General features: G+C 65.0%; 55 protein-coding genes (1 of these 55 cut by a window edge). 33 read left to right on the top strand and 22 right to left on the bottom strand.

Annotation, left to right across the window (positions count from 1 at the left end):
- Window positions 1–156: 156 nt before the first annotated feature.
- From GPL20_RS29355 to GPL20_RS29340, 4 genes are all read right to left on the bottom strand, one after another.
- Window positions 157–585 carry an HIT family protein gene (locus tag GPL20_RS29355; protein ID WP_157334221.1) on the bottom strand — a complete coding sequence of 143 codons (429 nt, stop codon included), beginning with the start codon at window positions 583–585 and terminating at the stop codon, window positions 157–159.
- Window positions 586–635: 50 nt separating this feature from the next.
- Window positions 636–1877, bottom strand: coding sequence for a GNAT family N-acetyltransferase (locus tag GPL20_RS29350; RefSeq protein WP_157334219.1), 1242 nt, complete (start codon window positions 1875–1877; stop codon window positions 636–638).
- A 106-nt stretch (window positions 1878–1983) separates the two neighbouring features.
- Complete coding sequence (locus GPL20_RS29345) at window positions 1984–2730, bottom strand: glycerophosphodiester phosphodiesterase (RefSeq protein WP_157334217.1); 747 nt, start codon at window positions 2728–2730, stop codon at window positions 1984–1986.
- A 5-nt stretch (window positions 2731–2735) separates the two neighbouring features.
- Window positions 2736–3203, bottom strand: a complete 468-nt coding sequence (locus tag GPL20_RS29340; protein WP_018321130.1) for a RidA family protein — start codon at window positions 3201–3203, stop codon at window positions 2736–2738.
- Window positions 3204–3437: 234 nt separating this feature from the next.
- Here GPL20_RS29340 and GPL20_RS29335 point away from each other — a divergent pair, with 234 nt between their 5' ends.
- Window positions 3438–4283: a cell envelope integrity EipB family protein gene (locus GPL20_RS29335; RefSeq protein ID WP_157334215.1), complete on the top strand. Its 846-nt coding sequence runs from the start codon at window positions 3438–3440 to the stop codon at window positions 4281–4283.
- Window positions 4284–4575: 292 nt separating this feature from the next.
- Window positions 4576–4977, top strand: a complete 402-nt coding sequence (locus GPL20_RS29330) for a RidA family protein (RefSeq protein ID WP_014494674.1) — start codon at window positions 4576–4578, stop codon at window positions 4975–4977.
- A 111-nt stretch (window positions 4978–5088) separates the two neighbouring features.
- Here GPL20_RS29330 and GPL20_RS29325 read toward each other — a convergent pair whose 3' ends face one another.
- On the bottom strand, window positions 5089–5490 hold the full coding sequence (locus tag GPL20_RS29325) for an ACT domain-containing protein (protein WP_254125690.1): 402 nt from the start codon (window positions 5488–5490) through the stop codon (window positions 5089–5091).
- Window positions 5491–5674: 184 nt separating this feature from the next.
- On the opposite strand from GPL20_RS29325, the gene GPL20_RS39035 reads away from it, so the two are divergent.
- The 11 genes from GPL20_RS39035 to GPL20_RS29275 all read left to right on the top strand — a co-directional run bounded on the left by GPL20_RS39035 (window position 5675) and on the right by GPL20_RS29275 (window position 13540).
- On the top strand, window positions 5675–5830 hold the full coding sequence (locus tag GPL20_RS39035) for a hypothetical protein (RefSeq protein WP_008548553.1): 156 nt from the start codon (window positions 5675–5677) through the stop codon (window positions 5828–5830).
- A gap of 312 nt (window positions 5831–6142) precedes the next feature.
- On the top strand, window positions 6143–7807 hold the full coding sequence (locus GPL20_RS29315) for an acetolactate synthase large subunit (protein ID WP_157334213.1): 1665 nt from the start codon (window positions 6143–6145) through the stop codon (window positions 7805–7807).
- A 247-nt stretch (window positions 7808–8054) separates the two neighbouring features.
- On the top strand, window positions 8055–8402 hold the full coding sequence (locus GPL20_RS29310; RefSeq protein ID WP_157334211.1) for a Lin0512 family protein: 348 nt from the start codon (window positions 8055–8057) through the stop codon (window positions 8400–8402).
- A 4-nt stretch (window positions 8403–8406) separates the two neighbouring features.
- Entirely contained in the window at window positions 8407–9099 is a 693-nt protein-coding gene (locus GPL20_RS29305) for a GNAT family N-acetyltransferase (protein ID WP_254125692.1), read from the top strand.
- Between the two features lie 69 nt (window positions 9100–9168).
- Complete coding sequence (locus GPL20_RS29300) at window positions 9169–10353, top strand: serine hydrolase domain-containing protein (RefSeq protein ID WP_157334207.1); 1185 nt, start codon at window positions 9169–9171, stop codon at window positions 10351–10353.
- Window positions 10354–10448: 95 nt separating this feature from the next.
- On the top strand, window positions 10449–10658 hold the full coding sequence (locus GPL20_RS29295) for a YgaP family membrane protein (protein WP_157334205.1): 210 nt from the start codon (window positions 10449–10451) through the stop codon (window positions 10656–10658).
- Window positions 10655–11176 (top strand): RNA polymerase sigma factor, encoded by a 522-nt coding sequence (locus GPL20_RS29290; RefSeq protein ID WP_254125694.1) that lies wholly within the window; start codon window positions 10655–10657, stop codon window positions 11174–11176. The genes GPL20_RS29295 and GPL20_RS29290 overlap by 4 nt, the downstream gene beginning before the upstream one ends.
- 3 nt (window positions 11177–11179) lie before the next feature.
- The gene (locus GPL20_RS29285) at window positions 11180–11527 is read left to right on the top strand and encodes a carboxymuconolactone decarboxylase family protein (RefSeq protein ID WP_157334201.1); all 348 of its coding nucleotides are present in this window, start codon (window positions 11180–11182) and stop codon (window positions 11525–11527) included.
- A 28-nt stretch (window positions 11528–11555) separates the two neighbouring features.
- Complete coding sequence (locus tag GPL20_RS29280; protein ID WP_157334199.1) at window positions 11556–12221, top strand: DUF429 domain-containing protein; 666 nt, start codon at window positions 11556–11558, stop codon at window positions 12219–12221.
- 377 nt (window positions 12222–12598) lie between these two features.
- Window positions 12599–12745 carry a hypothetical protein gene (locus GPL20_RS39030; RefSeq protein ID WP_167533272.1) on the top strand — a complete coding sequence of 49 codons (147 nt, stop codon included), beginning with the start codon at window positions 12599–12601 and terminating at the stop codon, window positions 12743–12745.
- Window positions 12746–12835: 90 nt separating this feature from the next.
- A complete protein-coding gene (locus tag GPL20_RS29275; RefSeq protein ID WP_157334197.1) occupies window positions 12836–13540 on the top strand; it encodes a glutathione S-transferase family protein in 705 nt (234 codons plus the stop codon).
- 3 nt (window positions 13541–13543) lie between these two features.
- Here the strand turns inward: GPL20_RS29275 and GPL20_RS29270 are convergent, their stop codons facing one another.
- From GPL20_RS29270 to GPL20_RS29260, 3 genes are all read right to left on the bottom strand, one after another.
- Window positions 13544–14326, bottom strand: a complete 783-nt coding sequence (locus tag GPL20_RS29270) for a sulfite exporter TauE/SafE family protein (protein WP_157334195.1) — start codon at window positions 14324–14326, stop codon at window positions 13544–13546.
- 3 nt (window positions 14327–14329) lie between these two features.
- The gene (locus GPL20_RS29265) at window positions 14330–14962 is read right to left on the bottom strand and encodes a TetR/AcrR family transcriptional regulator (RefSeq protein WP_157334193.1); all 633 of its coding nucleotides are present in this window, start codon (window positions 14960–14962) and stop codon (window positions 14330–14332) included.
- A gap of 214 nt (window positions 14963–15176) precedes the next feature.
- A complete protein-coding gene (locus tag GPL20_RS29260) occupies window positions 15177–15548 on the bottom strand; it encodes a tRNA-binding protein (protein ID WP_157334231.1) in 372 nt (123 codons plus the stop codon).
- Between the two features lie 106 nt (window positions 15549–15654).
- On the opposite strand from GPL20_RS29260, the gene GPL20_RS29255 reads away from it, so the two are divergent.
- On the top strand, window positions 15655–16014 hold the full coding sequence (locus GPL20_RS29255) for an ArsC family reductase (protein ID WP_157334192.1): 360 nt from the start codon (window positions 15655–15657) through the stop codon (window positions 16012–16014).
- 112 nt (window positions 16015–16126) lie between these two features.
- On the opposite strand, the gene GPL20_RS29250 is transcribed toward GPL20_RS29255, so the two are convergent.
- Window positions 16127–16774: a PAS domain-containing protein gene (locus GPL20_RS29250; RefSeq protein WP_157334190.1), complete on the bottom strand. Its 648-nt coding sequence runs from the start codon at window positions 16772–16774 to the stop codon at window positions 16127–16129.
- A gap of 353 nt (window positions 16775–17127) precedes the next feature.
- Between GPL20_RS29250 and GPL20_RS29245 the strand changes: the two genes are divergently transcribed.
- The 7 genes from GPL20_RS29245 to GPL20_RS29215 all read left to right on the top strand — a co-directional run bounded on the left by GPL20_RS29245 (window position 17128) and on the right by GPL20_RS29215 (window position 23622).
- A complete protein-coding gene (locus tag GPL20_RS29245) occupies window positions 17128–17883 on the top strand; it encodes an ABC transporter ATP-binding protein (RefSeq protein WP_157334188.1) in 756 nt (251 codons plus the stop codon).
- The gene (locus GPL20_RS29240) at window positions 17876–18622 is read left to right on the top strand and encodes an ABC transporter ATP-binding protein (protein ID WP_157334186.1); all 747 of its coding nucleotides are present in this window, start codon (window positions 17876–17878) and stop codon (window positions 18620–18622) included. The genes GPL20_RS29245 and GPL20_RS29240 overlap by 8 nt, the downstream gene beginning before the upstream one ends.
- A 59-nt stretch (window positions 18623–18681) precedes the next feature.
- Window positions 18682–19902, top strand: a complete 1221-nt coding sequence (locus GPL20_RS29235; protein ID WP_157334184.1) for an ABC transporter substrate-binding protein — start codon at window positions 18682–18684, stop codon at window positions 19900–19902.
- A 68-nt stretch (window positions 19903–19970) separates the two neighbouring features.
- Window positions 19971–20834 (top strand): branched-chain amino acid ABC transporter permease, encoded by an 864-nt coding sequence (locus GPL20_RS29230; RefSeq protein WP_157334182.1) that lies wholly within the window; start codon window positions 19971–19973, stop codon window positions 20832–20834.
- Window positions 20835–20836: 2 nt separating this feature from the next.
- Window positions 20837–21805: a branched-chain amino acid ABC transporter permease gene (locus tag GPL20_RS29225; RefSeq protein ID WP_157334180.1), complete on the top strand. Its 969-nt coding sequence runs from the start codon at window positions 20837–20839 to the stop codon at window positions 21803–21805.
- A 153-nt stretch (window positions 21806–21958) separates the two neighbouring features.
- Window positions 21959–22603 (top strand): DUF47 domain-containing protein, encoded by a 645-nt coding sequence (locus GPL20_RS29220; protein WP_157334178.1) that lies wholly within the window; start codon window positions 21959–21961, stop codon window positions 22601–22603.
- Between the two features lie 11 nt (window positions 22604–22614).
- Window positions 22615–23622 carry an inorganic phosphate transporter gene (locus GPL20_RS29215; protein WP_254125696.1) on the top strand — a complete coding sequence of 336 codons (1008 nt, stop codon included), beginning with the start codon at window positions 22615–22617 and terminating at the stop codon, window positions 23620–23622.
- On the opposite strand, the gene sugE is transcribed toward GPL20_RS29215, so the two are convergent.
- Window positions 23615–23929: a quaternary ammonium compound efflux SMR transporter SugE gene (gene sugE / locus GPL20_RS29210; protein ID WP_157334174.1), complete on the bottom strand. Its 315-nt coding sequence runs from the start codon at window positions 23927–23929 to the stop codon at window positions 23615–23617. The genes GPL20_RS29215 and sugE overlap by 8 nt on opposite strands.
- 158 nt (window positions 23930–24087) lie before the next feature.
- On the opposite strand from sugE, the gene GPL20_RS29205 reads away from it, so the two are divergent.
- Window positions 24088–25710 carry a peptide chain release factor 3 gene (locus GPL20_RS29205; RefSeq protein WP_157334172.1) on the top strand — a complete coding sequence of 541 codons (1623 nt, stop codon included), beginning with the start codon at window positions 24088–24090 and terminating at the stop codon, window positions 25708–25710.
- Between the two features lie 110 nt (window positions 25711–25820).
- Here GPL20_RS29205 and GPL20_RS29200 read toward each other — a convergent pair whose 3' ends face one another.
- Window positions 25821–28193 (bottom strand): xanthine dehydrogenase family protein molybdopterin-binding subunit, encoded by a 2373-nt coding sequence (locus tag GPL20_RS29200; protein ID WP_157334170.1) that lies wholly within the window; start codon window positions 28191–28193, stop codon window positions 25821–25823.
- A gap of 209 nt (window positions 28194–28402) precedes the next feature.
- Here GPL20_RS29200 and GPL20_RS29195 point away from each other — a divergent pair, with 209 nt between their 5' ends.
- From GPL20_RS29195 to GPL20_RS29170, 6 genes are all read left to right on the top strand, one after another.
- Window positions 28403–29476, top strand: a complete 1074-nt coding sequence (locus tag GPL20_RS29195) for a Ppx/GppA phosphatase family protein (protein WP_157334160.1) — start codon at window positions 28403–28405, stop codon at window positions 29474–29476.
- A 1-nt stretch (window position 29477) separates the two neighbouring features.
- On the top strand, window positions 29478–30158 hold the full coding sequence (locus GPL20_RS29190) for an RlmE family RNA methyltransferase (protein WP_157334158.1): 681 nt from the start codon (window positions 29478–29480) through the stop codon (window positions 30156–30158).
- A 63-nt stretch (window positions 30159–30221) separates the two neighbouring features.
- Window positions 30222–31043, top strand: coding sequence for a LysR family transcriptional regulator (locus GPL20_RS29185; protein ID WP_246251075.1), 822 nt, complete (start codon window positions 30222–30224; stop codon window positions 31041–31043).
- A gap of 199 nt (window positions 31044–31242) precedes the next feature.
- On the top strand, window positions 31243–31554 hold the full coding sequence (locus GPL20_RS29180) for an antibiotic biosynthesis monooxygenase family protein (protein ID WP_157334154.1): 312 nt from the start codon (window positions 31243–31245) through the stop codon (window positions 31552–31554).
- Between the two features lie 8 nt (window positions 31555–31562).
- Complete coding sequence (locus GPL20_RS29175) at window positions 31563–32207, top strand: VOC family protein (protein ID WP_157334152.1); 645 nt, start codon at window positions 31563–31565, stop codon at window positions 32205–32207.
- Between the two features lie 358 nt (window positions 32208–32565).
- Window positions 32566–34362, top strand: a complete 1797-nt coding sequence (locus tag GPL20_RS29170) for a hypothetical protein (protein ID WP_157334150.1) — start codon at window positions 32566–32568, stop codon at window positions 34360–34362.
- Between the two features lie 145 nt (window positions 34363–34507).
- On the opposite strand, the gene GPL20_RS29165 is transcribed toward GPL20_RS29170, so the two are convergent.
- Entirely contained in the window at window positions 34508–35998 is a 1491-nt protein-coding gene (locus GPL20_RS29165; protein ID WP_157334148.1) for an MFS transporter, read from the bottom strand.
- Window positions 35999–36478: 480 nt separating this feature from the next.
- Here GPL20_RS29165 and guaB point away from each other — a divergent pair, with 480 nt between their 5' ends.
- The 3 genes from guaB to GPL20_RS29150 all read left to right on the top strand — a co-directional run bounded on the left by guaB (window position 36479) and on the right by GPL20_RS29150 (window position 39683).
- Window positions 36479–37969, top strand: coding sequence for an IMP dehydrogenase (gene guaB / locus GPL20_RS29160; RefSeq protein WP_157334146.1), 1491 nt, complete (start codon window positions 36479–36481; stop codon window positions 37967–37969).
- Window positions 37970–38187: 218 nt separating this feature from the next.
- A complete protein-coding gene (locus tag GPL20_RS29155) occupies window positions 38188–39210 on the top strand; it encodes an NADP-dependent oxidoreductase (protein ID WP_157334144.1) in 1023 nt (340 codons plus the stop codon).
- Between the two features lie 173 nt (window positions 39211–39383).
- The gene (locus GPL20_RS29150) at window positions 39384–39683 is read left to right on the top strand and encodes a hypothetical protein (protein WP_157334142.1); all 300 of its coding nucleotides are present in this window, start codon (window positions 39384–39386) and stop codon (window positions 39681–39683) included.
- A 10-nt stretch (window positions 39684–39693) separates the two neighbouring features.
- On the opposite strand, the gene GPL20_RS29145 is transcribed toward GPL20_RS29150, so the two are convergent.
- The 10 genes from GPL20_RS29145 to GPL20_RS39025 all read right to left on the bottom strand — a co-directional run bounded on the left by GPL20_RS29145 (window position 39694) and on the right by GPL20_RS39025 (window position 48144).
- On the bottom strand, window positions 39694–40758 hold the full coding sequence (locus tag GPL20_RS29145) for a LacI family DNA-binding transcriptional regulator (protein ID WP_157334140.1): 1065 nt from the start codon (window positions 40756–40758) through the stop codon (window positions 39694–39696).
- 38 nt (window positions 40759–40796) lie between these two features.
- On the bottom strand, window positions 40797–41828 hold the full coding sequence (locus GPL20_RS29140; RefSeq protein WP_157334139.1) for a succinylglutamate desuccinylase/aspartoacylase family protein: 1032 nt from the start codon (window positions 41826–41828) through the stop codon (window positions 40797–40799).
- A gap of 61 nt (window positions 41829–41889) precedes the next feature.
- On the bottom strand, window positions 41890–42234 hold the full coding sequence (locus GPL20_RS29135) for a RidA family protein (protein WP_018645782.1): 345 nt from the start codon (window positions 42232–42234) through the stop codon (window positions 41890–41892).
- Between the two features lie 58 nt (window positions 42235–42292).
- A complete protein-coding gene (locus tag GPL20_RS29130) occupies window positions 42293–43090 on the bottom strand; it encodes a transporter substrate-binding domain-containing protein (RefSeq protein ID WP_157334137.1) in 798 nt (265 codons plus the stop codon).
- Window positions 43091–43125: 35 nt separating this feature from the next.
- Window positions 43126–43854: an amino acid ABC transporter ATP-binding protein gene (locus GPL20_RS29125; protein WP_157334135.1), complete on the bottom strand. Its 729-nt coding sequence runs from the start codon at window positions 43852–43854 to the stop codon at window positions 43126–43128.
- Window positions 43841–44491, bottom strand: a complete 651-nt coding sequence (locus GPL20_RS29120; protein WP_157334133.1) for an amino acid ABC transporter permease — start codon at window positions 44489–44491, stop codon at window positions 43841–43843. Before GPL20_RS29120 ends, GPL20_RS29125 begins: the two co-directional genes overlap by 14 nt.
- 10 nt (window positions 44492–44501) lie before the next feature.
- Window positions 44502–45161, bottom strand: coding sequence for an amino acid ABC transporter permease (locus GPL20_RS29115; RefSeq protein WP_157334131.1), 660 nt, complete (start codon window positions 45159–45161; stop codon window positions 44502–44504).
- Window positions 45162–45171: 10 nt separating this feature from the next.
- Window positions 45172–46467, bottom strand: coding sequence for an amino acid deaminase (locus GPL20_RS29110; RefSeq protein WP_157334129.1), 1296 nt, complete (start codon window positions 46465–46467; stop codon window positions 45172–45174).
- A 141-nt stretch (window positions 46468–46608) separates the two neighbouring features.
- Window positions 46609–47448 carry a metallophosphoesterase family protein gene (locus GPL20_RS29105; protein ID WP_157334127.1) on the bottom strand — a complete coding sequence of 280 codons (840 nt, stop codon included), beginning with the start codon at window positions 47446–47448 and terminating at the stop codon, window positions 46609–46611.
- A gap of 69 nt (window positions 47449–47517) precedes the next feature.
- On the bottom strand, window positions 47518–48144 hold the full coding sequence (locus GPL20_RS39025; protein ID WP_167533271.1) for an acriflavin resistance protein: 627 nt from the start codon (window positions 48142–48144) through the stop codon (window positions 47518–47520).
- Between the two features lie 159 nt (window positions 48145–48303).
- On the opposite strand from GPL20_RS39025, the gene GPL20_RS29095 reads away from it, so the two are divergent.
- Together GPL20_RS29095 and GPL20_RS29090 are read left to right on the top strand one after the other, a co-directional pair.
- Window positions 48304–48726 (top strand): MAPEG family protein, encoded by a 423-nt coding sequence (locus GPL20_RS29095; protein ID WP_157334124.1) that lies wholly within the window; start codon window positions 48304–48306, stop codon window positions 48724–48726.
- A gap of 10 nt (window positions 48727–48736) precedes the next feature.
- On the top strand, window positions 48737–49483 hold the 5' portion of the coding sequence (locus GPL20_RS29090; RefSeq protein WP_157334122.1) for an RsmB/NOP family class I SAM-dependent RNA methyltransferase. The gene runs 555 nt beyond the window's last position; 747 of the gene's 1302 nt are visible here — the first part of the coding sequence; it begins with the start codon at window positions 48737–48739; its stop codon lies beyond the right edge, outside the window.

The following is a 49483-nucleotide window of genomic DNA, read 5'->3' as shown; positions in this document are numbered from 1 at the left end:
AAATCCTCCATCCTTGGCCCCGAACACGCTTCACCGCTACTCACCCGAGGTGGGAGCCGTATGCGGGAAAGCCGCACGTACGGATCTGTGCGGGGGGCGCCCAGCAATGAGCGTCCCTACCGCGACCGCTTCGCTCGCAATGACGAGTGGTGAGATCTAGCCCGCCTTCAACGCCGCGATCAGCTTGGCCGTGTGCTGTTCCAGCACCTTGGCGTCTTCCTTGCGGCTCGCCGGGGGCAACATGGCGACGCCGTCGTGGCGCGGCATCACGTGCATGTGCAGGTGAAACACCACCTGTCCGCCGGCCGGCTCGTTGAACTGCTGCACGGTGATGCCGTCGGCCTCGAACGCCTTCATCGCGGCGGCCGCGATCCTGTGCGCGCCGCGGGCGACTTGGGCATAGTCGTCAGGCTTGATGTCGAGGATGTTGCGGGCAGGGGCCTTCGGGATCACCAGCGTGTGGCCTGGCACGCGCGGCATGATGTCGAGGAAGGCAAAGACGTGCTCGTCCTCGTACACCTTGTAGCAGGGTAGCTCGCCGCGCAGGATCTTTGCGAAGATGTTGTTGGTGTCGTAGGCGGTCATGGCGGCTCCTCGAACAGTTTGCGCTTACTGTCACCAGCGACGGCGAGGCGTCAAGGCGCCTCGTCGATGCCTTTGCGGAACGGGCCGAGCTCGGCCAGCTCCCGTCCGGCTTCCGCAACATAGGCGCGCTCGCGCTTGAGATAATCGTCGATGGCGCGGCGCAAGCCCGGATCGGCGATGAAGTGGGCGGAATGGGTGGTGCGCGGCAGGTAGCCGCGCGCGATCTTGTGTTCGCCCTGTGCGCCGGCCTCGACATTCGCGAGGCCACGATTGATGGCGAAATCGATCGCCTGATAGTAGCAGACCTCGAAATGCAGGAACGGATGATGTTCGACGGCGCCCCAGTTGCGCCCGAACAGCGTATCCGAGCCGATGAAGTTGATCGCGCCCGCGATCCAGCGGCCGTTGCGGCGAGCCATCACCAGCAGCACGTCCTCGCTCATGGTCTCGCCGATCAGCGAGAAGAACTCGCGCGTCAGATACGGCCGGCCCCATTTGCGCGAGCCGGTCTCCATGTAGAATTCGAAGAAGGCGTCCCAAGCATCCTCGGTGATGTCGCCGCCCGTCAGCCAATGGATGGTGACGCCCGCGGCGAGCGCATCGCGCCGCTCGCGCTTGATCGACTTGCGGTGGCGCGAGTTCAGCGTGGCGAGGAAATTGTCGAAGGTCGCAAAGCCGTGGTTGTGCCAGTGGAACTGCTGGTCGGTACGCTGGAGGAAGCCGTGCTCGGCGAGCAGCTTCCATTCCGCCTCGCGCGCGAAGGTGACGTGCACCGAGGAGGCCTTGCTGACGCCGCACAGCGCCACCAGCCCGCTTGCGAGCGCGTCCATGATGCGTCCGCGATCGACGCCGTCGCGGACCAGCAGCCGGGGCCCCGTGGCCGGCGTGAAGGGAACCGACACCTGGAGCTTCGGGTAGTAGCGTCCACCGGCGCGCTCATAGGCATCCGCCCAGCCGCGGTCGAAGACGTATTCGCCTTGCGAGTGCGATTTCAGATAGCAGGGCACGACGCCGGCGACGCGGCCGTCGAGCTTGGCCATGAGATGCCGCGGCCCCCAGCCGGTGCGGATGGTTGCTGAACCCGAGGTCTCGACGGCCGAGAGAAATGCGTGCGAGACGAAGGGGTTATAGTCGGATTTTGAGAGGCCGAGGGAATCGCCTGGAAGGGCGGATGAGGTTCCCGCGCCAAGCCCGTTACATTTGCCGCCGGGATTGGCGCAGGCGTCCCAATCCTGTGGCGATACCTCGCCAATGGAAGGTACCGCCTCGAGCGTGATTTCAGATGATGCCATCGTGCCCAAGATCGTGCATTGCAGCAGCGACTTCAAGAGGCGGGAACTGACGGTCTAGCGGTTACGACCGCCGTCGCAATGACGGTTGAGGGAGCATTCCGCGCCCCTACGGCACGAACCCCTCAAAAATCATCTGATCGGCATACTGCCCGACCCGCGTTCGCTGCTCGGACGTGCGGACGGTCCAGCCGAGCAGTGCGCAGCCGAACACATTGCGGGCGATCCAGGGGGCGGGGGCCGGCAGGTGATCGACCTTGAAGGCGACGAAGTGGGGCTGGGTCTGAAAACCGTGGCGCAGGTACAGCATGCTGTCGCGCTGCTGCTGGGTCAGCTTGGCCCAGTACTCGTCCTCATAGGTCCGCTGCGCGACGATGCCGCGCGGGCGGGAGGGCAGCAGCTCGCGCAGCGCCAGCACCTGGTCGGGATCGAAGGACATGCCGACCGCGGGGCCGTCATAGGATGCCAGCACCTCCGCCATCCGCTTCGCCAGCCTGCGGTCGCCGCCAAAATGGCTCTTCACCTCGATCACCAGCGGGACGCGGCCGGCGACCATCGCGCAGAGGTCGGACAGCGACATCATCCGCTCGGCCGTGTCCTTGAACTTCACTGCCCTGAGCTCCGCCGCGGTTCTCTCGACCACTTCGCCGGTTTCCTCGGTGAGGCGGCCAAGCGCGTGGTCGTGATGCACCATGGCCTCGCCGTCGGCGGAGAGCTGGATGTCGACCTCGATCGAGAAATTACCCGCAATCGCAGCCTGCACGGCGCCCGGCATGTTCTCGACGATGCCGCGCGAAATGTCATGCAGGCCGCGATGGGCGACCGGCCGGGCTGTCAGCCAATCGGGAGCGCGCATGCGCGTCAGGCGACCTCGAACACGCCGTCGACCTCGACCGCCGCATCCGCGGGCAGCGAGGCGACGCCGACCGTGGTGCGGGCGTGGCGGCCCTTGTCACCGAAGGCGGCGACCATCAGGTCGGAGGCGCCGTTGAGCACCTTCGGCCCGTCCAGGAAGTCCGGGGCCGAGTTGATGAAGCCGCCGAGGCGAACCACACGCACGACCTTGTCGAGGTCGCCGAGCGCCGCCTTGACCTGGGCCAGCAGGTTGACGGCGCAGCCGCGCGCCGCTGCGGCGCCGTCCTCGATCGAGACGCCGGCGCCCAGCTTGCCCTTGGCGATCAGCTTGCCGGCGGGATCGAAGCAGACCTGGCCGGAGACGAACAACAAATTGCCGGTGCGCACGAACGGCACGTAATTGGCGACGGGGGTGGGGGCCTCATGCAGCTTGATGCCCTGTTCCGCCAGTTTCTGCTCGACCGTGCCCGCCATGTCTCGACCTCGATGTCCAGGAATTTCATCCGCTCCGGCGCGTCAGATGCGGCCGGATGCGCCCTGTTTCGCCCATCGTGCCGTGACATGCAAGCAACCCGAGCGGGGTGCATTTTGTTGAGGCAGGGCAGGCGGTTCAGCGCGCGGGCCGCAACTTTACGTGAAACGGCCTCAGTTGCGACGCAATGGAACGGTCATTAAAATGTCGAATCTGCGCTTCCCCAGGGAATAGACATGGTGCACCTTTTCCGGACTTCGCTCGGTGTGATGGCGCTCGCGGCGGCCGCTTTCGGCTCCGGCGGCGGGGTGCTGGCCGCCAACGGTCCGTTTCTCGCGCATCAGGCGCTCTATGACCTCAGCCTGGTGAAATCGCGGTCGAATTCGGTCAACAGCGCGCGCGGCCGCATCCTCTACAATTTCACCGGAAGTTCGTGCGAGGGCTACACCTCCGAGTTCCGCCAGGTCTCCGAGCTCGACAGCGGCGAGGGCAAGGTCACGCTCAGCGATCTCCGCTCCAATTCCTGGGAGGACGCCGCGGGAAAGAGCTATCGCTTCAAGATCGAGACGCGCATGAACGAGGCCGACGCCGGCCGCGTCGACGGCTCGGCGGAGCGCGATGGCGACCACATCAACGTCAAGCTGAAGCTGCCGGCGCCGAAGAGCTTCACGCTCGACGGCAGGATCGTGTTCCCGACCGAGCAGATCCAGCGCATCATCGCCGCCGCCAGGGACGGCAAGTCGCTGCTCGAGCTCTCCGTCTATGACGGTTCCGACGATGGCCAGAAAGTCTACAACACGCTGACCGTGATCGGCCAGCCGATCCCGGCCGACCGCGCCACCTCGTCCGATCCGTCGACGTCGGACGAGCACATGAAATCGCTCAAGCGCTGGCCCGTCACCGTCAGCTATTTCGACCGCGACGCCCAGCAGAAGGAGGGCGAGCAGACGCCGGTCTACGCCATGGCGTTCGAGCTCTACGAGAACGGCGTCTCGCGCCAGCTCGTGCTCGATTACAACGATTTCGTGATCTCCGGCGCGATGGGCAAGTTCGACGTGAAGGACAGCAAGCCCTGCAATTGAGCTTCAGCCGTCATTCCGGGGCTCGCGAAGCGAGAACCCGGAATCTCGGGATTCTCATGTGCGCAAGTGCGCGCCATAGTTGGGTCCTGCGGACCGCCCCCGGAATGACAGCGAGAGTTGCGCTGCCAATTCTCTCCTCCGTCATTGCGAGCGCAGCGAAGCAATCCAGCCTGCTTCTGTGGACACAGTCTGGATTGCTTCGTCGCAAGTGCTCCTCGCAATGACGGGCTGGCCCTCGGCTCGCTCTCCGGCTACGCTCCCTGCCAACCACAAACATCCGGGAGCCAGCCCCATGCCCAAGCTCGATCATCTCCGCCCCAGCGGCCTGCATCACAATCCCGCCTATTCCCACGTCGTCACCGCCTCCGGTGCGCGGACCATCTACATCTCCGGTCAGGTGTCTGTGGACGAGGAGGGACGGATCGTGGGCGAGGGCGATATCGCCGCGCAGACGACGCAGGTGATGCAGAATCTCGGCCACGCGCTGAAAGCGGCCGGCGCGACCTACGCCAACATCGTCAAGATCACGACCTTCGTGGTGAACTACAAGCCGGAGCTGCGCCCCATCATCGGCAAGGCGCGCTCCGCCTTCTTCGAAGGCATGGAGCCGCCGGCCTCTACCCTCGTCGGCGTCTCGGCGCTCGCAGCGCCGGAATGGCTGATCGAGATCGAGGCGGTAGCGGTCGCGGATTGAGGTGACCGGTAGCCCCGGATGGCGCGCAGCGCAATCCGGCAGGCCTTTCATTGAGGATGCATAGTCCCGGATCGCGCTGCGCGCCATCCGGGCTACGCTGACAGGACCCGTCTACTTGGGCTTGGCCATCTCTTGTAGAACCGCCATCGCCTCGTCGGCTCGGTCCGCCGGCACAAATAGGTGATCGTGATGGAAGGCCGAAACCGCATTCACGCTGATGCCGGCTTCGGCCAGACGTGACGTGACTGCCGCCAGAAAGCCCACCGCATCGAGTGCGGAGTGAACCGTCAGGGTGATCAGGCGCGAGGGAAGTTCGTGGCGCAGTTCGGCACGTTCAGCCTCCTCGTGCAGTACGACCAGTGTCGTTCCTTCGCGTTCGCGGAACGTCAGCACCGGGCTGATGGTGGCTGGAATGCTCGCGCTCGGCGCGAGCGTGCAAAACACGAAGGTGCCGCCCGGCATCTCCGGCTTCATGTTCCTCAGCAGCGCGTCGAGATCGCGTTCACCTGTCACGGTTGGCCCCCCGTTTGACTCCTCGCGAAGCGATCGGCGCCGGGGGGTGTTGAGGTCTCGGCCAACATACCTTTGTATATCTCCTCAAATCCTTCTCATGCGCCGATCTTACACTGGTACAATTGAGCGACGGCGGGAGATTCTTACAATTTGAGTCCACTCGGGTCACTGCGAGGAAGCTCAAATGAACGTCGTCATTCGAAAGCTCAACGGCTTGTGGCACCTCATCGTCGGGTCCTGTCAGATCCGAACGCCGTTTCTGGAAACCCAGGATCGGCAGTTGGTCGTCCAGTATGCCAGGCGCGCCTATCCGGGTGCACGGATCTTCGAACGCGACTGAGGGGCGAGCTACATCCCTTGTGTTCCCCGTCGGGCAAGACACGCCAGACATGGGTCAATCCGCGCCGTCCAATACATTCTGTTTTACCGAAATTCGGAAGCGGCGTATGTATCGCCGCAACCTGGAAGAGGAGGCGAACAGGCCGCGAGGATGCGCAAGCGTGTCTGCAAATAAGATGCAAGCTGCATAAGTGACGCCGACGCTTTTTTGCTGATGCGGCTGTGCGCCTCTTTGTGAGTTGTGTCCGTGCCGCGGACCGCTACCATGCGCCCCGTTCCCGCAACGCGGGAGCCAGCAGCAAGCGGAGGCACCATGAGCGGGCAGGAACGCAAAGTCAAAGGATCGGACCTGTTCGTCGCGGCGCTGGAGAACGAAGGCGTCGATCGCATCTTCGGCATCCCCGGGGAAGAGAATCTCGATCTCGTCGAATCGCTGCGCACCTCCAGGATCGAGCTGGTGCTGACCCGCCACGAGCAGGCCGCCGCGTTCATGGCCGCGACGCACGGCCGGCTGACCGGCAAGCCCGGCGTTTGCCTGTCGACCCTCGGACCCGGCGCCCTCAACCTGTCCACCGGCGCTGCCTATGCGCATCTCGGCGCGATGCCGATGATTCTGATCACCGGCCAGAAGCCGATCATGAGCAGCCGGCAGGCGCGCTTTCAGATCGTGGATGTGGTCGCGACCATGAAGCCGTTGACGAAGCTGTCGCGGCAGATCGTCAGCGCCTCCAGCATTCCGACCGTGGTGCGCGATGCCTTTCGCGTGGCGATGGAGGAGCGGCCGGGACCGGTGCATCTCGAACTGCCCGAAGATATCGCCGGCGATGAGGTGCCCGCCGTCCCCGCGATCCCGGTCCATCCGATCGAGATCCCGGTTGCCCATCGCGCCGCGCTCGATCGTACGGCGGGGATGATTTTGGCCGCAAAGCGCCCGCTGATCATGCTGGGCGCTGCGACCAGCCGGCCGCGCTCGACCCACGGCATCGTCAGCTTCGTGCGGCGGACCGGCATTCCGTTCTTCACGACGCAGATGGGGAAGGGCACCGTGCCCGGTGGCACCAATCTCTATATGGGCACCGCCGCGCTGTCGGAGCGCGACTACGTCCATGACGCGATCGACGCTGCCGACCTGATCATCGCGATCGGACATGACCCGATCGAGAAGCCGCCCTTCATCATGGGCCCGTCGGGACCGAAGGTCATTCATGTGAGCTACACGCCGGCGAGCGTCGAGCAGGTGTATTTTCCCGACGCCGAATTGGTCGGCGATGTCGGCCCGAGCCTGGAGCTGCTCGCCGACCGCCTCGAAGGCAAGCTGCCGCAGGCCGCGGCCTTGCTGCCGCTGCGCGAAGAGATCCTCAAGCGCATCGCCGACCGCGCCACCGAAGCGCGCTGGCCGCCGACCCCGCAGCGGATCGTGCACGACATCCGGCAGGTGATCCCGGAGAACGGCATCGTCGCGCTCGACAACGGCATGTACAAGATCTGGTTCGCGCGCAACTACCGCACCCGTGTCGCCAACACGCTGCTGCTCGACAATGCGCTGGCGACGATGGGCGCCGGTTTGCCATCGGCGATGATGGCCGCGATGCTCCATCCGGACCGCCGCGTGCTCGCGGTCGCCGGCGATGGCGGCTTCATGATGAACAGCCAGGAGATGGAGACCGCCGTCCGCCTCAAGCTCAATCTGGTCGTGCTGGTGCTGGAGGACAACGCCTACGGCATGATCCGCTGGAAGCAGGCCGTCGATCATTTCGCCGACTATGGCATGACCTTCGGCAACCCCGATTTTGCGATGTATGCGAGAGCCTACGGCGCGAAGGGACACCGCATCGAGAGCATCGACAGCTTTGGACCGACGCTCGATGCGGCGTTCAGGGAAGGCGGCGTGCACCTGGTCTCGATCCCGATCGACTATTCGGAGAATGTGCGCGTGCTGGTCGACGAATTGCGGGCACACGAGAAGTCGAAGGCGTGATCGTTCGATGTTCCCGCCACACTCGTCATTGCGAGGAGCGCAGCGACGAAGCAATGCAGACTGCCTCCGCGGAAAGACCCTGGATTGCTTCGCGGAGCCTGTCATCGGGCCGCGCATCGCGCGGTCCCGGTGGCTCGCAATGACGGAGTTTGTGGCTAAGACCTCGGCCCATTGTGACGACCGCACTTGTCTCGCGATCTCTGATCGCCGACACTCACAATCATGAAACCAACCACAGGAATATGAAATGACCCGCGTTCGTTGTGTCACCGAGATGGGCATGGGCGTCGACGTCCACGGCAGGGACGCCACCAAAGCGGCGAAGCGGGCGGTGTCGGATGCCATCAGGCATTCGAGCCTCGGCTTCTTCCGGATGATCGGCAAGACCGCGAACGACATGTTCGTCGACGTCACGATCGCGGTGCCCAACCCCGAAGCGGTCGACAAGGAAGCGGTTGCCAAGGAGCTTCCGTACGGCACGGTGACAGTCAATGCTGTCAAGGGCGGGCTTGAGATTCCTTCGGCCACGGAAGTGGCCAACGACCCCATCCTCATTGCCAATGCCGCCGTCATCGTCAGCTTCGAGAAGGACTAGGCCGGTGTCCGACAGCGATGTGACGCTGCTGGATCGCCCGATCTGGAGCGCTCTGACGACGAGCCAGAAGCATCTGGCCGAAGGCGGCCCGCGCGCGCTGCGCTATCCCGTGGACATGACTCCGTTTGCCGACATGGTCGACATGTCCGCAGCAAGCTTTGCCGCGCTCGGTGATCTGCTGTCAGGTTCAGAGGTCGCCGCGCTGTTCACACTGGAGCCCGTCGACGTCCCCGCCGGCTTCAAGGTCGTGCTCGCCGAGACCGGCGAGCAGATGATCGGCTCGCCCGCCGACAGTCCGCTTCGCGATGCCGAGATCGTCACGCTCGGTGCCGCCGACGTTCCCGCGATGATGGCGCTGACCGCGCTGACCAAGCCCGGTCCATTTGCGCTGCGCACGCATGAGCTCGGCACGTTTCTCGGCATCCGCGCCGGCGGCGAACTGGTGGCGATGACCGGCGAACGGATGAAGCCGGGCAATTTCACCGAGATGACCGCCGTGTGCGTCCATCCCGAATATCGGGGCCGCGGCTACGCGCAGGCGCTGCTCGCGGCCGTCGCACGCCAGATCGAGGCGCGCGGCGAAATTCCGTTCCTGCACGTGTTCTCCAGCAATTCATCGGCCATTGCGCTGTACCAGCGGCAGGGGATGTGGATTCGACGCCGCCTGCACGTCACCGCGCTGATGAAGCAGGAATGAGCCGCGCCGCGGGCTTCATATCCGCCAAATTCGCGCTATATCGTTTCCAACCATAGTTGGGGGAAGCACATGGACGCCAGGACACCAGAATTTTCCGCCGTGCGGACGGCGATGCAGCGCTATGTCGATCAGGAGATCATTCCGGGCGCATCCTGGGCCGTGCTGCGGGGCCGCGACGTCGTTGACCAGCAATGCGTCGGCTTCGCCGACCGCGAGGCTGGCACCGCACTTGCCCCCGACCATATCTTCCGCGCCTTCTCCAATACCAAGATCGTCGTCACCTGCGCGATCATGCTGCTGGTCGAGGAAGGCCGCATCGGCCTCGATGACGCCGTCGAGAAATTCCTGCCGCAGCTTGGCAATCGCAAGGTGCTGAAGCAGGGCGCTTCGAGCCTTGCCGATGTCGAGCCGGCAAGAAGCCCGATCACGATTCGCCAGCTCCTGACCCACACCTCCGGGCTGAGCTACGGCATCTTCGATCCCGGCACGGTGCTGTTCAAAGCCTATAACGAAGCGCGCGTGCTCAATCCGCTGACGCCGCTGTCCGACATGATCGACCAGCTCGCCGGTCTGCCGCTGTCCTATCATCCCGGCGAGGCTTGGGAATATTCGGTCGCCACCGACGTGCTCGGCCGCGTCGTCGAGGTCGTCTCGGGCAAGCCGCTCGATGCCTTCCTCAAGGCGCGCATCTTCGATCCGCTCGGCATGACAGATACCGGCTTCCACGTTCCGGAAGCGCAGCAGGGCAGGCTGGTCGCGCTCTACACTGGCGCCGACGTGCTCGATCCGATGAAGCCGGGCCTGACGCGGGCCGATCATCTGCCTTATCCGCAGGCCTATCGGCGGCCGCTGCCGCGGCTGTCGGGCGGCGGCGGACTGGTCTCGACCTTGTCCGACATGCTCGCGCTGGTGCGCGCGCTGCTGCCCGGCTCGGACGCGCTGCTGAAGCCGGAGACGCTGCGGCGGATGATGACGAACCAGCTGCCGGCAGGCCAGACCATCCGCTTCGCCAATCTCGGCCCAATCCCGGGCAAGGGTTTTGGCCTCGGCGGCGCCGTCACCTTCGCGCCCATGCCCTTCGATCCCCCGAACTCGACCGGCGAATTCCAGTGGGGCGGCCTTGCCGGCACCCATTGGTGGATCTGCCCGGAGGCCAACACCGCCGGCGTGCTGATGGCCCAGCGCCATATGGGCTTCTGGAATCCCTTCTTCTTCGAGTTCAAGCGCCTCGCCTATCAGGCGGTCGGAGGCTGATCCCGAAAAAATTGCACGCCGCCGCGAATCCTTTTTGGCCGTCGCCTCCTCTTGATGGTCGGGGCAATCAGCCTCGGGTCATCTCGGAGGATGCGATGGCATTTTACAGGAAGAACATCGGCGGCCTGCATCAGGCTGTGCGGATTGCGTTAGGCCTCGCGGCAGCGGTCGCGGCTTTCATCTATCTCGCCGGCGCTACGGCGTGGCTGGTTGCGTTCGGCGGCGCCGGCTTCGCGCTGACCGGCCTTGTCGGTTATTGCCCGATGTGCGCGATGGCCGGCATCGGCAAGGGAGGGGCGTCGTGAGCGCGGCTGCGATCTCGTCAAACCTGTTCGAGGCGGCGCGGCTCGGCGACCCCCAGGCGATCGCGCGGCTACTGGAGACGGCGCAGCCGGACATCCGCCGCTATGCACGTGCGACCTGCCGCAGCTCGGCGGATGCCGAGGACGCAACGCAGGAAGCGCTGTGGATCCTGTTTCGTCATGTCGGCACGGTCCGCTCGCTGCTGGCGTTTTCCGCGTGGCTGTTCGCCGTGGTCCGCCGCGAATGCCTGCGGCTTGCCCGCAAGGCGGGCCTTGCGCCGGCGATCGACGACGGTGCGATGGAGGCCGCACTGCTCGCGCGGCCGGAGGCCGATCTGCGGCTCGACGTGGCCGCAGCCTTCGAGGCGCTGCCGTCGCACTATCGCGATGTCGCCCTGATGCGCGACGTCAAGGAAATGACGATCGACGACATCGCCGCCGCGCTCGGCGCATCCCGGCAGGCCGTGAAGGCCCGCCTGCATCGCGCCCGCGCCCTGATGCGCGAATATCTGACGAGATGAGACATGACCGATTATCAAAGCCCTGACGATCTGAAGTCGATCCCGGCCTTCGTGGCGCTGGCGCCGGTCGAGGCCAATGCCTTCCTGGCCTTCAATCATGCCGTCGAACGCCAGGATGGATTGATCCCGCCAAAATATCGCGAGCTGATCTCGCTCGCGGTCGCGCTCACCACGCAGTGTGCCTATTGCCTCGACGTGCATACGGCGCAGGCGGCGAAGGCCGGCGTCACGCGCGAGGAGGTCGCGGAAGCCGCGCTGATCGCGGCAGCCGTGCGCGCCGGCGGCACGCTCGGCCATGCGCTGCTGGCGCAGCGTCTGTTCGAGCGCAGTCGAGGTGCGGGGGAGACCTAGATGCCTTGCAGACATCGGGATCGATAGCTTGCCAAACTATCTCGGCCTCGACGGATTTCGCTTCGGCTGGGTCGCAGCCTGGATCGACGATCGCGGCGATCACGGCTTCGACTATTCGCCTGGCCTGACGCGTCTGCTCGCGATGCCCCATGCGCGCGCGATGATCGACATGCCGATCGGGCTGGAGCCGAGCGGCTACCGCACCTGCGATCTGCGTGCGCGCGGCATGATCGGCCCCGCCGTGTTTCTCGGCGCGCGCCGCGACCTCTGGACGTTCCCGGACATGGCAGCGGCCAATCGCTATTACTGGGAGCGCGAAGGCAAGGGCAGGGGCGTGTCGGCGCAGCTCTGGAATATCAGGGACAAGCTCGAGGAGGTCGACGCGATCATGACGCCGGTGCGGCAAGCGACGATCGGCGAGGCCCATCCGGAATTGATCTTCTGGAATCTCGCAGGTCGGGTCCGGCTTGAATCGAAGACGTCGCCGCGCGGCCGCGTGCAGCGTGTTGCCCTGCTGAAAGACCGGGGTTTCACCAAGATCGAGACATGGCTGACGCAGCGCCACGGCACCGGCATCGGCCGCGACGATCTCATCGATGCCTGCGCCTGCGCGGTCGCGGCGCGCGACAGCAAGCAATCCGTCGGTGACGGGAAGACCGATCCGCGGGGGCTGAGAATGGAGATCAACTACTGAAGCCTGTCATCCCTCGCGATCGCTTCCGTCTTCCATCTGGACGCGACGGTGATGGCATTGCTTCAGGCGGACGTCATCGCCGTCCAGTCTCGCTGCTCTCTGCTCGTATGCCTCGGCCATCGACCTCAATCGCCGCGCGGCTTCGCCATGTGCGAGATCGCCGGCGACCTGGCGACAGCGTTCAGCGTGATCGAGCAGGGCGCGCTTCTCAATGTTCATCCCGCGACAACGCGCAGAAGGGCCAATGGTCCCTGTGGAAGGGAACAGTGGGATGGCCTCGTCGTAGAATGCGGGAAAAAGTAGCAATCTTTTTTCGCCGGCACGGAACATGACGTTTGAGCCGACGTTGACGCAACGGATGCTGAGGGACAAACCATATGTACGACGTGTGCCAATTGGCGACCGCGATGCTTGCGATCGCCTTTACCGCCGTGCTGATGATCTCGGGCCAACGCTTCATCGAGTACCGGCTGCAACATGAGGCAATGACGCCGATCGTAGCGATGGCGACACTCGCGCGATAGGCGCAGGTCTTGCCCGCACGGATCGTGACTTGCGCCGTTGCGTGCCTCGCTTAGATTAGGTGCGCCTCAGTCCACGCACCAAAGGTCCCGATGTCAGATCTGTCCGCCTTTCTCATCACCAAACGTTGGCCGGCGAAACATCCCGAACTGCTTCAGCTCTATTCCCTGCCGACGCCGAACGGCGTCAAGGTCTCGATCATGCTGGAGGAGATCGGATTGCCTTACGAGGTCCACCTCGTCGATTTCGGCAAGGACGATCAGAAGAGCCCGGAATTTCTTTCGCTCAATCCGAACGGCAAGATCCCGGCGATCCTCGATCCCAACGGCCCGGGCAGCAGGCCGCTGCCGCTGTTCGAATCCGGAGCGATCCTGCAATATCTCGCGGAGAAGACCGGCAAGCTGCTGCCGGAGGACGCGGCGCGCCGCTACCGGACCATCCAATGGGTGCATTTCCAGATGGGCGGCATAGGGCCGATGTTCGGCCAGGTCGGCTTCTTCCACAAATTCGCCGGCAAGGATTACGAGGACAAGCGTCCGCTCGAACGCTACGTGGACGAGTCCAAGCGCCTGCTCGGCGTGATGGAGACGCATCTCACTGGCCGGCAATGGTTCATGGATGACGACTACACCATCGCCGACATTTCCATGCTCGGCTGGGTGCGCAATCTCGTCGGTTTCTATGGCGCCGGCGATCTCGTCGCGTTCAGCCGGTTCAAGTCGGTCGGTGCCTGGCTCGAGCGCGGGCTGGCGCGTCCGGCCGTGCAGCGCGGGCTGAACATTCCGAAGCGACCCTGAAAACTAGGTCAGCGCCTTGTAGCTCATGTAGAGCGCCATCAGCGAGACGAGGGCGATCATGGCCCGGCGCAGCACCGATTTGCTGACGCGATTGGCCATGCGCGCGCCGAGATCGGTGCCGATCCAGAGACCGGCGACAATGCCCACGATGGCCGGCCAGCCGACCATGAGTCCCTTGCTCCAGTAGATCCAGGCCGCCGGAATGTTGGTCGGGATCACTGAGAAGATGAGGCTGACGAGGTGTGCCTGATGCTGCGGCACGCGCAGGCCCGCGGCGAGGCCGACGGTGATCGCGAGCCCGCCGCCGATGCCCATGAAGCCGGAGGAAAATCCGGCAAGCATGCCGATGAGGAGCAGGGGCGGCCAGGGCCGATCGTCGCGGCCGCAGGCTTCGTTGCTCTCCTCCTTGCGATCACGGCGCAGGAGCAGCAGAGCGATCAGCGCGACGAGATAGACGACATAAGTCCATTGCAAAACCGAATCGGGGACCGCCGCCGCGGCGTAGCCGCCGCCCGCGCCGCCGATGAGAAATCCGATGCCGATCCAGACGATCCACGACAAGGGGCTGCGATTGCCGCCCTGCCAGTAGCGGCGCACGCCGGCGAGTCCGGTTGGCGGGACCTGTGTGATCAGCGACGTGCCCTGGGCGACGTGCTGCTCGGCGCCGAGCAGCAGCACGGTGAAGATGACGAGGCCGCCACCCGGGCTCGTCCCCATGAAGCCCGATGTCAGTCCGCCGACGAGACCGACGCCGGCGCCGGCGAGGAGGTCGTGGACCCAATTCATCGCTTACGTCCTGGTTCGTCGCTTGATGTCGGGCTTGGTCGTGCGAAATCCTTCGATCACGCCCGCCACGGCCGCCATGCAGGCTTCGACGTCAAAATCCTCACCCCAGCATTTTTGCAGCACAAAGCCCTGGAAGATTGCGATCAGCACGCGCGCGATCGCGTCGGCGCCAAGGTCGCGCTTGATGAGGCCGTCATGCTGGGCGCGTTCGACCAGCGCCACGATCAGGGCACGCGGCATGTCGATGCCTTCGACGACGCTGGCGCGGACGCGGCGGTTGCGCAGGGCTTCGGCCCAGCCATGGATGCCGACGCGGCGCCGGGCTTCGCCCGTGGGATCGGTGAGCCATTGCGCGTAGACGCGGACCAGCGCGTGCAGCCCTTCGATCGGATCGCCCGATCCCTGCGCGACCGAGTTGAGCACGGCCTCGCGGCGATGCCGGTCGTCGGCGAGCGCCTCGATCAGGTCATCCTTGCTCTGGAAGTAGAGATAGACCGCGCCGTGGCTCAGCCCGGATCGCTTCACGATGTCGGCCATGCCGGTCTGGTGAAAACCGTTCTCGGCGAAGCAGGCGAGGGCGGCCTCGAGGATCTGCTGCCGCCGGCTTTCGCGCTGCTTGTCGCTGATCTTGGGCATGCGGGGACGTCCGTAAATAACTGACCAATCGATCGTTTTAGAGTCTTGCTAGGGGAACAGCAATGGAAGCCGATCAATTAAAAAAAACGACCAGTCAGTCAGTTTTATTGCAAAAGAGGCTTTTGGTCAAGTCCCGCCAGCCCGGAGCCGGGAGGCCGGAGGATTAAACCACCGCGCGGTGATGGTGATGGGGCGGCCTTCTGATCGCCTGCCGCTAGAACAGACGTCCGCCGTTCGGCACTGGCTTGCTCGGCTGCACCAGCACGACCTTACCCTCGGCATCGGGGAAGCCGAGCGTCAACACTTCCGAGACGACCGGCCCGATCTGGCGCGGCGGGAAATTGACGACGGCCGCGACCTGTTGCCCCACCAGCGTCTCGATCGGATGATTCTCGGTGATCTGCGCCGAGCTCTTGCGCACACCGATCGCGGGACCGAAGTCGATCCACAGCCGAAAGGCCGGCTTGCGCGCCTCGGGAAACGGTTTTGCATCGACGATGGTGCCGACGCGGATGTCGACGGCGAGGAAGGCATTGAAGTCGATGGTCGGCGAGGCGGCCGCGGCGGGATCGTGGGTGACGTGCATGAGATGTTCACTCGGGGAGTTGGTGTCGCTGCCGATATTGTCGCGCGAACCGGAGTTTCGTACAACGCCACGGGTATCACGATACGACGCATGCGCGAGGAACGCCTTGGCCAACATCATCTACGGCATCAAGAACTGCGACACCATGAAGAAGGCGCGCGCCTGGCTCGACACCCATGGCGTCGCGTATGAATTTCATGACTACAAGACGGCGGGCGTCGAGAAGGACAAGCTCAAGCAGTGGAGCGACAAGGTCGGCTGGGAGACGCTGCTCAATCGCGCCGGTACGACGTTCAAGAAGCTGCCTGATGCCGACAAGGAAGGCTTGAGCGAAAAGAAGGCGCTGGCGCTGTTGCTAGCGCAACCATCGATGATCAAGCGTCCGGTGCTGGAAATTGGCGGCAAGCTGCTGGTCGGCTTCAAGCCGGAGATCTATGCCAAGGAAGTCGGGTCCAAGAAAAGCTGAAGCCAAGGTCCGCTAGAGCGTTTTCGAGCGAAGTGGATACCGGTTCGCGTGAAGGAAACGCGTCAAAATAAGACTCTAGAGCTTCGGTTCTGATCCAATCAGAACCGAAGCTCTAGTTCAGCTCGATGGTCTCGGTCGTGACGCTCGGGCCGGACTGGTCGGCGAGTTCGATCACATCGGCCGCCGCGATGCGGCCCGGCGCGCGATGAAAGAGGTCGCGGTCGATCACGGCGCGCAGCCGGGGACGCGGCGGCGCGTCATTTCCGCGCATCAGATCCTTGATCTCGAAACCTCCGTCTTCGCAGAAGGTCTTCACCGAGGCGATGATGTGGCTGACCTTGTCGTCGGTCAGGAACGGCAGCAGCAGCCGTTCATAGGCGACGATGCGACCGTAGATGTCATCGACGTCGGCAACGCTGTATACCGGAAGCCCGCGCGCGACGCATTCATGATAGATGGGCATCACGAAGGGCGCGAGCCGCGGTCCGACATAGTCGTGCAGCAGGATGCCCTTGCCGGTGTGTCCATAGGCGCGCGAGATGCGCGTGCCTTCGCTCTGGATGGTCAGCTGCGGTGTCGGCGTCGAATTGTCCGCCGTGTAGTAGATGAGATCCGACAGCTCTTCCTCGAGCCGCGCAGGCTGGTACTCCCAGATCGCCGGCGCCACTTGCTGGCGCGCATAAAGTCGCAGCCACGTGTTCAGGAGATCACGCTGCCTGATCGACTTGACGACGGAGGGCGCGGCGCTTGCGAAATCCAAAACAATATTCCCGGCAGATCAAAATCCCGCACATGATGCGGCTTGCGGGAAAATTTTCTATGAAGGCTGGCGCGCGGGACGAAAGACCGTTAACGACGGCTTGATGACCGGTGTCTTGCGAACCGGGAGGCCGGGCAGGCGCGATGTCGAAACATCTCCGACTAAGGGAGCATTTGTATCCCAGTCGGACGCCTGATCTGCTCAGCTTTCCGCCTTGCCTAACCCCCGTCACCTCCGGCATATTCCGCGCCCGGAGGCGGCGTTCCGGATGGGCTCCAAGGCCTCTGGAAAGCCGAAGTAAACAAGGACAGCCACGCGCGGCCAGCGCGTCGTGCGGGCAGGGGGAAATCTGTTTGGCCGATGAGTTCATTCTCGAAACGGAAGGCTTGACCAAGGAGTTCGCGGGCTTCTTCGCCGTCCGCGACGTTGCGCTCAAGGTTCGCCGTGGGAGCATTCATGCGTTGATCGGCCCGAACGGGGCCGGCAAGACCACATGCTTCAATCTTTTGACCAAGTTCCTGAAACCGTCCGCCGGGAAAATCCTGTACAAGGGACAGGATATCACTGCGATGGCGCCGGCCGACGTGGCCCGCATGGGGCTTGTTCGCTCCTTCCAGATTTCGGCCGTGTTTCCGCATCTCACCGCGCTGGAGAACGTTCGCGTCGCGCTCCAGCGCCAGCACGGCAGCTCCTTTGATTTCTGGCGCTCCAAGTCCGTGCTCAACCACTTCAACGATCGCGCGCGCGAACTGTTGAACGATGTCGGCCTCAGCGAGTTTGCCAATACGCCTGCGGTCGAGATGCCCTACGGGCGCAAGCGCGCACTGGAGATCGCAACCACGCTCGCGCTCGACCCGGAGATGATGCTGCTGGACGAGCCGATGGCCGGCATGGGTCACGAGGACATCGACAAGATCGCGGCGCTGATCAAGCGTATCTCCGCGAAATATACCATTCTGATGGTCGAGCATAACCTGAGCGTCGTGGCCAATCTCTCCGACATCATCACCGTGCTGACGCGCGGGCAGGTGCTCGCGCAAGGTCATTACTCCGAGCTCACCAAGGACGAGCGCGTCAAGGAAGCCTATCTGGGAGCCGGTCATGCCTGAGACTGCAATCGCCGAGGCTCCGGCAAAGGCTGCGACCGGCGGCAACATCCTTCAAGTCCGCAACCTGGAAGCCTGGTACGGCGAATCCCACATCCTGCACGGGATCAACTTCGACGTGAATGCCGGCGAGGTCGTCACCCTGCTCGGGCGTAACGGCGCCGGCAAGACCACCACGCTGAAGTCGATCATGGGCATCATCGGCAAGCGTTCCGGCTCGGTGAAGTTCAACAACCAGGACATCATCCGCGCAACCTCCGACAAGATCGCGCGCATGGGCATCGCCTTTTGCCCGGAGGAGCGCGGAATCTTCTCGAGCCTGGATGTGCGGGAGAATTTGCTGCTGCCGCCGGTGGTGCGGGCAGGAGGCTTGCCGCTCGAGCAGATCTTCGACCTGTTTCCGAACCTGAAGGAGCGGCTCAACAGCCAGGGCACCAAGCTGTCAGGCGGCGAGCAGCAGATGCTCGCGATCGCGCGCATCCTGCGCACCGGTGCGAGCTTCCTGATGCTGGACGAGCCGACCGAAGGCCTCGCCCCGGTCATCATCCAGCAGATCGGCCACACCATTGCGCGGCTGAAGAAGGAAGGTTTCACGATCCTCCTGGTCGAGCAGAACTTCCGGTTCGCCTCGACCGTCGCCGACCGCTATTACGTGGTCGAGCACGGCAAGATCATTGACGGATTTTCCAACGCGGAGCTTGCTGCCAACATGGACAAGCTCCACACCTATCTCGGCGTGTAGCTGTGCAGGCCGGACAATCAAGAGCTACTATCATCAAAGGGATATTGGGGAAGCGGATCATGAAGCACGGCATTTCGGCAATGTTGCTCGGCACGGCCCTGGCGTTCGGTGCGGCAGGCGGCGCGGTCGCACAGGACAAGAACATCAAGATCGGCGTGCTGACCGACAATTCGGGACTCTATGCCGACCTCGGCGGCCCCGGCTCGACCGTCGCCGCCCAGATGGCTATCGAGGATTCCGGGCTTGCCGCGAAGGGCTGGAAGCTCGACCTGATCTCGGCCGACCATCAGAACAAGCCCGACATCGGCTCCACGATTGCTCGACAATGGATCGACGTCGAGAAGGTCGACATCTTCATGGACGTCCTGAACTCCGGCGTTGCGCTGGCGGTCAACAACGTCGTGAAAGAGAAGAACTCGATCATGATCAATACGGGCGCGGCGACGTCCGACCTCACGAACGCGCAGTGCTCGCCGAACACCATTCATTGGGTCTACGATACCTACATGCTGGCCAACAGCACCGGGCAGGCGCTGGTGAAGGCGGGCGGCGACACATGGTATTTCCTGACCGCGGACTACGCCTTTGGCCACGCCCTCGAGCGCGACACTGCCGCGGTCGTGGTGAAATCGGGCGGCAAGGTGATCGGCAATGTCAGACATCCGCTGAATACCGCCGACTTCTCGTCGTTCCTGCTTCAGGCGCAGGCCTCCAAGGCCAAGATCATCGGCATGGCGAATGCCGGCGGCGACACCACCAACACCATCAAGCAGGCCGCGGAGTTCGGCATCGTCTCGGGTGGCCAGAAGCTTGCGGGCCTGCTTCTCTTCATCACCGACGTGCACGCGCTCGGTCTGAAGGTGGCGCAGGGCCTGAACTTCACCGAGACCTTCTATTGGGACATGAACGACGGTACGCGCGCGTTCTCCAAGCGCTTCTCCGAGCGCATGAAGAACAAGGCGATGCCCTCGATGGTGCAGGCCGGCGTCTATTCGGGGCTGCTGCACTATTTCAAGGCGCTGGAGGCGATGGGCGGCAATCCGCATGACGGCGCCAAGGTCGTCGCCAAGATGAAGGAGATGCCGACGGACGATGCGCTGTTCGGCCAGGGTACGATCCGCGCCGACGGCCGCAAGCTGCATCCGGCCTATCTCTTCGAGGTGAAGAAGCCCGAGGAGTCCAAGGGGCCCTGGGACTATTACAAGCTGATCGGCACGACTCCCGGCGAGCAGGCCTTCCGGCCGCTGTCGGAAAGCGCCTGTCCTCTGGTGAAGAAGTGAGATCGGCCGCGCCCGCGGGCGCGCGGCAGAGTGAAATGGCATAACGAGACCGGGTACGAGATCGATCGATGCAGGCTCTCTACGCACAGTTACTTGTGGGATTGATCAACGGCTCGTTCTACGCGCTGCTCAGTCTCGGGCTTGCCGTGATCTTCGGCATGCTCAACATCATCAATTTCGCCCATGGCGCGCTCTACATGATGGGCGCCTTCGTCGCCTATTTCCTGTTGAACCTCGGCGGCATCAATTACTGGTGGGCGCTGCTGCTGGCGCCGATCATCGTCGGCATCTTCGGCATGATCCTGGAACGGACCATGCTGCAATGGCTGACCGGGCTCGATCACCTCTACGGCCTGCTGCTCACCTTCGGCATCGCGCTGATCGTGCAGGGCGTGTTTCAGAACTATTTCGGCTCCTCCGGCCTGCCTTACGCCATTCCGGATCAGCTCAGGGGCGGCATGAATCTCGGCTTCATGTTCCTGCCGATCTACCGCGGCTGGGTGGTCGTGTTCTCGCTGATCGTGTGTCTGGCCACCTGGTTCCTGATCGAGAAGACGCGGCTCGGCGCGTACTTGCGCGCTGCGACCGAGAATCCGACGCTGGTGCGCGCCTTCGGCATCAACGTGCCGCGCATGATCACGCTGACCTACGGTCTCGGCGTCGGCCTTGCCGCGCTCGCCGGCGTGCTCTCGGCGCCGATCAACCAGGTGCGGCCGCTGATGGGCGCCGACCTCATCATCGTCGTGTTCGCGGTGGTCGTGATCGGCGGCATGGGATCGATCATGGGTTCGATCATCACCGGATTCGCGCTCGGCGTGATTGAGGGCCTGACCAAATATTTCTACCCCGAGGCCTCCAACACCGTCGTCTTCGTGCTGATGGTGCTGGTGCTCTTGGTGAAGCCAACGGGATTGACGGGAAGGGCGGCCTGATTATGACAACCCTGACGGACGACACGCTGCCGACAACCCCGCGCGCGATGCGCGACGAGATGATCGTATTCGCAGTGATGGCGCTGCTGCTGGCCTCGGTGCCATTCACGGGAGTCTATCCGTTCTTCGTGATGCAGGCGTTGTGTTTTGCGCTGCTCGCCTGCGCCTTCAACCTGCTGGTCGGCTATGGCGGTCTGTTGTCGTTCGGCCACGCGATGTTTCTGGGAACGGCGGGCTATTGCAGCGCGCATGCGCTGAAAGTGTGGGCGCTACCGCCCGAGCTCGGCATCCTCGTCGGCGTCGCCGCGGCGTTCGTCCTGTCGATCGTGACCGGCTACATCTCGATTCGCCGTCAGGGCATCTATTTCTCGATGATCACGCTGGCGCTGTCGCAGCTCCTGTACTTCATCTACCTCCAGGCGCCGTTCACCCACGGCGAGGACGGTATCCAGGGCATCCCGCAAGGGCGCATGTTCGGCGTGTTCGATCTCTCCAAGCCGACCGTGCTCTATTATGTCGTGCTGGCCGGCTTCCTCGGCGGCTTCCTGCTGATCTTCCGCATCATCAACTCGCCGTTCGGCGAGGTGCTGAAGTCGATCCGCGAGAACGAGCAGCGCGCGATCTCGCTTGGTTACCGGACCGACCAGTACAAGTTCCTGGCTTTCATCCTGTCGGGCACGCTGGCCGGCTTTGCCGGTTCGCTGAAGGTGTTCGTGGCGCAGAACGCCTCGCTCACCGACGTGCACTGGACGATGTCGGGCGAAGTCGTGCTGATGACGCTGGTCGGCGGTCTCGGCACCATCTTCGGCCCGGTGGTCGGCGCGTTCGCGATCATCGCCATGCAGCAATATCTGGCGGGTTTCGGCCAGTGGGTGACGGTGATCCAGGGCTCGATCTTCGTGGTCTGCGTGCTGACCTTCCGCCGCGGCGTTATCGGCGAAATCGCGCATTACTTCCGGCGGTCTCTATAAGTCATTGATATAGTTTAAGTTCCGTCGCCGCACGAAAGTGGTGGACGATCCGGCTCCGCGGGTGTGCGATGGCGCGCGCGGATCAAAAATGGTCTATGACAGTTTTATGACGGTCCGTTCGGACCGTGCCATTTCCTGCCGGTAGCCTATTCCATGATGCGATGGTTTCGCGCCTTCCTGCCCAGGGAAGAACGCTTCTTCGAGCTGTTCGACCGCCACGCCCAAACCGTGATCCAGGGCGCGATCGCGCTCCAGGGCATGCTCAATGGAGGCGAAGAGACGCCGGTCTATTGCCAGCGCGTCAGCCAGTTCGAGAACGATGCCGACAACGTCACGCGTGAGGTGCTGACGGCAGTCCGCCGTACCTTCATCACCCCGTTCGACCGCGGCGACATCAAGAACCTCATCACCTCGATGGACGACGCCATCGACCAGATGCAGCAGACGGCAAAGGCCGTGATGCTGTTCGAGGTCCGCAGCTTCGAGCCGCCGATGCGCGAGATCGGCGGGCTGCTGATCGAATGCGCCAACCTGGTCGGCCGCGCGCTGCCGCTGATGCAATCGATCGGTCCGAACGTCGCCATGCTCACCGCGATCACGGAAGAGCTGGGCAAGCTCGAGGGCCGCGTCGACGATCTCCACGACATTGGCCTGAAGGAGCTGTTCCTCAAGCATCGCGATGGCAATGCGATGGATTTCGTCGTCGGCGCCGAGATCTACGACCATCTCGAGAAGGTGGCGGACCGCTTCGACGACGTCGCGAACGAGATCAACAGCATCGTCATCGAGCAGGTTTAGGGCAGGCCCTCGTGGATGCTGCGTTGGGTCTCCCCGTCCTGGTCGGATTGATCGCCGTCGCGCTGCTGTTCGACTTCCTGAACGGCCTGCACGACGCCGCCAACTCGATCGCGACCATCGTCTCGACCCGCGTGCTGCGGCCGCAATTCGCGGTGTTCTGGGCCGCGTTCTTCAATTTCGTTGCCTTCGGGGTGTTCGGCCTGCACGTCGCCGAGACCATCGGCACCGGCATCATCGATCCCTCGATCGTCGACGCCCAGGTGATCTTCGCAGCCCTCATCGGTGCGATCGTCTGGAACCTCGTGACCTGGGGGCTGGGCATCCCGTCCTCGTCGTCGCATGCGCTGATCGGTGGCCTCGTCGGCGGCGGCGTGGCCAAAGCCGGGATTTCTGCGGCGGTCTGGAGCGGGTTGTCGAAGACGGTGCTGGCGATCGTGCTGTCGCCGCTGGTCGGTTTCCTGCTCGCGATGGTGCTGGTCGCGGTCGTGTCCTGGGCGTCGGTGCGCTCGACACCGTTTGCGGTCGATCGCGCCTTCCGCATCCTGCAATTTGCCTCCGCCTCGCTCTATTCGCTCGGTCATGGCGGCAATGACGCGCAGAAGACCATGGGCATCATCGCCGTGCTGCTCTATTCGCAGGGCCATCTCGGCAGCGAATTCTCGGTGCCGTTCTGGGTGGTGCTGTCCTGCCAGGCGGCAATGGCGCTGGGCACGCTGATGGGCGGCTGGCGCATTGTCCGCACCATGGGCCTGCGGATCACGAAATTGACGCCGATGCAGGGCTTTTGCGCCGAGACCGGCGGCGCTGCGACCCTGTTCATGGCGACCTTCCTCGGCGTTCCCGTTTCGACCACCCACACCATCACCGGTGCCATCGTCGGCGTCGGCGCGGCCCGCCGGGTCTCGGCCGTGCGCTGGAACGTCGCAAGCTCGATCGTCTATGCCTGGGTGATCACCATCCCGGCCGCGGGGATCGTCGCAGCGCTGACCTGGTGGGCGGTCCAGATCTTCGTCAGGTAACGAGCTTCAGCCCGATAATGCCGGCGACGATCAGGGCGATGCTGGCAAGGCGGAACGCGGTGGCCGGCTCGCCGAACAGGTAGATGCCCAGTGTCGCGGTGCCGACCGCGCCGATGCCGGTCCAGACCGCATAGGCGGTTCCGACCGGCAGTGATTTGAGCGCGAGTCCGAGCAGGATGACGCTGCCGGCCATGGCCGCGAGCGTGACGACGGACGGAACAAGCCTGGTAAAGCCCTCGGTGTATTTCAGGCCGATCGCCCACGTGATCTCGAGAAGTCCGGCGACGAACAGGATGCTCCAGGCCATGACGACCCTCCGTTCAAGGCAGGGTCGTCCCCGCGGCTGAGGTGCTGAGAACCGGGAAGGCCGTCCTTCCCCAAAGCCGATATGGGGCTGGCCGGACGGCCCTGCAATCACCAAATGAGGCTTGATCAGGCCCATTTTCCCTGCCAAACGCTCCCGCCATGTCCGACATCGCCACCACCACAGCCGAATCGCCGGCCCGTTCCCCGCTTGCCGCCGAAGTGGCGCGGCGGCGGACCTTTGCGATCATCTCCCATCCCGACGCCGGCAAGACCACGCTGACCGAAAAACTGCTGCTGTTCGGCGGCGCCATCAACCTGGCCGGCCAGGTCAAGGCCAAGGGCGAGCGGCGCAACACGCGCTCGGACTGGATGAAGATCGAGCGCGAGCGCGGCATCTCGGTCGTGACCTCGGTCATGACCTTCGAGTTCGAGGGGCTCGTCTTCAACCTCCTGGACACGCCGGGCCACGAGGACTTCTCGGAAGACACCTACCGCACGCTCACGGCGGTCGATTCCGCCGTCATGGTGATCGACGCCGCCAAGGGCATCGAGGCGCGCACCCGAAAGCTCTTCGAGGTGTGCCGTCTTCGGGACATCCCGATCATCACCTTCATCAACAAGATGGACCGCGAGAGCCGCGACGTCTTCGAGCTGCTCGACGAGATCGAGAAGACGCTGGCGCTCGACACCACGCCGATGACCTGGCCGGTCGGCCGCGGCCGCGACTTCCTCGGCACCTACGACGTCGTCAATGGCGGCGTGCGCCTGCTCGAGGGCGGCGGCGCCAAGACCGGCGCGGCGCAGCAGATCGAGATCGAGGAACTCGCCAAGCTCAATGCCAATCTCGACGTGTCCGCCGTGAAGGACGAGCTCGAGCTCGTCACCGAGGCCTCCAAGCCGTTCGAGCTCGAAGCGTTCCGCGAGGGCCATCTGACGCCGGTCTATTTCGGCAGTGCGCTGCGCAATTTCGGCGTCGGCGACCTCCTGGAGGGCCTCGGCAAGTTCGCGCCCGAGCCGCGCGCGCAGGAGAGCGATCAGCGCAAGGTCGAGGCGACCGACCCGCGCATGAGCGCCTTCGTGTTCAAGATCCAGGCCAATATGGATCCGAACCACCGCGACCGCATCGCCTTTGCGCGGCTGTGCTCAGGAAAGCTCAGCCGCGGCATGAAGGCGAAGCTGGTGCGCACCGGCAAGAGCATGCCGCTGTCGAGCCCCCAGTTCTTCTTCGCGCAGGACCGTTCGGTCGCGGATGAAGCCTTTGCCGGCGACGTCGTCGGCATTCCCAATCACGGCACGCTGCGCATCGGCGATACGCTGACCGAAGGCGAGGATTTCACCTTCGTCGGCGTGCCGAGCTTTGCGCCGGAAATCGTCCGCCGCGTACGTCTCACCGACGCGATGAAGGCGAAGAAGCTGAAGGAAGCACTTCAGCAGATGTCGGAAGAGGGCGTGGTGCAGGTGTTCCGCCCGCGCGACGGCGCACCTGCGCTGGTCGGCGTGGTCGGCGCGCTCCAGCTCGACGTGCTGAAGGCGCGGCTGGAGGCGGAATATTCGCTGCCGGTCGAGTTCGAGGTCAGCGAGTTCCAGCTCGCGCGCTGGGTCTCTTCGGAGGACCGCAAGAAGCTCGACACCTTCATCGCAGCCAACACCTCCAGCATCGCCGACGATGTCGACGGCGATCCCGTGTATCTGGCGAGGAACGAGTTCTATCTCGGCTACACCAGGGAACGCGCCGAGGGCATCGAGTTCAACAACGTCAAGGACGTGAAGAAGAAGGGGTAGGCGCGCCCGCGGCTGCGCCGCCACACACTCCGCCGTCAGGCGGAGTGCCGCGTCGCCCGGTGAAGCCGGGCGATGACGGCGGAGTTTGTGATGGCGACGGAGCGCAGGCCCTACGCCGCCTTTGCCTTCGCCTCCTGGATCGCGCGCCACACACGCTCCGGCGTCAGCGGCATGTCGATGTGCTTGATGCCGTAGTCGGAGAGCGCATCGAGCACCGCGTTCACCACCGTCGACAGGCTGCCGGCGCAGCCGGCTTCGCCGCAGCCCTTGCTGCCGAGCGGATTGGTCGTGGCCGGCACCGGGTGGTCGCCGACCGTCATGTTCGGAACGTCCTCGGCGCGGGGCAGGGCGTAGTCCATCAGCGAGCCCGTGATCGGCTGGCCGCTCTCGTCGTAGCGGATGTGCTCCATCAGCGCCTGGCCGATGCCCTGGACGACGCCGCCATGGAGCTGGCCTGCGACCAGCATCGGGTTGATCACCGTGCCGAAATCGTTCACCGCGCTGTAGCGCACGATCTGCACCACGCCGGTATCCGGATCGATCTCGACCTCGGCGACATGGCAGCCGTTCGGGAAGGCCGAGGGCACCGGCTCGCTGGTGTGGTCGACGTCGAGGCTGTCGGGCACGCCCTCCGGTACCTTGCCGTCATGCAGGCGCTTGGCGAGCTCCATGATGTCGATGCTGCGATCGGTGCCGGCGATCGTAAAGCTGCCGTCGGCGAACTCGATGTCGGCCTCGGACGCCTCCAGCATGTGCGCGGCGGCGCGCTTGCCCTTCTCGATCACGAGCTTGGAAGCTTCCACGATCGCCATGCCGCTCGCGGTGATCGAGCGCGAGCCACCGGTGCCGTTGCCGGTGTGGACGATGTCGCTGTCGCCCTGCACCAGCTTGACGCTCTCGAAGGGTACCCCTAGCTGCGCGCACAGCACCTGCGCGAACGGCGTCGCGTGGCCCTGGCCGTAATCGAGCGTGCCGGTGATCAGCTGCACGGAGCCATCTGCATCGAACACGATCTTGCCGAGCTCGGGGCTCGGCGGCGCGGTGACCTCGAGATAGGAGCCGACCGCGATGCCGCGCAGCTTGCCGGCCTTCCTGCTCTCCTTCTTGCGCCTGGCGAAATTCTCGTGGTCGGAGATCTCGAGCGCCTTGTTGAACACGGCCTGGAAGTCGCCGCTGTCATAGGTGACGCCGGAGGAGGCCGGGAACGGCATCTGGTTCGGCTTGATGAAGTTGCGCTTGCGCAGCGTCAGGCGGTTGATGCCCATCTCGTCGGCGGCGCGGTCGATCAGGCGTTCCATGTAGTAATTCGCCTCGGGCCGGCCGGCGCCGCGATAGGCGCCCATCAGCGTGGTGTTGGTCAGCACCGTCTTGATGTCGATGCCCATCAGCGGCGTGCGATAGACGCTGGAGAAGTTCTTGCCGGTGTTGAGCGAGAGCGGGCCGGGCGCAACGCCGGTGATGTAGGCGCCGAGATTGCCGTAGCCCGAGAGCTTCGCCGCGAGGAAATGCCCCTCGGCATCGAGCGCGAGCTCAGCATGGATCTTCTGTGCGCGGCCGTGGCTGTCGGAGAGGAAGCTGGTGGAGCGCTCGTCCAGCCACTTCACCGGCCGCCCCAGCGCCTTCGCCGCGTACAGGATGCACATGTATTCGGGATAGTTGATGTTCTTCATGCCGAAGGAGCCGCCGACATTGGCGGTGAGGATGCGCACCTTGTCGTTCGGCACTTTCAGGTTCTTGGCGAGATTGGCACGGTTGCCCGCGACGCCCTGCGTCGGCACCTGAAGCGTGTAGCGCTCGGTCTTCTTGTCAAAGGAGGCAAGGCCCACGCGCGGCTCCATCGACACCACGGCGACGCGGGTGTTCTCGATGTCGATCCTGGTGACATGGGCGGCGTCGGCGAAGGCAGCGTTCACCTTGTCCATGTCGCCATAGTGATAGTCGAGCGCGACGTTGTTCGGGATGTGGTCGTAAAGCTGCGGAGCGCCGGGCCTGGCGGCTTCCTCGGGATCCGTCACCGCGGGCAGCGGCTCGATATCGACCTCGACCGCTTCAGCGGCATCGCGCGCCTGGGCCAACGTATCGGCGACGACGAAGGCGACGGGATCGCCGACGAAGCGGACCTTGTCGGTCGCCAACGGCTGGCGGTTGGTCTGGAGCAGGGGCGAACCGTCGCGGCTCTTCAGCGGCAGGCCGCAGGTGAAGGGGCCGTAGCCGGCGGCATCGAGGTCTTTGCCGGTCCACACTCCCTGCACGCCCGGCATCGCCTGGGCGGCGTCGAAGTTGATGCCGCGGATGATGCCATGGGCATGGGTCGAGCGGACGATCACGGCATAGGCCTGGCCGGGCAGGTTGAAATCGTCGGTGTAGCGGCCCTTGCCGCGCACCAGCGTGTCGTCCTCCTTGCGGCGGACCGGTTGCCCGACGCCATATTTTTGCAGTGCAATAGCGTTTTCGAGCGTGGACGATTTGGTGTGTTCTTGCATGGGAATGACCTGAAAAGCCGGTATTTGCGCATTTTCGCGGCAGCGGGGGACCGGACCTCTTTCAGATAACCCACCACCCCGTTCACGACAACGCACGAATGGGCATGGTCCCATGTGATGCGTTGTTGCGCAGACCTGCCGCGCTGCTAATGTTTCAGGCGAAAAAGCAATTCCGGATCGGCCCCAACGGCCGTGGAAAGACCGTTTGTATGAATGACCACACGCGGCTCCGCGACGGCCATGTGCTGCACGGTGAGCTGGAGGGGTCGATGGCGGCGGTGGCGTTGGCCACTGAGCCCGCCGTCCCCGCACAGGCGCCGGGAACCGGCGTCTACGCGGCGCTGGACCTCGGCACCAACAATTGCAGGCTCCTGATTGCGTGTCCGACCCAGGACGGCTTTCGCGTGGTCGATTCCTTCTCGCGCATCATCCGACTAGGCGAGGGGGTCTCGGCCACAGGCTGCATCAGCGAAGCCGCGATCGAGCGCGCCATCGCCGCGCTCAGCATCTGCCGCGACAAGATCAATTTGCGCAAAGCGCGGCGGTTGCGGCTGATCGCGACCGAAGCCTGCCGCGCGGCCTCGAATGCGGAAGGCTTTCGCAGCCGCGTCGCCGCCGAGACCGGCATCGAGCTCGAGGTGATCGACCGCGAGACCGAGGCGGCGCTCGCCGTGCTCGGCTGCTCGCCGCTGGTCGATCCCAGGGGCAGGGGGGCGATCCTGTTCGACATCGGCGGCGGCTCGACCGAGTTGGTGCGGATCGAGCGCGACCCCGCAAATCCGCAGCCGCGCATCAAAGCCTGGATGTCGATCCCGCTCGGCGTCGTCACGCTCGCCGAGCAGTTCGGCGGCCGCGACGTGACGCCGGAGATCTATGCCGCCATGGAGCAGGAGGTCGCCAACCACGTTGCGCCCTTCGCCGAGGAGCACGGCCGCGAGCTTTCGGACATGCATCTGCTCGGAACCTCCGGCACGGTGACGACGCTCGCCGGCATCCATCTCAACCTCGCGCGCTATGACCGCCGCCGCATCGACAGCATCTGGATGAACGATTCCGACATCACCGCGACCATCAACAAGCTGCTCGGCATGAGCTACCAGGAGCGCGCCGGCAACAGCTGCATCAGCGTCGAGCGCGCCGATCTCGTGCTCGCCGGCTGTGCCATCCTCGATGCGATCCGCCGCGCCTTTCCGCTGCCGCGGCTGCGCGTCGCCGACCGGGGCCTGCGCGAAGGCATGCTGGTCGAGATGATGCGCGAGGACGGCGCGCTCAGGAGCTGGTGAGATGGCGAAAGACACCACCGGCCGCTTGCATGTCCAGGTCAAGACCGGCGGCAAGCGCAAACTGTCGTCGAAGCTGTGGCTGGAGCGGCAGCTCAACGATCCCTATGTCGCCAAGGCCAAGGCGGCGGGCTATCGCTCTCGCGCGGCGTTCAAGCTCTTGGAGATGGACGACAAGTTTCGCCTGCTCAAGCCCGGCATGGCCGTGGTCGATCTCGGTGCTGCGCCGGGCGGCTGGAGCCAGATCGCGGCCAAGCGCGTCGGCTCCGTCGACGGCAAGGGCAAGGTCGTCGCGATCGATCTGTTGGAGATGCCGGAGATTCCCGGCGTCGATTTCGCGCAGCTCGACTTCATGGACAATGACGCGCCGGAAAAGCTCACAGCGATGCTGGGCGGCGGCGCCGATGTCGTGATGTCCGACATGGCCGCCAACACCACCGGTCACCGCAAGACCGACCAGCTCCGCATCGTCGGCCTGGTCGAGACCGCGGCGGCGTTCGCCTGCGACGTGCTCAAGCCCGGCGGCACGTTCCTCGCCAAGACGTTCCAGAGCGGCGCCGACGCCGAGCTGCTCGCCCAGCTCAAGCGCGACTTTGCGACGGTGCGCCACGTCAAGCCGGCGGCGAGCCGGCAGGACTCGTCCGAGCGCTACGTGCTGGCGACGGGGTTTCGGGGCGGCGCGTAAACCCGCCACCGGCCCGGCATCCGCCCTTCCTGCATAGTCATTGTTTGATTATGCTTGGTGTTTATGAACCTCCAGGACATCGAAGCCTTCGTCGCCGTCGCCGAAGCCGGCTCCGTCAATCGCGCCGCCATCCGCCTCCGGCTGACGCAGCCCGCGACCACGCGGCGCATCCAGAACTTCGAGCAGGCGTTCGGCCATGCGCCGCTGTTCAACCGCGCGGTGAAGCCGGCCGTGCTGACGTCGCTGGGGACCCACGTGCTCGAACATTGCCGCCGCGTTCTGGCTGCCGTGGCGGAGCTCGAAGGCTGTACCGCGCGCGCGGCGGACCCGTCCGGCGACTTGAGGGCGGGGGTGGCGCATGGTCTCGGCGAAATGGTCATGATGACGCCGCTCGATGCCCTGCGGCGCGCGTTCCCGCGGATCAGGCTGCAGGTGAGCTCGAACTGGAGCACGGACCTCATCGAGGAGGTACGTCGCGGTGCGCTCGATTGCGCGATCGGCCTGCTCACCGTCGCCCACGCGATCCCGGCCGGAATCACTTGTGTCACTTTGGGGGCCGAGCAGGTCGTTGTCGTCGGCCCGAAGAAGCCGCGGGCGAAGCGCCAGGCTCGTCCGTACCGGTTGCGCGATCTCGCCGAGCGAGGCTGGTTCCTCAATCCGCCGGGCTGCGGCTGCCGCGCCGCGCTCGTCAGGGCATTCGACCGGTTGCAGCTGCCGATCCACATGTGGCCGAGGTCTTCGGTGAGGACCTCCAGCTCTCGCTGCTCGCCCACAGCGGCGGTCTGGGCCTGGTGCCCCGCCGCCAGTTCGAGCATAGCCCTCACCGCCGCGCGCTGCGGATCCTGGACGTTGCAGACTTCACGATGCCGGCGACCGTCGCGTTGATCCGTCGCAGCGCTCATGGACGCTTCGATCCGGCCATCGCGCTGCTCGCGGAGGAGGTGAAGGCGAGGCTGTGATAGCTTCATGCATAATCATAATCGTAATTATGCATTTGATGTATCTGTGCCATTTGCGTAGCGAGGAGGGGAGTGCGATCGCCGGATCGGGCTCGACGTCCATTCGCACGGCATAGGAAACATTCATGATTGTCACCATATTTCGCTCGCGGCTCAACCCCGATGTGCAGGATGAATACGGCCCGATGGCAAGGCATATGAGTGAACTGGCCCGGACCATTCCCGGTTACGTGGCTCACAAGGGTTTTGTGGCCGAGGACGGAGAGCGTGTCACCATCGTCGAGTTCGAGACCGAGGAAGCGCTGCACGCATGGCGCCGCCATCCCGAGCACGTCAAGGCCAAGCGGCGCGGCATCGAGAGCTTCTTCGCCAGCTACAGCTTCCAGATCTGCAATGTCATCCGCAGTCGCAGCCGGTCAGCGGAATCCGGACGCTAGGTCTCGGCATGATCGCGCCTCGCGCGGCGTTCGACCATCTGACCGTTGCCGCCTTGTCGCTCGAGGAGGGCGTGGCGCATGTTCATCGCTGTTTGGGCGTGGCCCCGCCGCCGGGCGGTTCGCATCCGCTGATGGCAACGCACAATCATCTGATGCAACTCGGCGACGGAGCATTCCTGGAGATCATTGCGCCCGATCTTCGCACCCGGCCACGGCGCACGCGATGGTTCGATCTCGACAATCCGGCGATGCGCTCACGCCTCGAGGAGACGCCGCGGCTGATCAACTGGGTTGTCCGTGTCCCGAACCTCGGAAAGGCCTTGTCCGACCTCGGCGAGGATTTCGGGGAGCCGGTGCCGGTCGCGCGCGGCTCTCTCGCCTGGCTGATCTCGGTGCGCCCGGACGGTGTGATGTCGTTCGATGGCGCATTCCCGACGCTCATCGAATGGCCGGCCAGCCCGCATCCCTCCGAGCACATGACCGACCTTGGCTGCCGCCTCGATCGGCTCTCGATCGAGCATCCCGGATCTGCGGCAATTTCCAATCTCCTCGCGCCGATCATCGCCGATGACCGCATCGTGGTCGCGGATCGTCCGGCGGTGCGGATCCGGGCAACGATCGCAACCCCGAGCGGGCCGCGTGAGCTGACTTAGCTCGCGCGGCGCATGCGCGATCACCGGTGGTCGTCTGCCGCTCGCGCGCCACGCGCTGGCGATGGGGTTTCGGGGCGTGGCCTAAGCCAATCCCCACTGTCGTTCCTGCGCGCGCAGGGACGACATCGAATATGCCGATACTCCGCGGACAATAAGTCGCACGCAACCGCGTCAGAAACACGGGCGGCTCGGCGCGATCACGACATCACGTTCACACTGACAACATCTGCAAGTGTTAGTTCCTGAAAACGCAATTCAAGCGGGTGGAGCGACCATGCAGTGTCTCGATCGTCGACGTCTTCTTGCCTCGGTTTCTTTCCTCGTATCGCTCTCGCTGAGTTTCGGTTCGACGACACCGGTGCGCGCGCAAACGTCGATCATGGTCGACACCCAGGTGCCCTTCAACACCGGCATCAGCGGCAATGACGATCTCGGCGATCTCAAGCGGATCTACCAGGCCGCGAACATGCCGTCGGAGCCTGCGTTCGAGCAGTTCGATCAGATCATCGCAGACACCGGTCTGAAGCAGACGCGCCTGCTGCTGAGCGACATCTATTGCGACCTCGATCCGACGGGGAATGTCTTCGGGTACACGCTGGACGGCGTGTTTCACGCGGGCGAATGCTATCCGCTGGCCTGGCACCTGCAATGGGCGCTGGATCACGGGCTCACCCCGCATGTGGCCGTCGCATCCTTCATGCCGCCGAGTCTCGCGGCGACGGGCATCGCCGGCGAAACCTGGGGCACCGGAAGCGCCGCGGAAAGCAGGTTCAGGAAGTACGCAGAAGCGCTCGTGCGCTACATCGTGACCAAGTCCTTCGACGGCGGCGCCCCATCGGTCATCCTCGAGGTCAGCAACGAGCTCGACATCGCCGACTCCACGCCAGAACACTGGAACGACACCGACTCGTCCCTCTATACGCTCAAGCCGTTGGGGCCATGGGGCCGCTGGTTGTGGTGGATGGATCCGCAGAACTATGTTCTGCACCAGTGGACGCCGCTTCAGACCCATTCGCTGAGCAATGCCGAAGACAAATCCCTGTCTTATCCCTATGGGGTGGATGCGCGCCGCCTGAGCAGGGCAGTTCTGCCGGTCCAGAAGTTCTTCTCCGATGCCATCAAGACGGTCAAGGCCGAGCTCGCCGGCAACAGCAACCATCATGGCAAGACCATCGAGATCGCCGGCCCGGCCTTCGCGGGCCGGAGTTTCACGTACTATCCGTTCGACGTGCCGCCAAATCCGACGCTGGAAGAGGAATTCCTGAACCAGACCTTCAACCCGCTCGCCAGTCCCTATGCCGGCAGGTTCTACGCGAAATACACCTCGCAGGATCGCTATCGCTTCTCATTTCACTTCTATGGCTCGACCGACGGCACGACGCGGTTTGCGAACTTCCGGCAGGAGATGATCACGATCAGGAGCAAGCTGGCGTCGCTGAGGCAGCAGAATGCCGACATGCCCGACGTCAAGCTGTTCCTGTCGGAATGGGGCCCGACCGCCGACGAGAGGACCGACGTCAACTACTCGCACAGGGGCGCTGCCTGGACGGCGGCGTTCCTGCCGGAAGCGGTCGGCCAGCAGGTCTCGCTCGGATCCTACCTCATCATCAGCGACGGTCAGGGCGACGACAAGGTGCCGTCCTTCCTCACCCAGGCGAGCCTGCTGTACAAGCAGCTGAACGGCAAAAACCCTCCGGTCTACTACCCGAAGCCGGTGGGGAATCTGTTCAAGATGTACAACAAGATGTCGGGCAAACGCGTGCAGGCGACGCTGGCGCCCGGCGGCTCCGACTCCAGTCTCGGCGCGTTCGCGACCTGGGATCAGGCCGCGTCCATCGTCAATGTCATGGTGCACAACTATGATCCGGCGCGTGTGTTCGGGACCGACACGTCTGACCCCGGCGAGCGGTTCACGCTCGAGGTCGACAACCTGCCTTTCGCAAACGGCGAGGTGACGGTCGAACGCTATTTGATCGACGAGAGAACCAGCAATCTGGCCACTTTCCTGCGCAACCCGGCTCTTTGTCCCGATCCCAATCTTCAGAAGGACACGATGCCGGGAACGGTCACCGGCGGCAGGCTCACCCTGCCGAACAACAGCCTCGGGCTGGGCGTCTCGCTCTATCGCGTGTTGCCGCCGGCGGTCAGGCCCTAAAGCACGATCCGGACCCGCAGGGCCGCGTTAGCGCAAAGTGCGCACCGGTTTTCCCTCGCGACAAACGCGGAACGCGTTTGCGCGGAGATCATGCTCAAACAATAACCTTAAGCGCGATGACGATTCATCCTGATCTCATCGCGCGTTAGCCGAGCCGCTGATCCCGCGCGTCCTGGGTGTTCTCCGTCGCGGTCTTGACCGCGGCGGTCGCCGCGCTCTTTGCTGCACCCTTGCGGCTGGCGACTTCGACCGCCTTGCGGCCGGAGATTTCGTGACCGGCGTCGGCCGGCATCTGCCAGAAGAACCAGCTCGATGCCGCCGAGGTCAGCGCGACCACGACGAAGGCCGGCGCGAACACGGTGGCGTTGAGCTCGCTGACATGGCTGAGCCACATCGTCGTCTCCACCGACGCGGCGCCGACGGCGACCCCGGCCGAGACGGCGAGCTGCTGGTTGACGCTGACCAGCGTGGTGGCGCGGCTCATCTGCGCGGTCTCGACCTCGGCATAGGCCACCGTGTTGATCGCGGTGAACTCCAGCGAGCGGAAGAAGCCGCCGACCACCAGGATCACCATGATGATGAGCAGCGGCGTCGTCACCGTGAACAGCGCGCAGACGCCGAGGAAGAACGCGCTGATGACCGCGTTCACCGTCATCAGGTTGCGGAAGCCGAAGGTGCGGATGATCCGTGCCGCCAGCGTTTTCATGCCCATGGCGCCGAGCGAGGAGGCGAAGGTGACGAGGCCCGAATGGAACGGCGTCAGCCCGAAGCCGATCTGCATCAAGAGCGGGAGCAGGAACGGCAGCGCGCCGATGCCGAGGCGGAACAGGAAGCCGCCGAAAATGGCCGCCCGGAGCGTCGGCAGCTTCAGGAGCGAAAAGTCCAGCACCGGCGATCCGGTCCGCCGCGCGTGCAGCACATAGAGCGTCATCGAGATCGCTCCACCCACGACCAGCGCGGCGACCGTGCTCCACGGCAACAGGTTGAGGCCGGCCACCGACAGGCCGAAGGCGATGCCGGCGAGGCCGATGCCCGCGAGCACCATGCCGTAGAGATCGAACGGCTCCTGCGTCTCGCTCTTGATGGGATCGATGAAGCGCAAGGCCATGAAGATGCCGAGCAGCCCGATCGGGATGTTGATCAGGAAGATCCAGTGCCAGGACGCATAGGTGGTGATGAAGCCGCCGAGCGGCGGGCCGATCACGGGACCTATGAGGGCAGGCACCGTCACCCAGGCCATGGCGTTGACCAGCGCGCTTTTGTCGACCGAGCGGAGCAGCACGAGGCGCCCGACCGGCGTCATCATCGCCCCGCCCATGCCTTGCAGGATGCGCGCGAACACGAAATCGGTGACCGAGGTCGAGAGCGCGCAGCCGACCGAGCCGACCATGAACACGCCGACCGCGATCGCGAACACCATGCGCGCGCCGAAGCGGTCGGCGGTCCAGCCGCTCGCCGGGATGAACACCGCCAGCGACAGCAGGTAGGAGGTGATGGCGAGCTTCAGCGTCAGCGGGCTGGTGCCGATGTCGGCCGCAATCGCCGGCAGCGAGGTCGCGATCACCGTCGAATCCATGTTCTCCATGAAGAGCGCGGTGGCCACGATCAGCGGAATGACGCGTTGCTTGTCGACCATGACGAACTGGTAATGAAAATCGGAAGGGAAGGCTGGAGCTGCGGCTTAACACCGCCATCCGGCCGGGACCATCGCGGATCAACGCATAGCACCCAAGTCCTGCGTAACAACGATGTGACCCGCTCTCCTGGGTTGCGCTCGCTGCCGTTCCTCCGTCATTCCGGGGCGCGCCACTTGGCGCGCGCCCGGAATCCATTGGGCCGCAAAAATCCCGGGGGATGGATTCCGGCCGCGCGCGACTTCGTCGCGCCCCGGAATGGCGGGGGGCCGGGTCGGGGAGCTATTCCCGCTGAATTGACCAAAAAAGCCTGTGCATGGCTGGCCAGCGGTCCGAATTGCTTTGATTCGTCACGCGGGCGTGCTATCGACCCGCGTCAACCCCACTGATGGGCTCCGATTCTCCGGCGTTGCCGCAAGGTACGCCGAGGGCGGCGCTCATCCATAGCTATTTGCGGCAGGGCCGCAGGAAGGAGTTGGCAGATGGCCACGGTGCAACAAGGCATTCGCGAAGCCTTTACGTTCGACGACGTGCTGTTGAAGCCGGGCCTGTCGGACGTCATGCCGGGCGAGGTCGACATCCGTTCCCGCGTCACCCGCGCCATTCCGCTCAACATCCCGATCATGGCGTCCGCCATGGACACGGTCACCGAGGCCCGCATGGCGATCGCCATGGCGCAGGCCGGCGGCCTCGGCGTCATCCACCGCAATTTCGATCCCGAAGGCCAGGCTGCCCAGGTGCGGCAGGTCAAGCGCTACGAGTCGGGCATGGTGGTGAATCCGCTCACGATCAGCCCGGAGGCGACGCTCGACGATGCGCTCAAGCTGATGAGCGATCATGGCATCTCCGGCATTCCCGTCGTCACCGGCGCGGGCAAGACCACGCCGGGCAAGCTGGTCGGCATCCTCACCAATCGCGACGTGCGCTTTGCGACCGACCGTCAGCAAAAGATCTCCGAGCTGATGACGCACGAGAACCTCGTCACGGTGCGCGAGAATGTCAGCCAGGATGAGGCGAGGCGGATGCTGCACAAGCACCGCATCGAGAAGCTCCTCGTCGTCGACGACCAATATCGCTGCGTCGGCCTCATCACCGTGAAGGACATGGAGAAGGCGGTCGCCCATCCGCTCGCCTGCAAGGACGCGCAGGGCCGCCTGCGGGTTGCCGCCGCCACCACGGTCGGCGACACCGGCTTCGAGCGCACCGAGCGGCTGATCGACGCCGGCGTCGACCTCGTCGTGGTCGACACCGCGCACGGCCATTCCCGCCACGTGCTGCATGCGGTCAACCGCATCAAGCGCCTCTCCAACTCGGTGCAGGTCGTCGCCGGTAACGTCGCGACCGCCGAGGGCGCCCAGGCGCTGATCGATGCGGGCGCGGACTGCATCAAGGTCGGCATCGGCCCGGGCTCGATCTGCACCACGCGCATCGTCGCCGGCGTCGGCGTTCCCCAACTCACCGCGATCATGGATGCGGTGGAGGCGGCGAAGAAGTCCGACATCCCGGTCATCGCCGACGGCGGCATCAAGTTCTCCGGCGACCTTGCGAAAGCGCTCGCCGCCGGTGCCGACATCGCGATGGTCGGCTCGCTGCTCGCCGGCACCGACGAGACGCCGGGCGAAGTGTTCCTGTGGCAGGGCCGCTCCTACAAGGCCTATCGCGGCATGGGCTCGGTCGGCGCGATGGCGCGCGGATCGGCCGACCGCTACTTCCAGCAGGACATCAAAGATTCGCTCAAGCTCGTGCCTGAGGGCATCGAGGGCCAGGTGCCCTACAAGGGCCCGGTCGGCAACGTCATGCACCAGCTCGCCGGCGGCCTGCGCGCCGCGATGGGCTATGTCGGCGCGAAGGACCTGAAGGACCTGCATGAGAAGGCCCAGTTCGTCCGCATCACCGGCGCGGGCCTGCGCGAAAGCCACGTCCATGACGTGACGATCACGCGCGAGGCGCCGAATTATCCGGGCGGGGGTTAGTCCTTTCCGCCGTCATTCCGGGGGCGCGAAGCGCAACCCGGAATCTCGAGATTCCGGGTTCGGTCCTGCGGACCGCCCCGGAATGACGTTGTGTATTTCTACGTCCGCTCCACACACCGCTGTCATGCCCCGGCTTGCCAGCAATCCAGTCCTTTTGTGTTGACGCGATTGGATTGCTTCGCTTCGCTCGCAATGACAGAAAAGTGGAGGAAGCCATCATGTCCCAAGGCAAGCGTATCGTTCTCGCCGCGCGTCCCGTCGGCGAGCCCAAGCCGTCCGATTTCCGCATCGAGGAATTCACGGTGCCGACGCCGGGGCAGGGCGAGGTCCTGCTGCGCACGATCTGGCTGTCGCTCGATCCCTATATGCGCGGGCGCATGAGCGAGGGGCCGTCCTATGCCGCGCCGGTGCCGATCGGCGGCGTCATGGAAGGCGAGGCGGTCAGCGAGGTCGCGGCCTCCAACAATCCGGACTTTGCCAAGGGCGACATCGTGCGCATCCGATCCGGCTGGCAGACGCACGCCATCTCCAGCGGCAAGGGGCTGATCAAGGTCGATCCGAAGCTTGGTCCGATCTCCACATCCATCGGTGTGCTCGGCATGCCCGGCATGACCGCCTATACCGGGCTGCTCGACATCGGCAAGCCGCAGGAAGGCGAGACCGTCGTCGTCGCCGGCGCCTCCGGCGCGGTCGGCTCGGCCGTCGGCCAGATCGCCAAGATCAAGGGCGCACGCGCAGTCGGTATCGCCGGCGGCAAGGACAAGTGCGACTACGTGGTGAAGGAGCTCGGCTTCGACGAGTGTCTCGATCATCGCGAAACCGATTTTCCGGCCAAGCTGAAGTTCGCCTGCCCCAAGGGCATCGACGTCTATTTCGAGAACGTCGGCGGCGCCGTGTTCGAGGCGGTGTTCCCGCTGCTCAATCCGTTCGCGCGCGTGCCGGTCTGCGGCCTGATCGCCCATTACAACGACACCGAGGCCAAGCCGCCGAAATGGGCCGCCAGCATGATGCGCGCGACCCTCACCAAGCGGCTGACCTTCCGCGGCTTCATCGTTTCCGATTTCGCCGCCCGCCATGGCGACTTCCTGCGCGACATGTCGGCCTGGGTCCGCGACGGCAAGGTGAAATACAAGGAGTTCGTCACCGAGGGCCTGGAGAGCGCCCCTGGCGCCTTCATGGGCCTGCTGAAGGGCGCCAATTTCGGCAAGCAGCTGGTGCGGGTCGGGCAAGACAAGGCCTAGTTGCAAGGCTTAGTTGGAAGGCCTGGTTGCACGGGCGTCACGCCCCGGACATCAATGGTTAACAAAGAGTCACCGATCGGCCACACCTGCCTGCAAAAGGCGCGGGTGTGACCGTCGGTTCATTGACGCCTGAACGAAGGCATTGAATCATCGCGCATATTTTGGGTGTTGCGATGTTAGAGATCGGTATTTTCTGCGTCATTCTGCTGGCCGCCGGCTATTGGGTGGCGATGTTCGTCATGGGCCGCCGCGACGACGTCATCCATGGCAACTTCGTCCACACCGAGGACGAGGGCGATTTGGCCAGGCCCTCGATGCCGGCACCCCCGCCGCCGTTCCCGAAGCGTCCGGTCAAGGCTGGGCAGCCCGCGAAGCAGCCCGTTGCCAATGACCTGGCCGCGAAGCCGGTGAACAGCGAGGCGCTGCAATCCTTGCTCGCCGCGATCCAGCAGGATCTCAAGAGGGTAGCGTAGGCTGAAACGCTCAGACGCTGCCGCGCTCGACCAGGAACAGATCGACCGCGAGCCGCTCTTCAGCTCGTGGCGTGCCGGATAGGCGCGCCAGCAGCAGTTCGCCCGAGACACGCCCGACGGCCGCCGCATCGAACGAGATGGTGGTGAGGCCGGGCGTGATCTGATCGGCCACGTCATTGTCGCCGAAGCCGAGCACGGCGAGATCGCGCGGCACGGAAAGTCCGCGGGCGCGCGCCTCGATCAGCGCGCCGGTCGCGAGCAGATCGTTGGCGCAGAACACGGCATCGACTGGGGCGCCGCGTTCGAGCAGGGTGGTGAAGGCGGCGCGACCGTCGGCCAGTCCCGTGATCTCACCGACACTGATTTCATGGACGATCTCGAGGCCGAGCTCTGCCGCTGCCGCGCGAAACCCGTCGCGGCGCAGCGCGCCGCGGCCGCTGCTGCGCCCGACGAAGGCGACGCGGCGATGTCCGGCCGCGGCCAGCCTTCGCGCCGCCATCGCGCCGGCATCCGCATTGGGCAGGCCGACCAGCATGTCGATGGGGTCGCGCGGAAACGCCCAGGTCTCGATTACCGGGATGCCGAGTTCGAGCAGCGCGGCGCGATTCTCCTCGAGCTCGATCACGCCGGTGAACATCACGGCGGCGGGGCGGATGCCGCGCAGCGACTGGATCATCGCGACCTCCTTGGCATAGGAGTAGGAGGTCTGGCCGACCAGCACCTCGAAGCCTTCGGGCTCCAGCGTGGCGGCGAGGCTGCGCACCGCGAGCCCGAACTGCTGGCTGAGGATGTTGGAGACAAACGCGACGACCACGTTCGACCGGCCCGAGCGCAACGCGCGTGCATGCGGGTTGGAGGCGTAGCCGGTCGCCTCGATCACTGCCAGGATGCGCTCGCGGGTCTCGCGGTTGACCTTCTCGGGATGACGCAGCACCCGCGACACCGTGATCGGTGCAACGCCCGCGCGCTCCGCCACCTCCTCGATGCGCGGCGGCCGTCCGCTCGCGCTGGCGCGGCCGGGCGGCGCAGGTATGCGCACCACGTCGTCATAGCTCGGCTTTGCCGGATCGGTCATCGAATCCTGATCGGTGAAGAAGAGGAGGCTAATCGAACTCAGTCCGCCTTCAAAACCTCCTCGCGGTTCAAGGCCCGGCCGACCTGGACCAGGCAGTCGCCGCTCTGGCTGTCGGTGTGCAGGCGCTGCGAGATCACGATGCCCTCGGCAGGGAAACGCAGCACCTCTTCCGGCAGCTCCGGGCGCTCGAAGTCATGGTACCAGCCGGCGATGTCACCGGCCGCAACGCGCGCGCCGACCATGACCGCGGGCTCGAACCAGCCGCGCCGTGTCGCGAACACTGCCTGCGCATGGCTCTGCAAGGCCAGCAGCTCGGTGGCGCGCTCGACCGGAGCATGCGGCCCCAGCACGGGCGCCTGGACGAGGCCGAGCGCGAGCAGCAGGCGATCGACGGCGCGCGCCGTCAGCGCCATCGTTTGCGGCGTGACGGTGCCGCCGCCGCCGAACTCGCCGGAGAGCCCGATCGCGCCGGCACGCGCGGCCGCCGCCATCGAGGTCGGGGCCGTGGCACCGTTCTCGGCGACGAAGGCGAAGGGCATTCCCAATCCTTCCATCAGGCGCAGCGCATGGCCGAACATCTCGGGCGGTCCCTGCCGCTCGATCAGCGCGCAGGGCACATGCGCCATCGAGGTGCCGCCGGAGTGGATGTCGAACACGACGTCATGCCGCGGAAACAGCTCGTGCTCGAGGAAGTGCGCGAGCCGGAAGGTCGGCGTGCCGCCGGCATCGCCGGGGAAGGCGCGGTTTAGGTTGCCCTCGTCGAGTGGCGAACGGCGGCGCGCCGCCATCACGGCCGGCAGATTGGCGAAGGGCAGGATGGTGATCTCGCCCTTGACGGCGGCGGCATCGAGCCGGCGATACAGCCGCGTCAGCGTGATCTCGCCCTCATATTCGTCGCCGTGATTGCCGGCCATCAACAGCAGTTTCGGGCCGGCGCCGTTCTTGATCCGGAAGATCGGGATCTTGAGCTGGAAGTAGGGGGAGCGATCGATCGAGAAGGGAATGCCGAGATGGCCGGACCATTTCTGGTCCTTCTCGAAGTCGATCTCGTGGAAAAGTCCGGTATGCATGGGAGGCCTCGGGGCCGCGCCGTCGCCGGCGCCGGCCGAAGATTGGAAGAGGACGCGATCTTCAGAGCAGGGCGACCGCGGTCATCTCGACGCGCAGGTCGGGATCGGCGAGACGGGCTTCGACGCAGGCGCGCGCCGGCGGATTGGCCGGATCGATCCAGGCGTCGTACACCGAGTTCATGGTGTCGAAATCGGTGATGTGCGGCAGGAAGACGTTGACCGCGATCAGTTTGGAGCGATCGCTGCCGGCTTCCTTCAGCAGCGCGTCGATCTTGGCGAGCACCTGCTGGGTCTGCGACACGATGCCGGCCTTGCGGTCATCCGCAACTTGACCTGCGATGTGCACCATGCCGCCGGCGGCGACGGCCTGGCTCATGCGGGAGCCGACGACGTAACGTTTGATCATGTTGGATTCTCCTCGTGAAGGTGGGGCTCCCGCGACCGGCACGGGAGCCCTCTGAAACTTACAGCGTCGGCAGCGACTGCTCTTCCTTGAACCACTTCAGCTGCAATGCGCCGAGCTTGCCGTTGAGCTTGTTGGTGAAGATGTCGGTGTTGATCCAGTTGAGCAGGTTCTGCTCGCCCTGGCGCACGCCGACATGAGCGGGCGACTGGCGGATCAGGAATTTCAGCTCGACCTCCTTGGTCGGGTTCTGCTCCTGCACCTTCAGCGCGATCGCGCTGTTCTCCGCAAACGTGTCGGCCTGGCCGGCGAGATAGGCGGCGAGGGCCGCCGGCGTGTCCTCGAAACGCACCAGCTTCACCTTCGGGGCGTTGTCGGTGAGCCAGACGTCGAGCGTCGAGCCCTTGGCCACCGCAACGCTGCGGCCGTCGAGATTGTCCGGCTTCTTGCCGGTCGCGGCAGGCAGCGACTTGGCGCCGTAGACGCCGAGATTCACCACCGCGTAGGGCTGCGAGAACATCACCTGCTGGGCGCGCTCGGGCGTGGCGCCGAGCCCCGCGATCAGCATGTCGATCTTGTCCGACAACAGGCTCGGGATGCGGGCTGCGCCGGTCACCGGCACCAGCTCGAGCTTCACGCCCATGTCGGCGGCGATCAGCCGCGCGAGATCGGCGTCAAGACCTGCGATCTCGCCCTTGTCGTCCTTGAAGCCCCAGGGCGCCGCGTCGGTCAGGATGCCGACGCGCAGCTTGCCCGAACCGAGCACGTCCTGGAGCTTGTCGGCGTGAGCGGGGTTCGGTGCAGCGAGGACGGCAAGCGCCGTGGCGGCGATCGCAAAGAGGGACTTCAATTGTCTCATGGCTCTCTCCTGGTGACGGATGGGGTGGGCGATGTTCATTTCGACGACGCGATGAAGCTTGCGAGCTCGGGTGTTTCAGGGTTGGCGAACAGCTTGGCCGGCGGTCCCTGTTCCCAGACGCGGCCCTGATGCATGAAGACGATGCGGTTGGCGACGTTGCGGGCAAAACCCATCTCGTGGGTGACGAGGATCATCGTCATGCCTTGTTTCGCCATCGCCTCCATCACCTTCAGCACTTCGCCGACGAGTTCGGGATCGAGCGCAGAGGTCACCTCGTCGAACAGCATCAGGTGAGGGGCCATGGCGAGGCATCGCGCGATCGCGACGCGCTGCTGCTGGCCGCCGGAGAGCTGCTCGGGCCAGGCGTCGATCTTGTCGGCAAGGCCGACGCGGGTCAGCACGTCCTCGGCGAGTGCACGGGCTTTCGCCTTCTCGATGCGGCCGGTGAGGAGCGGGGCCAGCGTGATGTTGCGCTCGACCTTCAGGTGCGGGAACAGGTTGAAGGCCTGGAACACAATGCCGACGCGCTGACGGAATTTCTTGAGGTCAGGCATCCCAGCGTGGACCTTCTGGCCCTCGACCCGGATCTCGCCGGAATCGACGCTCTCCAGCGCATTGATGCAGCGGAGCAGCGTCGACTTGCCCGAGCCCGAGCGGCCGATGATGGTGACGATCTCGCCTTCCTCGACGTCGAGCGAGACGCCCTTGAGCACCTCGACCTTGCCGAACGTCTTGTGCACGTCACGGATTTCAACGAGAGCCATCGAGGCGGGCCTCCAATGAGCGGGACCAGAGCGTGAGCGGCAGGCACAGCGCGAAATAGATCGCGGCGACGAGCGCGTAGGTGAGCAGCGGCTGGAACGTCGCCGCACTCACCACCTGGCCGGCGCGGGCAAGCTCGACGAAGCCTAGAATGGAGGCGAGCGAGGTGCCCTTGATGAGCTGCACCAGGAAGCCGACGGTCGGCGGCAGCGACAGCCGCAGTGCCTGCGGCGCGATGATGTGGCGGAATTGCTGCCAGGCGGAGAGGCCGAGGCAGGCGCCGGCCTCCCACTGCGCCTGCTTCACGGCCTCCAGCCCGCCGCGCCAGATCTCGCCGAGGAAGGCGGCGGTGTAGAGCGTGTAGGCGACGGTCACGGCGATGATCGCGGGGACCTGGATGCCCAGGAAGACCGGCATGCCGAAATAGAAGAAGAACAACAGGCCGAGCAGCGGCACGCTCTGGATCACCTGGATGCACGCCGCCATTGCCCAGCGCAGCCCGGCAAAGCGGCTGATGCGGCCGAGCGCAAGCCCGAGCGCCAGCGGCGCGCCGAAGGCGCGCGCGAGCACGACGAGCGCGACGGTCCAGCGTAGCGCAGTGAACAGCGAGACGAAGTCGATGAGGGAGAAGGATCGCATCGCTTGCCCCTCAGCGCCGCCGCGGCCAGCGGAAGGCGACGGCGCCGATGATGGCGAACAGCGCCTTGAACGACATCGCCATCGCGAAATAGACGGCGCAGATCACCGCATAGACCTCGAAGCTGCGATAGGTGCGGCTCTCGATGAAGCCGGCGACGTGGAACAGCTCGTCTGCCGCGACCTGCGAGGCGAGCGAGGTGCCAAGCAGCAGCAGCACGAACTGGCTGGTCACGGCCGGATAGGCGTTACGCAGCGCCGGCGGCAGGATGATGTGGCGAAACACCTGCCAGCCTGACAGCCCGAGGCAGGCACCGGCCTCGACCTGGCTGCGCGGAATGGAATCGAGGCCTGCGCGGATGATCTCGACCGAATAGGCGCCGAAATAGAGCGACAACGCCACGCAGGCGGCCTCGAACGCCGGAAGCTTCAGGCCGAAGGTCGGCAGCACGAAGAAGACGATGAAGATCTGGATCAGCGACGGCGTGTTGCGGAACAGCTCGATGTAGAAGCGCACCAGCCAGCGCAGCTGCGTGATGCGGCCCTTCAGCGCGACCGCGCCGGCAATGCCGATCAGAAGGCCGCATACCGCCGAGATGACCGTCAGCTCCAGCGTGACGATGGCGCCGTCGATGAGCTGGTTCTGATAGCGCCAGAGCGGCAGGAAATTCATCGCGCCGCTCTCAGCCGAACTGCGTGGGGAGGGCGCGCGTCACGATGCCGTCGGCGTCGAGCGCGAGGATCACGCGCCAGCGGTCGAGGCAGGTGCAGGGATGCGAGATGCCGAAGGCGATGATGTCGCCGACCGCAAGCGGGCTATCGGGTCCAACCGACAGGAACGCATGCTGATCGTTGAGACGGGTGACCGACAAGGTCTCAGCGAGCCCTTGCTGCGCGACGCCGTCGCGGAAGGTGCGCAGCGGCACCGGCAGGCCCTGGTCGAAGGAGGCATCGCGCATACCGAAGCCGGCGATCGCAAGGCCTGCTTCCGGCCGCGACAGCACCTCGGCCCAGAGCGTGAGCGCGGGCCGGAAACCGTCCGCCGCCGAGTGCCGGGCGCCGTCGATGACGAGCCCGCCGCGGCGGTCGAGCTCGGCGAAGGCGCGGGCATAGATGCCGTGATCGGCGAAGAACAGTGCGCCGGAGCGCAGAAGAACGGTGGCATTGCCGTCGGCCTGCGCGACCGGGGCGAGCGCCCGCGTGACGATATCGAAATAGGCCGAGCCCCCGGCGCTGATGATCAGCGGCCGACCCGGGGCAGCAGCGCGCACCAGTGCGAAGGTTTCGATGGTGCGCGCCATCAGCGCGGCGATCGCGCGCATCGTCTCATCGGTATCGGCTGTCGCGGCCGCGCCCTCATAGGTGGCGACGCCGCCGAGCACGAGCCGGTCGGACGCGAGCACCGCGGCGATCGTCGCTTCGACCGCGGCACGGTCGCGCGCGCCGGCCCGGCCCGCGCCGAGCTCGACCAGCACGGACAATTCGTTGCGCCCCGCAATCCGCGCCGCCTCGACGAGCGCTGCGACGGCCGCCGGCGAATCCGCGAAGGCATGAAATTCGACGTCGGGATAGGTGCTCAGCAACGCGCCAAGCCGCCGGCCGGACGCAAGCCCGCCGATCTCATTGGCCAGCAGCAGGCGGCGTTCGCCATCGGCGAGCAGCACTGCGACCTGCTGGATGTTGGCAACGGTCGTGCCCCAGGCGCCGGCTGCACGTAGCGAGCGGGCGAGTTCCGGCGACATCGGGGTTTTCGCATGGGGCGCGACCGCGACGCTGGCGCTCGCGCACCAGGCCAGAAAGAGGTCGCGGTTGGCCGCAAAGGCGGTCTCGTCGAGGGTGAGGGCGGGCAGCGCAAGGTCGCCGCGCGCCGGTGACCAGCGCTGGCTGCCGATGTCCGCGGCGGATAGGCCATCGACCAGGGGAATGCCCCGCGTGGTCGTTGAAAGACGTTGGCTATCCCACCGGGACAAGAACTGCATCGTTGCTCCGTCTGCGGCCCTCGACCGCTGAAGGAACGATAAGTGGTAATGACAACGTTGTCATTAGCGAGTTCTAGCCATTTTGGGGGCGAAATTGATGCAATGAGGTATTCAGGTAGGGGGCGATGCTGACAGATTGGGCTAGTGCTCGCCCATCTGGGCGAGGATCTCCTCAATATCGATATCGCGCTGCCCCGCCGCCTTGACGTGGCGGACCTCAAAACCGTCGCGCTGGAAGCGATATTCCACGAGCCCGACTTCCTTGATCGCGATCCGGTCCTGGCGCTGGTCGTTGATCTTGAAGCCGGTCGACGGCGCCCAGACGTGGCGGGTGTGGCGAAAGGTGAAGTCGCGCCGCTGGTGCACGTGGCCGCTGGCGATGAGGCGCAGATCGACGCGCGCAAACATCTCGATCAATCGCGCGCGCGCCGGCTGCGGCACGTAGCGGATCGAGGTCTCCGGCGTCTCAGGATCGTCGGGCAGGTTGAGGAACACCGGCTTGTGCAGGAATAGCGCAACCGGCTTGCCGTCAATGCGCGCGATCTCCTGGGACAGCCAGTCGAACTGCTCGGCCTCGAAGGCGAGCCCTGAATTCAGCACCAGCGAGTTGAGGCCGATGAAGCGCCAGCCGGCGGCCTCGAACGACCAATGGTCTTCGCCGATGATGTCGCAGAACTGCCGGCGGTGCGCTTCCTCCACCGGCGGCTTCGGTGCAGGCCCGATCGCGGTCGGATTGTCGCCGATGTCGTGGTTGCCGGGGAGGTAGCGGCAGGCGATGGGGAGGGCGTCGTGCAGGCTCCTCGCGAACTCGACATCGTCGCGGCTGGTCGGCCCGTCGAAAGAGACGTCGCCGGTGTTGATGACGAGATCGGGCCTGTCAGCGTCGATGTGCTCGCAGACGCGGTGGAAGTTGGCGATCAGGCCGGGGAAGCGTCGGCCGAGATGCGTGTCGGAAATCTGCGTGAGGCGAAATTCGGACATGCGATCATCTTACGCGCTGGCGCGCGTCGGAACGATGACGGCGCGGGCATGGATCGCAACGAACAAAGTTTAAAGCACGCGATAGCGGATCGTGTAGGCGTCCTGCGGGGCGACGCTGCCGGCCAGCGGCGAGGCGATGCGGTCGGCGAGGTGCCAGGGGCCGAACTGCTCGGCGCGATGCGGCTCGGCCGGCAGGCGGAGGCGGAATTCGAACGTCCCCTTGCCGGGCAGGTTCACCACCAGCACGCGGTCCGCGGTGCGGTGGTTGAGCGCGACCGCGCCGCGCAGCAGCGCGCGCCCGTCCGGAACCTCGCGCACACCGCCGACCAGCGCCAGCGTCTGGTTCCGGTCGGTATGCAGCTCGACCTGGGCGTCGGACACCGCCGTCAGCATCTCCCTGGGCATGCGGATCTCGAATTCGACCGCAGGCTTGGAAGGGTTGAGGCCGAGATAGGCCAGGGCGGCGTGGCGCATGTCGTAGGCGGCAAAGGCGAACAGCACGAGCGCGGCGAGCGCCGCGATTCCGTGCCTGACGACCTCGCGCCAGGTCACGTAGATCATCCGGTAGCTCATGCGGAGGTAGACCGTCATCGCCAGCGCGACCGCTAGCGCGGCGGCGATACCGGCCAGCGCCGACATCAGGATGCCGAGCTGACCATCGGCGGAATAGGTCAAAAGGCTGGACAGGGTGTTCATGGCGGTATCTCGCCCCGGCCCCGGAGAGGGCCAAAATCGCTTTAACTATCGGGCGTTGGTCGCGAGATCGGGAACGCCGGTTCAACTGGTTGATTGTCAGGACGAGGAGCGGCGGCTAATGGACGGGTCCGGCGGCTGCTGCCGGATGGGAAAACTCAGATGTCCGTTCAAATGGTCTTGCTGCCTGTCTTCGTGCAGGTCGGGCTCACCTTCGCGCTGCTGATCGGCATGGTGCTGGCGCGCCGCAAGGCGCTGGTCTCGGGCGAGACGAAAATCCGCGACATTGCGCTGGGCGAGCCGAACTGGCCCAAGGGCGCCACACAAATCGCCAATTGCTACCGCAACCAGTACGAGCTGCCGGTGCTGTTCTACGCGCTGATCGCGCTGGCCATGCCGCTGCGCCATGCCGATCTCTTCATCGTGCTGATGTCCTGGGTGTTCGTGGTGACGCGGTTTGCCCATGCCGGAATCTTCGTCTCCTCGAACGATCTCGGCCGGCGCTCCACGGTCTGGCTCGCCGGCGTGCTGGTGCTGCTGGCGATGTGGATCTACTTCGCGTTGAAAATGCTGTTGCTGGTTTGAAAGATTTGAAATGACTCCTGCTGCCCGGCTGTCCGCAGCCATCGAACTCATCGACACCATCGAGAAGGACCGCGTGCCCGCGGCCAAGGCGCTGAAGGAGTGGGGCACCGCACACCGCTTTGCCGGCTCCGGCGACCGCGCCGCCATCGCGGGCCTGGTCTGGGACGTGCTGCGCCGCTACGCCTCGAGCGCGTTCCTGATGGATTCCGACACCGCACGGGCGCGGCTGATCGGCATGCTGCGCCTCGAACGCGACATGGACACGGCCACCATGGCCGCGATGTTCGACGGCAGCCGCTTTGCGCCCGCGCCGCTCACGGAGGCCGAGCAGGCTGCGCTCGCCTCGCGTTCGCTCGACGATGCCCCGGCCGCGGTCGCCGGCGACTATCCGGAATGGCTCGATCCGCACTTCGCAAAAGTGTTCGGCGAGACCCGCGCCGCGGAAGCCGCCGCGATGGCGAGCCGGGCCCCGCTCGATCTGCGCGTCAACACGCTGAAATCCAATCGCGACAAGGTGCTACGGGCGCTTGCTCATCTTCATGCGAAGCCTGCGCCGTGGTCGGCAACGGGTCTCCGCATCGAGCTTTCGGCCGATGCGCGCAACCCCGGCATCCAGGCCGAAGAGGATTTCATCAAGGGCGCCATTGAAGTGCAGGATGAGGGATCGCAGCTTGCGGCCCAATTCACCGCGGCAAAACCCGGCGAGCAGGTGATCGATCTCTGCGCCGGCGCCGGCGGCAAGACGCTGGCGCTCGCC

This window comes from Bradyrhizobium cajani (genome assembly GCF_009759665.1).
Taxonomy (GTDB): domain Bacteria; phylum Pseudomonadota; class Alphaproteobacteria; order Rhizobiales; family Xanthobacteraceae; genus Bradyrhizobium; species Bradyrhizobium cajani.
The sequence above is the reverse complement of the archived record's forward strand: the minus strand, read 5'-3'. Positions and strand labels throughout refer to the sequence as shown.

What these genes read in the sequence shown, in the direction of transcription:
- GPL20_RS29285 (WP_157334201.1), top strand. Translation starts at nt 11,180, where the DNA reads ATGACCGATTATCAAAGCCCTGACGATCTGAAGTCGATCCCGGCCTTC.
- GPL20_RS29180 (WP_157334154.1), top strand. Translation starts at nt 31,243, where the DNA reads ATGATTGTCACCATATTTCGCTCGCGGCTCAACCCCGATGTGCAGGAT.
- GPL20_RS29135 (WP_018645782.1), bottom strand. Translation starts at nt 42,234, where the DNA reads ATGATCAAACGTTACGTCGTCGGCTCCCGCATGAGCCAGGCCGTCGCC.
- GPL20_RS29310 (WP_157334211.1), top strand. Translation starts at nt 8,055, where the DNA reads ATGACCCGCGTTCGTTGTGTCACCGAGATGGGCATGGGCGTCGACGTC.
- GPL20_RS29220 (WP_157334178.1), top strand. Translation starts at nt 21,959, where the DNA reads ATGATGCGATGGTTTCGCGCCTTCCTGCCCAGGGAAGAACGCTTCTTC.
- GPL20_RS29125 (WP_157334135.1), bottom strand. Translation starts at nt 43,854, where the DNA reads ATGGCTCTCGTTGAAATCCGTGACGTGCACAAGACGTTCGGCAAGGTC.
- GPL20_RS29115 (WP_157334131.1), bottom strand. Translation starts at nt 45,161, where the DNA reads ATGAATTTCCTGCCGCTCTGGCGCTATCAGAACCAGCTCATCGACGGC.
- GPL20_RS29275 (WP_157334197.1), top strand. Translation starts at nt 12,836, where the DNA reads ATGTCAGATCTGTCCGCCTTTCTCATCACCAAACGTTGGCCGGCGAAA.
- sugE (WP_157334174.1), bottom strand. Translation starts at nt 23,929, where the DNA reads ATGGCCTGGAGCATCCTGTTCGTCGCCGGACTTCTCGAGATCACGTGG.
- GPL20_RS29105 (WP_157334127.1), bottom strand. Translation starts at nt 47,448, where the DNA reads ATGTCCGAATTTCGCCTCACGCAGATTTCCGACACGCATCTCGGCCGA.
- GPL20_RS39025 (WP_167533271.1), bottom strand. Translation starts at nt 48,144, where the DNA reads ATGAACACCCTGTCCAGCCTTTTGACCTATTCCGCCGATGGTCAGCTC.
- GPL20_RS29315 (WP_157334213.1), top strand. Translation starts at nt 6,143, where the DNA reads ATGAGCGGGCAGGAACGCAAAGTCAAAGGATCGGACCTGTTCGTCGCG.
- guaB (WP_157334146.1), top strand. Translation starts at nt 36,479, where the DNA reads ATGGCCACGGTGCAACAAGGCATTCGCGAAGCCTTTACGTTCGACGAC.
- GPL20_RS29150 (WP_157334142.1), top strand. Translation starts at nt 39,384, where the DNA reads ATGTTAGAGATCGGTATTTTCTGCGTCATTCTGCTGGCCGCCGGCTAT.
- GPL20_RS29200 (WP_157334170.1), bottom strand. Translation starts at nt 28,193, where the DNA reads ATGCAAGAACACACCAAATCGTCCACGCTCGAAAACGCTATTGCACTG.
- GPL20_RS29110 (WP_157334129.1), bottom strand. Translation starts at nt 46,467, where the DNA reads ATGCAGTTCTTGTCCCGGTGGGATAGCCAACGTCTTTCAACGACCACG.
- GPL20_RS29225 (WP_157334180.1), top strand. Translation starts at nt 20,837, where the DNA reads ATGACAACCCTGACGGACGACACGCTGCCGACAACCCCGCGCGCGATG.
- GPL20_RS29240 (WP_157334186.1), top strand. Translation starts at nt 17,876, where the DNA reads ATGCCTGAGACTGCAATCGCCGAGGCTCCGGCAAAGGCTGCGACCGGC.
- GPL20_RS29235 (WP_157334184.1), top strand. Translation starts at nt 18,682, where the DNA reads ATGAAGCACGGCATTTCGGCAATGTTGCTCGGCACGGCCCTGGCGTTC.
- GPL20_RS29260 (WP_157334231.1), bottom strand. Translation starts at nt 15,548, where the DNA reads ATGCACGTCACCCACGATCCCGCCGCGGCCGCCTCGCCGACCATCGAC.
- GPL20_RS29145 (WP_157334140.1), bottom strand. Translation starts at nt 40,758, where the DNA reads ATGACCGATCCGGCAAAGCCGAGCTATGACGACGTGGTGCGCATACCT.
- GPL20_RS29345 (WP_157334217.1), bottom strand. Translation starts at nt 2,730, where the DNA reads ATGCGCGCTCCCGATTGGCTGACAGCCCGGCCGGTCGCCCATCGCGGC.
- GPL20_RS39030 (WP_167533272.1), top strand. Translation starts at nt 12,599, where the DNA reads ATGTACGACGTGTGCCAATTGGCGACCGCGATGCTTGCGATCGCCTTT.
- GPL20_RS29270 (WP_157334195.1), bottom strand. Translation starts at nt 14,326, where the DNA reads ATGAATTGGGTCCACGACCTCCTCGCCGGCGCCGGCGTCGGTCTCGTC.
- GPL20_RS29155 (WP_157334144.1), top strand. Translation starts at nt 38,188, where the DNA reads ATGTCCCAAGGCAAGCGTATCGTTCTCGCCGCGCGTCCCGTCGGCGAG.
- GPL20_RS29140 (WP_157334139.1), bottom strand. Translation starts at nt 41,828, where the DNA reads ATGCATACCGGACTTTTCCACGAGATCGACTTCGAGAAGGACCAGAAA.
- GPL20_RS29130 (WP_157334137.1), bottom strand. Translation starts at nt 43,090, where the DNA reads ATGAGACAATTGAAGTCCCTCTTTGCGATCGCCGCCACGGCGCTTGCC.
- GPL20_RS29190 (WP_157334158.1), top strand. Translation starts at nt 29,478, where the DNA reads ATGGCGAAAGACACCACCGGCCGCTTGCATGTCCAGGTCAAGACCGGC.
- GPL20_RS29295 (WP_157334205.1), top strand. Translation starts at nt 10,449, where the DNA reads ATGGCATTTTACAGGAAGAACATCGGCGGCCTGCATCAGGCTGTGCGG.
- GPL20_RS29095 (WP_157334124.1), top strand. Translation starts at nt 48,304, where the DNA reads ATGTCCGTTCAAATGGTCTTGCTGCCTGTCTTCGTGCAGGTCGGGCTC.
- GPL20_RS29330 (WP_014494674.1), top strand. Translation starts at nt 4,576, where the DNA reads ATGCCCAAGCTCGATCATCTCCGCCCCAGCGGCCTGCATCACAATCCC.
- GPL20_RS29350 (WP_157334219.1), bottom strand. Translation starts at nt 1,877, where the DNA reads ATGGCATCATCTGAAATCACGCTCGAGGCGGTACCTTCCATTGGCGAG.
- GPL20_RS29300 (WP_157334207.1), top strand. Translation starts at nt 9,169, where the DNA reads ATGGACGCCAGGACACCAGAATTTTCCGCCGTGCGGACGGCGATGCAG.
- GPL20_RS29165 (WP_157334148.1), bottom strand. Translation starts at nt 35,998, where the DNA reads ATGGTCGACAAGCAACGCGTCATTCCGCTGATCGTGGCCACCGCGCTC.
- GPL20_RS29265 (WP_157334193.1), bottom strand. Translation starts at nt 14,962, where the DNA reads ATGCCCAAGATCAGCGACAAGCAGCGCGAAAGCCGGCGGCAGCAGATC.
- GPL20_RS29230 (WP_157334182.1), top strand. Translation starts at nt 19,971, where the DNA reads ATGCAGGCTCTCTACGCACAGTTACTTGTGGGATTGATCAACGGCTCG.
- GPL20_RS39035 (WP_008548553.1), top strand. Translation starts at nt 5,675, where the DNA reads ATGAACGTCGTCATTCGAAAGCTCAACGGCTTGTGGCACCTCATCGTC.
- GPL20_RS29335 (WP_157334215.1), top strand. Translation starts at nt 3,438, where the DNA reads ATGGTGCACCTTTTCCGGACTTCGCTCGGTGTGATGGCGCTCGCGGCG.
- GPL20_RS29120 (WP_157334133.1), bottom strand. Translation starts at nt 44,491, where the DNA reads ATGCGATCCTTCTCCCTCATCGACTTCGTCTCGCTGTTCACTGCGCTA.
- GPL20_RS29185 (WP_246251075.1), top strand. Translation starts at nt 30,222, where the DNA reads ATGAACCTCCAGGACATCGAAGCCTTCGTCGCCGTCGCCGAAGCCGGC.
- GPL20_RS29205 (WP_157334172.1), top strand. Translation starts at nt 24,088, where the DNA reads ATGTCCGACATCGCCACCACCACAGCCGAATCGCCGGCCCGTTCCCCG.
- GPL20_RS29355 (WP_157334221.1), bottom strand. Translation starts at nt 585, where the DNA reads ATGACCGCCTACGACACCAACAACATCTTCGCAAAGATCCTGCGCGGC.
- GPL20_RS29340 (WP_018321130.1), bottom strand. Translation starts at nt 3,203, where the DNA reads ATGGCGGGCACGGTCGAGCAGAAACTGGCGGAACAGGGCATCAAGCTG.
- GPL20_RS29195 (WP_157334160.1), top strand. Translation starts at nt 28,403, where the DNA reads ATGAATGACCACACGCGGCTCCGCGACGGCCATGTGCTGCACGGTGAG.
- GPL20_RS29175 (WP_157334152.1), top strand. Translation starts at nt 31,563, where the DNA reads ATGATCGCGCCTCGCGCGGCGTTCGACCATCTGACCGTTGCCGCCTTG.